This window comes from Ensifer adhaerens (genome assembly GCF_002007205.1).
GTDB classification, from domain to species: Bacteria; Pseudomonadota; Alphaproteobacteria; order Rhizobiales; family Rhizobiaceae; genus Ensifer; species Ensifer adhaerens_D.
This window is the reverse complement of sequence record NZ_LAZS01000005.1, coordinates 1-54,503: the sequence shown is the minus strand read 5'-3', so window position 1 is coordinate 54,503 and position 54,503 is coordinate 1. Positions and strand designations below refer to the sequence as shown.

Here is a 54,503-nt window from a genome sequence, read left to right as displayed (position 1 = left end):
CTTGAAGGCGACCGCATCGAAAGCCGTGACGTCTCGGGCGCGCTGCCCGTGGTGCAGGTCGGCATGGTCTGGCGCAAGGGCTCCGGCCTGCCACAATCGGCACGCGATTTCGTCGGCATCGCCGAGGCGCTTCGAAGCGCCAGACCGCGCTAATTCACGGCTTTCATTCGATTTTTCAGGCCGACAACCACAGCTTTGGCGTGCTTTCGAACGATCGATATCGGAAAAACCGAAAGCGACATTCTGTTTAATGAATTTGCGAATACGGTGAAACCAAGGCACGCTTCATTCTGGGAACGAAGCCGCAAAACGCGGCTCAAAACTGGGAGAATTCAGATGAAGCAGATGCTCAAATCCTGCACGGCATTGACCCTGTCGCTGGGCCTTGTCGCCCCGGCCTTCGCGCAGGAGCCGCTGAAGGAACTCGGCAAGGGCGAAGGCGAACTCTCCATCGTCGCCTGGGCCGGCTACATCGAGCGTGGCGAGACCGCCAAGGAATATGACTGGGTTACCGATTTCGAAAAGCAGACGGGCTGCAAGGTCTCGGTGAAGACCGCCGCCACCTCGGACGAAATGGTGGCGCTGATGAACGAAGGCGGCTTCGACCTCGTCACCGCTTCGGGTGACGCGTCGCTGCGCCTGGTTGCCGGCAAGCGCGTCCAGCCAATCAACACCGACCTCATCCCGAGCTGGAAGACCATCGACGAGCGCATGCAGAACGCGCCCTGGTACACGGTCAACGGTGTGCACTACGGCACGCCTTACGTCTGGGGCCCGAACGTGCTGATGTACAATAGCGAGGCTTTCAAAGGCGAAGCGCCGAAGAGCTGGAACGTCGTCTTCGAGGAGATGAACCTGCCGGACGGCAAGTCCAACAAGGGCCGCGTCCAGGCCTATGACGGCCCGATCCATGTGGCCGACGCCGCCAACTATCTGATGGCCCACAAGCCCGAGCTCGGCATCAAGAATCCCTACGAACTCAACGAAGACCAGTACAAGGCAGCACTCGAACTGCTGCGCGGCCAGCGCAAGCTGGTCGGCCGCTATTGGCATGACGCGATGATCCAGATCGACGACTTCAAGAACGAAGGTGTCGTCGCCTCCGGCTCCTGGCCGTTCCAGGTCAACCTGATGGAAGCCGAAAAGCTGCCGATCGCCTCGACCATTCCGGAAGAAGGCGTGACGGGATGGGCGGATACCACCATGCTGCATGCCGACAGCGCCCATCCGAACTGCGCCTATATGTGGATGGAGCACTCGCTGTCGCCGAAGGTGCAGGGTGACGTCTCCGCCTGGTTCGGCGCCAACCCGTCGGTCGGTGCTGCCTGCAAGGGCAATGCGCTCTTGACCGACGAAGGCTGCAAGACCAACGGCTACGAGGACTTCGACAAGGTCAAGTTCTGGAAGACGCCGGTAACGAAGTGCGAAAGCCAGGGCGAATGCGTGCCCTATCACCGCTGGGTCTCCGACTACATCGGCGTGATCGGCGGCCGCTGAGCCGTCGCGACATATCGCAAGCATTTGCCCCTCACCCTGGCCCTCTCCCCGCACGCGGGGAGAGGGAACGCCTCCGGCAAAGCTGTCGCCAGGCATTTGAGGCAAGACGCTCGCCGCACGTCTCCTTCGCCCCGCATGCGGGGAGAAGGTGCCCGGCAGGGCGGATGAGGGGCCCTTCCCTCACCGCGGGATGAGGGGCCAAATTTCCGGAGCAGTTCAATGACCACCGCCGTTCTCTTCGACAATGTTTCCCGCCACTTCGGCGCCGTGCGCGCCGTCGATGGCGTGAACCTCGAGATTGCCGAGGGCGAGTTCTTCGCCATGCTCGGCCCCTCCGGCTCCGGCAAGACCACCTGCCTGCGCCTGATGGCCGGTTTCGAGCAGCCAACCGGCGGCCATATCGAGATCTTCGGTGAAACCGCCGAGGGCGTGCCGCCCTATCGCCGCAGCGTCAACACCGTCTTCCAGGACTACGCCCTCTTCCCGCATCTCTCGATCCTCGACAACGTCGCCTACGGGCTGATGGTCAAGGGCGTCGGTCGCGAGGAGCGCCGCAAGGCGGCCGAAGACGCGCTCGCCATGGTCAAGCTGCCGGGTTATGGCACCCGCCGGCCCGGCCAGCTCTCCGGCGGCCAGCGCCAGCGCGTGGCGCTTGCCCGCGCACTCGTCAATAAGCCCAAGGTGCTGCTCCTCGACGAACCGCTCGGCGCGCTTGACCTGAAGCTGCGCGAGCAGATGCAAGAGGAGCTGAAGAGCCTGCAGAAATCGCTCGGCATCACCTTCGTCTTCGTCACCCACGACCAGGGCGAGGCCCTGTCGATGGCCGACCGCATCGCCGTCTTCAACGATGGTCGCATCCAGCAGCTCGGCCGCCCGGAAGACGTCTACAAGCAGCCGAAGACGCGGTTTGTTGCTGATTTCGTCGGCTCGTCCAACGTACTGCCGCAAAAGCTCTGCCAGCGGCTCGGGCTGACGGCGCCGTTTGCCAGCCTGCGTCCGGAGGCGATCGCCATCGCCCAGCCGGTAGATGGCGCGCTCAGCCTCTCCGGCACCGTCGCGGCCCATAGCTTCCTCGGCGCCGTCAACCGCGTCGTCGTCGACGTCGATGGCGCTCGCGTCGCGGTCGCCAGCCCCGCGGCCCTTGCCGTGCCGGCGCTCGGCAGCCCCGTCACCATCAGCTTCGCCGCACACGAGCTGCACCCGATGGAGGACGCATGACCGCCTTTGCCGAACCCCTCGTCGTGGCCGAACGCCGCGGACCTGCCGGCCGCCTGTCGGACTTCTTCTGGAAGCACCCGCATCTGCTTCTGATGATCATGCTCGCGCCGCCGCTCATCTGGCTCGGCGTCGTCTATCTGGGCTCGCTCTTTGCGCTTCTGCTGCAGAGCTTCTTCTCGATCGACGATTTCTCGGGCCTGATCAACTACGAGTTCACGCTTTCGACCTATCGCCAGCTCCTCAGCGAAACCAATCTCGACATCATCCTGCGCACCGTGCTGATGGCGGCAACCGTCACGCTCGCCTCGGCCGTCATCGCCTTCCCGATCGCCTATTATGCGGCGCGCTATGCGCAGGGAAAATGGAAGGTGCTCTTCTATCTCGGCGTCATGCTGCCGCTCTGGTCGAGCTATCTGGTCAAGATCTACGCCTGGAAGCTGATCCTTGCCAAGGAAGGCATCCTCACCTGGTTCTTCGAAAAGCTGCATCTGATGTGGCTGCTCGACGCCTGGCTGGCGCTGCCCGTCGTCGGCGGCAACTCGCTCTCGGTCAGCTATACCGGCACCTTCATCGTCTTCGTCTATGTCTGGCTGCCCTTCATGATCCTGCCGATCCAGGCAGCGCTCGAGCGCGTGCAGGGCAACCTGATCGAGGCGTCCTCCGATCTCGGCGGCACGCCGGCCCAGACCTTCCGCTACGTGCTTTTTCCGCTGGCGCTGCCCGGCATCGTCGCCGGCTCGATCTTCACCTTCTCGCTGACGCTCGGCGATTACATTATCCCGCAGATCGTCGGCTCGTCCCGCCTCTTCATCGGCCAGGCGGTCTACGCCCAGCAGGGCACGGCCGGCAACATCCCGCTCGCCGCCGCCTTCACCGTGGTGCCGATCGTCATCATGGGTGCCTACCTGTTCATGGCCAAACGCATGGGGGCCTTCGATGCGCTCTGATCGCTTGAACCGCACGCCGATGGGCCTGAAGATCGCGGCCGGCGTCGGCCTCGCCTTCCTGCACCTGCCGATCCTGTTGATCTTCCTCTACGCCTTTACGACCGAGGAAAAGAGCTACCAGTTCCCGCCGCCGGGGCTGACGACGCAGTGGTTCGCCGTTGCCTGGAACCGGCCCGACGTCTGGGCGGCGCTGACGCTTTCGGTCAAGGTCGCCTCGATCGCAACCGCGGTTGCGCTGGTGCTCGGCACGCTTTGCGCCGCCGCGGTCAGCCAGACGCGCTTCTTCGGCCGCGAGACGATCTCGCTGCTCGTCATCCTGCCGATCGCGTTGCCCGGCATCATCACCGGCATTGCGCTGCGCTCCGCCTTCTCGATGGCCGACATCCCCTTCTCGTTCTGGACCATCGTGCTCGGCCACGCGACCTTTTGCATCGTCGTCGTCTACAACAATGCGGTCGCCCGCTTCCGGCGGATCTCCGGCTCGCTGATCGAGGCCTCGATGGACCTCGGCGCCGACGGCTTCCAGACCTTCCGCTACATCATCCTTCCGAACATCGGCACGGCACTGCTGGCCGGCGGCATGCTCGCCTTCGCGCTGTCCTTCGACGAGGTGATCGTCACCACCTTTACCGCCGGGCAGCAATCGACGCTGCCGATCTGGATGCTCGAAGAGCTGATCCGCCCGCGCCAACGCCCCGTCACCAACGTTGTCGCCATGGTCGTGGTGCTCGTCACCTTCCTGCCGATCCTCGGCGCCTACTACCTCACCCGCGACGGCGACCAGATCGCCGGCGCCGGCAAATAACTCGACTTTCAAGGGAGAACAGACATGGACACCCAACTGCTGATCGGATCGCGCTTCGAGGCCGGCACCGAGGCCGACGAACACATCCTGAACCCGCGGACGGGCGGCAAGATCGTCGACCTGCCGGAAGCCTCGCATGCCCAGGTCGAGGCCGCCGTCGACGCCGCCGAACAGGCCTTCACCACCTGGTCGCAGACCACACCCGCCGAGCGCTCCAACTATCTCCTGAAAATCGCCGACGCGATCGAGAAGGATGCCGACAGTTTTGCCGCCCTTGAGGCGCTGAACTGCGGCAAGCCGATCAACGCGGTGAAGAACGACGAGTTGCCTGCGATCGTCGACTGCTGGCGGTTCTTTGCGGGTGCGGTGCGCAACCTGCATGCGCCGACGGCCGGCGAGTACCTGCCCGGCCACACCTCGATGATCCGCCGCGACCCGATCGGCATCGTCGGCTCGATCGCGCCATGGAACTACCCGCTGATGATGATGGCCTGGAAGCTGGCGCCGGCGATCGCCGGCGGCAACACCGTCGTCTTCAAGCCGTCCGAACAGACGCCGCTCACGGCGCTGAAGCTTGCCCGCGTGCTCGCCGACATCCTTCCCGAAGGCGTCGTCAATGTCGTTTCCGGCCGCGGCGAAACCGTCGGCAACGCGCTGATCAACCATCCGAAGATCTCGATGGTGTCGATCACAGGCGACATCGCCACCGGCAAGAAGGTGCTGGCGGCGGCCGCCAAGACCGTCAAGCGCACCCATCTCGAACTCGGCGGCAAGGCTCCGGTCATCGTCTATGACGACGCCGACCTTGAAGCCGTCGTCAACGGCATCCGCACCTTCGGCTACTACAATGCCGGCCAGGACTGCACCGCCGCCTGCCGCATCTATGCCGAGGCCGGCATTTACGAGAAGCTGGTCGCCGACCTCACCTCGGCCGTCTCGACCATCCGCTACAACCTCGCCGACGACACCGAAAACGAGATCGGCCCGCTGATCTCGCGGCGCCAGCGCGACCGGGTCGCAAGCTTCGTCGAGCGCGCCGCCGACCAGAAGCACATCGAGATCACCACCGGCGGCAGCGCCGGCAGCACCGACGGCTTCTTCTTCCAGCCGACGGTTGTGGCCGGCGCGACCCAGGAAGACGAGATCGTGCGCCGCGAAGTCTTCGGCCCCGTCGTCTCCGTCACCCGCTTCACCGGCAAGGACGACGCCATCGCCTGGGCCAACGACAGCGACTATGGCCTTGCCTCCTCCGTCTGGACCAAGGATATCTCCAGGGCGATGAAGGCAGCCTCGCGCCTGCAATACGGCTGCACCTGGATCAACACCCACTTCATGCTGACCAACGAGATGCCGCATGGCGGCGTCAAGCAGTCGGGCTACGGCAAGGACATGTCGGTCTACGCGCTCGAGGATTACACGGCCGTTCGCCACATCATGATCAACCACGGCTGAGGCATGCAGTAGACAGCGCGCAGCGCGGTTTCGACGCTTCGATGGCCGCAAGCTTCCGCTTGCGGCCATCGTCTTTTACCTGCAAATCATGAATGCAAAACTCATAAATGACTTGCGCAGCGAGAAATCATGAGTAACACGATCACCTTATGAGTTTCTGACCGCGCTCAGAAGGTATCGCATGCTTGCAGGACGGCGTTCTTTAACGGCTGTAGTTCCGATCGGGCTCACCCGCGCACGGGTGACGTCATGACGACCGTGTCCGAACCGGTCGTCGCAACCGGCGGCCCCAAGGCGCTGTCGGCGGCCTTTGCCGGCACCCATGCCTGGTGCAACGAGAAGATGGTGCTCTCGGACGAGCTTTCCGACGGCATGGCGTTGCCGGACTTCTTTGCCTCCGGCGCCTTCGACCGGGCGCTCGATATCTACACGGAGAAATCCGGCGCCAGCGACCGGCGCGCCGTCGCCTCCATGTGGTCGCTCTATTATTTTTCGAGCCTCACCATCCCCTATCTCGTCGCCCGCGTGCTCGACCATCAGGTGCTGCCCGTCGCCTTCGATCAGATGAAGGTGGCGCTCGCCGAGGATGGCCTGCCCCGAACCTTCGGCGTCGCCACATCGGGCGACTGGCAGCAGGCCGACGATCGCGACGTGTTCGCCACGCTTGGCCCCCTGATGCAGGGGCACCTGCGCGAGGTCGTCGGCCACCTCAAGTCCGTTGGCGGCATCGCCCCGAAGCTCGCCTGGAACAACGCGCTCGTCTATATCGACTACGCGCTGCGCGCCTCCGGCATCGAGCCGCTGAACGCCCAGGCCGACGCGCTGATCGGCAGCAAGTCCCTGCCGGACGGCACGCCAAACCCCTTCTTCGACTGCCTTCGCCACGAAGAGGAAGACGGCGCCCGCGTCTGCCGTCGCAAGATCTGCTGCCTGCGCTATCTGTTGCCAGGGGTGCCCAGCTGCGGCAGCCTCTGTGCTCTTCCCAGCCAGCGGAACCAATAGCTCAAAGGAACCAACAGGTTTGTTTCACATCTTCCCGGCCGCCCTGCGGCTCGTGCTCGTTCTCTGTTTCGCCTTTGCGTTCGGCACCGCTGCCCGCGCCGAAGGTCAATGGCCGATGACGGTTACCGACGCGCTCGGTCGCGCCGTGACGATACCGGCAAAGCCCAAGGCAATCCTGCTCGGCACCGGCTTCAACCTCGTTGCCCTGTCGCTGATCCATCCGGACCCCGTCAGCCTGCTCTCGGGCTGGTCCGGCGACATGAAGGACGACAATCCGGAACTCTACGAGAGCTTCCGTCAGAAATTTCCAGCATTGGCCGACGTGCCGCTGATCGACGACGGAACCGGCGCCGGTCTCTCCTTCGAACCGCTCTTGTCGCTGAACGCGGATCTCGCGATCCTCGCCAACTGGCAGGCTGATACGGAACAGGGCAAGCGCGCGATCGAATACCTGACAAGCATCGATGTTCCTGTCGTCGTCGTCGACTTCAACAACAATGCGCTCGCAAGCACGCCGCAAATGATGCGCCTGCTCGGCAAGCTCCTCGACAGGGACGAGCAGGCAGAAGCCTTCGCCCGCTTTTACGAAGACAAGCTCAAGCGGATCCGCGATCGCATCGCCGCAAAGCCTGAACCGCGTCCGCTGGTGCTGATGGAAGCCTTCCCCCAGGCTGACCGTTGCTGTTGGGCCTATGGCCTCTCCGGCCTCGGTGAATTCCTTGGTGTCGCTGGTGCCCGCAACATGATCGAAGGCGCCGCATTGCCCCCGCTTGGCGGCAAGATCAGTGCCGAGGCGGTTATGGCCGCCAATCCGGATATCTACATCGCCACCTCGTCGCCCGGCGGCAAATACGGCACGCTGTCGATCGGCCCCGGCGTCGACGAGGACCGGGCCCGGCAGACGCTGGGTGAGACCGTCACGGCTCCGGCTCTTGCCAGCGTGCGCGCCATCCAGGAAAAGCGCGTGCACGGATTGTGGAACTTCTTCAACGCCGTGCCGCTCAACATCGTCGCCGCGGAGGTGTTTGCCACCTGGATTCGACCAGACCTCTTCGGCGACCTCGACCCGAAGAAGACCCTTGCCGAGATCAACACCCGTTTCGCCGCGGTTCCCTTCGAGGGCACCTACTGGGTGGATCTGACGCCGGCCAACTAGAGCGCCGTGCGTTCATACGAACGCACAAAGGACGCTCTAGCACTTTGATTCTAGAGCATCTTTCCGCCCGCAAGTGATTCCACTTGAAGGCAGGATGCTCTAGCGCCTTCATTTCAATCGGAACCACGCGCACCGAATGCGATGCGCTGCGCCCGTGTGTGCGCATGCATGCTCGGCGCTTCACGCGCGATCACCAATTCGTCAGGGTGCATCCTCTCGCCAGGCGGCCCGGCGTGTTGCCAGCCGCCACCCACCCTATATAAAAGCCTAGGCGGCGCAGCGCGGCAGTCCGGAGGGAACGCGGGTGCTGTAACGCCTTGATCGGCTGCATGATTTCTCTCTTGCGTCGGATCCGATTCAAGGAATGATGCGGGGTGAGGAGGATCTTGATGCTGTGGCTGGTCGCGTTACCGTTGGGCCTTTTGGTCGTGTACCTGGCAGCACGGTTCAGCCGCTTTCGTCAATGGGCCGAACCGATCCTCTCGGTTGCCGTGGCCCTCGGCCTGCTCGTCGCCTTCATCATCTGGTTTGCCGACCGCGACGGCCGCAAGCCCGCAGCACCCGAACCTGTTGAGACGACGCAGCCCGCCGGCCTCACCGCCGCCGATGTCGTCCTCGAGGGCCTCACCTTCGAGCAGAGCCAGCCGGAGAGAAGCTTCCGCCTGCGTGGCACGGTGACGAACAAGGGGCCGCTGCTGCTTGAGTATTTCCGCCTCGCGGTCACGCTGGAAAACTGCCCTGACGGCAATTGCGAGACGATCGGCAACGACACCGCGCTCATCCTCGCCCGCGTGCCGGCGGGCCAGAGCCGTTCGTTCGAAACCTTCCTTACCTTCCCCAACCGCGAGGGCGAAAGCCTGACGGCGCCGAAATGGACGACGGAAGTACAGGAAGTCCGCGGCGGCAGCCGGTGAGCGGCGGCGCGGGATCGGAAATGCCAGGGCGATAGCGCTCCCGCGCCCGACCGTCAAGCCGCCGCCGGACGCCGCAGCGCCTCGACGAGCGCCGCCGTCGTCGTCACCTCGGCAAATTCCGCCCGCAGGGTCGCCACATGGGCGCGGTGGATATCGCGCGCCGAAATCACGCCGCCCTCTCCGTCCGCCTGATCGAAGCAGTCGCAGGCGTCTTCCACCAGGATCATGCGGTAGCCGAGATTGGCCCCCACCCTGACCGAAGTCGACACGCACATATCCGTCGAAATGCCGAAGGCGACGACCGTATCGACGCCGAGGCGGCGCAGGCGCAGGTCGAGATCGGTGCCGATGAAGGCGGCGTTGACGCCCTTGGTGACAAGAGGCTCGGTGCCTTCAGGTCCGAAGCCGGGCCGGAACGCGTTGCCGGGCGACCCGAGCGCAAGCGTCGAGCCATCCTCCACGCTGTCGTGGCGCACGTGGATGACCGGCCGCCCACTCGCCCGCCAGGCGGCAAGGAGCGCAAGGCCGTTCCGGTCAACGGCATCATTCCAGCGGCGCGGCCACGGCGCGCTGTCAAAGGCCTGCTGCATGTCGATCGGCAGCAGCACGGCATTGTCGGGGATAATCAGTTTCGTCATGGAACAGCTCCTTCGTTGCGAAAAGACGCTAGCTCGCCTATCGTCCGGTTTCACTGGACATGATGACGCCTGACCGGACGAACGTCCGGAATTCGCGACAGAAAGGATGCACTTTGACGGAAATGGATGAAAAAGACCGCCTGCTGCTGGCGGCGCTCAGGCAGGATTCGCGCCAGAGCCTGGTGGCGCTTGCCCGCCATAGCGGGCTTTCGCGCAGCGCGGCCCACGACCGGCTGCGACGGCTGGAAACGAAAGGCGTGATTGCCGGCTACACCATTCGTCTGGGTGTCGAAGATGAGAGCCCGACGGTCAAGTCGCTGATTGCGATCACCTTCCAGCCCGGCAAGAACTGCGATCATATCGTGCCGCATCTCTCGGCCATGTCGCCGATCGTCACCTGCTGGTCGCTCGCCGGCGCCACCGACCTGATGGTGCTGGTCGAATGCGCCTCCAACGGCGACCTTGATACGATCCGCCGCCAGATCTCGATCATCCCCGGCGTCGCCACAGTTCAGACGCATGTGGCGCTGAGGACGCATTTCGACCGGCGGGACTGACGCGACCAGGTCCGGCGCGTCCGTCGCATCGGAAACGGGTCAAGTCCGGCTGATCTCGTCGAGATACCAGTGGATGTAGCGCAGCTCGTTATGCTCCATCGGCGCGATCGGGCCCGGCACGAAATAGTGCGAGCGCACGCCGCGCGACGTGTGCTCGATAATTGCCTTGTCCTCCTCGGTCGTCACCTTCCACAGCCACGTCAACCGGTCGAGATCGTAGTCTCGCCCCTCCTCGGCCTTGCCATCGACCAGCCAGATCAGCTCCATCTCCGAAGTCTCGGCCGTCTTCGGAATGAAGCGATAGATCATGCCGTGGTCGGGGTAGCAGACGAGAAAGGTGGTGCCGCCGAGATGGATGGAGGTGACGCCGCCGTCGAAGTCGCTGAACCGTCCCATCAGCGTACTCAGTGCCTGGCCATCCTTGCTGCCGGTCTTGGCGCCGTCATAGAGCGGGTAGCGGAAGGCGTGCACCGCCTCCTTGCCCCCCTCGGACGTCTGCCAACGGTTGCCGGAGCCGACCGCGATGCCGAGTTCGCAGGTCCGCGCCTCCATCCGGGCGTTCAGCTCCTCGATCATGTGCAGCGGCTGTTCCAGCGCATGGGTCTGCGAATACTCCGGATGCGCCGGGCCGCAGTGGTAGCACTCGACATAGTTCTCGACCGCGAGCTTCCAGTTGGCATCGACCGGGTAGGATTGCCGATGGGCGATTTTCGCCGAGCCCCAGCCATACTGGCCGCAGGTCGCGTGCAGCAGGTGCTCGACCTCGGAAAAATCGAGCGGCTCGGCGGCAAAGGAAATGAAGATCAGCCCTTCGGCGACGCGCACATTGAGCTTCTTCAGCCCGTGATCCTCGCGCCTGAAATCCTTCGGCATCAGCCTTGCTGCCTTGAGCGCCCCGTCATTGCCATAGGTCCAGGCGTGATAGGGGCAGACGAAGGCGCGGGCATTGCCCTTGTCCTTGGTGCAGACCTCGGCACCGCGATGGCGGCAGACATTGAGCATCGCGTGGATCTCGCCGCTGGCCGTGCGGGTGACGATCACCTGCTCGGAAGCCATGCGAAATACCTCGAAATCATTGGCGTTCGGGATCGCGCTCTCATGCGCCACGCAGTGCCAGTGACGGCGAAAGACCCGCTCGAGATCGCGTTCATAGATTTCCGAGTCGAGATAGAAGGCGCGAGCGAGCCCATGGCCGGGGCGATGGGCGGCAACCAGCTGGTCGATGCGGTCGCCGGTGGTAGCAGTATTCTTGAGCTCCGATGCGAACATGGGGCTGAACTCCAACAATAGGACCGGAAGGACCGCGTTCCGGCGCGCGTGTTTTCAGTTTTCGTCGGGCATCGGGTGGCGTCCCCTCTTGCCGTGGGAGCGAGATCCGCCCCTCTCCTCGGGTTAAACCCGAGGACTGACCCTCTCCCCGCGCGCGGGGAGAGGGGAAAGCAGCCGTTTGCGCCAGAGCATCCGCCCTTTGGTCGGCGCCGGCATCGATGCGCGCGTCCCCCTCCTCGCCTGCTCTCCTGAAGAGCGATGGCACAAAGCGTCACCTCCTCTCACCTCGCCGCTTGACGCTCGGGGCTGGCCTCGCGTCTCCTTCTCCCCGTCAGAACGGGGAGAAGGTGGCCGGCAGGCCGGATGAGGGGCGCTCCCCTCACCACGCGAACAAGGGGCAGCTTCAAGCACCCGCGTCTCCGTCGGCAATGCAAGCGCCATCGCTCGCAGGGTTGGTGACACCTCAACCCGACGCTTGTCGTCACAACCCGTAGAGGACGAAGCGGCCGGATCCGGCCGCCCTTGGCCCCCGCCCCGCAACCGGGACGGAGCACCAAACTCAGCAAAAGATCTGGAATTTCTCCCTAATCGCCCGATCGATCTCCGGCGCGATCACCGATGGCGCCGCCTCGGCCAGAATCCGGTTCTTCTTCTCGATCGCCTTGGCCACCAGGTCCGGGCGACCGATCTCGACCCACTCCTTCGGGCTCGTGCGGTCGGCGACCGCCGGGTAGATGTATTCCGTCTGCATCAGCCCCAGCGTCTGCGGATGGCCGAGATAGTGGCCGGGACCCTCGAGGCAGACCGAGCGCATGGTTTCGAGCGAGACGGAGTCCTCGGTCACGTCGATGCCGCGGATGCAGCGCTGCACCTGGCCGAGCAGATCGTCGCCAAGCACCAGCGATTCCAGGCAGAAGCCGAGCAGCGAGGCATGCATGCCGACGGCCTCGTAGACCATGTTGAGGCCCGAGAGACCTGCCATGACGTTGGAGATCGCCTGCTCCCATCCGGCCTGCATATCCGGAAGTTTGGCATCGGCGATACCCGCTGCCGCCCCACCCGGCAGCCGATAGAACTGGTGCATCTGCGCGCAGCCGGCCGTCAAAAGCGCCTGTTCGCCGGAACCGCCGGACATTGCGCCTGTGCGCAGATCTGAAACGAAGGGCCATGTGCCGAAGACAGCGGGGTGGCCCGGCGCCATGGCGTTGACATAGACGACGCCCGCCAGGCATTCGGCGACCGCCTGCACGATCGCCGTTGCGAGTGGTGCCGGCGCTGTTGCGCCCGCCTGGCCGGCCGAGAGCAAAAGGATCGGCATCCCGGCGCGGATGCACTTCTCCATGGTGATGCAGCTTTCCTCGGCAAACTTCATCGGCGGCACGACGAAGCAGTTCGAGTTGGAGACGAAGGGCCGCGCCCGCCACTTGTCCTCGCCGCCGGCGATCATGTGGATGAGATCGAAGCAGCCGTCGACGTGCGCGGGATCGGAGAAGCTGGTGCCGACGTGTTTCGTCGTGCCGGCGCAGCAGGCGTAGAGCGTGTTTATGTCCATCAGGAAATTGTCGGCGACATCGCGGCAGACCATGGCGCGCTGGAAGAAATGCACGTTGTCGAGGTGATGCACGAGCTGTGCGGCGTTCAGGAGGTCCTTGGCGGTGGACTCGCGATACTCGCGCTTTTCGACGTCGACGACATGCACGGCGGCACCGGCCGTGCCGTAGTAGACCCGCGTGCCGCTCAGCTCGAGATCCTGCTTCGGATCGCGGGCGTAAAGCGTGATGTCGCGCGCGGCGATCGAAAGCATGTCCTCGACCAGCGCGCGGGGAAAACGGATGCGGCCGTCATCGCCGAGGATTGCCCCCGCACCGGTCATGATCTCGACGCCGGACTTCGGCGCGTTGGCAAGACCGATCTGTTCCAGCGCATCGAGTGCTGCCTCGTGGATCCGCTTCACATTGGCATCGCTCAGCGGCTTATACTGGCCGCCGGAAAGACCGGGGCGCACCGGCCGGATGTTTTCGGCCAAGGGTGCTGCGCGCAGCGCCACCCGCGCCGCCCGCCCGCCGGACCGTCTCGAAGCCGCAACTGCGCAATCGTCAGCCATCATCATCTCCCAATGGGGCGGCTCGCCCCTATTCCGTGCGGTAGGGGTTGCCCCTCATCCGCCTGCCGGCACCTTCTCCCCGTCTTGACGGGGAGAAGGGACATGCTGCTTCCGCTCGTTCCCCTCTCCACCGCTCAGCAGGAAGAGCATTGGCCTTTCATCCGGACGCCACCTCATCCAGCTTTGGGCTCGAGGCCCGCCACGCGTCTCCTTCTCCCCGCAAGCGGGGAGAAGGTGGCCGGCAGGCCGGATGAGGGGCAGCCGCGAACTCTCGTTCTACATCCGCACCCGTTCCGCCCGTGGGTCGTACATCGGCTTCAACGACGCCTCCGCCTTCACCCGCGTTCCGGCGATCTCGATCTCGAAGCTTGATCCGAGCACGTCGTCGGCGCTCTCGCCTTCCGAGGGCACGTAGCCGAGGCCAATGGCGCCGCCGAGGTGGTGGCCGTAATTGCCCGAGGTGATCGTGCCGACGATCTTGCCGTCGCGCACGATCGCCTCGTTGTGGAAGAGCAGCGGCTCGGGATCGGTGAGGCGGAACTGCACCAGCCGGCGCGACAGTCCGCGATTGTGCTTGGCAAGCACCGCCTCGCGGCCGATGAAATCGCCCTTGTCGGCCTTGACCGCAAAGCCGAGCCCGGCTTCGAGCACATGATCCTCGTCGGTGATGTCGTGGCCGAAATGGCGGAAGGCCTTTTCGATGCGGCAGCTGTCGAGCGTGTGAATGCCGCAGAGCTTGAGGCCCAGCCCTTCGCCAGCTTCTTCCAATGCCTCGAACACATGCGCCGTCTGGTCGGTCGGGACATAGAGCTCCCAGCCGAGCTCGCCGACATAGGTGACCCGGTGAGCGCGGGCGAGGCCCATGCCGACCTCGATCTCGCGCGCCGTGCCGAAGGGATGGGCGGCATTGGAGAAATCGTTCGGGCTCACCTTCTGCATGAGCTCGCGCGCCTTCGGCCCCATGACGCAGAGCACGCTTTCGCCGGCGCCGACATCGGTGATGACGACGAACTCGTCCGTCAGATGCTTGCGCAGCCAGGCAAGGTCGCGCTGCAGCGTGGCGCCGGGCACCACCAGCAGGAAGGCGGTTTCCGAAAGCCGCGTCACCGTCAGGTCGCTCTCGATGCCGCCGCGGGCGTTGAGCATCTGGGTGTAGACGATGCGGCCGGGCTCGACATTCATCTCGTTGGCGCAGAGCCGCTGCAGAAAGGAAAGCGCATCGCGCCCCTCGACCCGGATCTTGCCGAAGGAGGTCATGTCGAACAGGCCGACGCCGTTGCGGACCGCCAGATGCTCGTCCCTCTGGTTTTCGAACCAGTTCTGCCTTTTCCAGGAATAGCGGTACTCGCGCTCCTGGCCTTCGTTCGCAAACCAGTTGGCACGCTCCCAGCCGGCGACTTCGCCGAAAACGGCGCCGCGCGCCTTCAGGTGTTCGTGCAGTGGCGAGCGGCGGACGCCGCGGGCGGTCGCCATCTGGCGGTAGGGGAAGTGGTCGGCATAGAGCAGCCCGAGCGTTTCCGAGACGCGATCCTTGAGATAGGCGCGGTTCTTCTGGAACGGCTGCGCCCGGCGGATATCCACCTCCCAGAGATCGAAGGGCGGCTCGCCATCGTTCATCCACTCAGCCAGCGCCATGCCGGCGCCGCCTGACGAAACGATGCCGATCGAGTTGTAGCCGGCCGCCACCCAGTAGCCCTTCACCTCCGGCGCCTCGCCGAGATAGTAGCGGTCGTCGGGGGTGAAGCTTTCGGGGCCGTTGAAGAAGGTATGAATGCCGGCCGTCTCCAGCATCGGCATGCGGTTGACCGCCATTTCAAGAATGGGCGCGAAGTGGTCGAAATCGTCCGGCAGCTGGTCGAAGCAGAAATCCTCGCGGATGCCGTCCATGCCCCAGGGCTTGGCCTTGAGCTCGAAGGCGCCGATCAGCATCTTGCCGGCATCTTCCTTGTAATAGGTGCATTCGTCCGGCACGCGCAGCACCGGCAGGCGCTTCAGCTCCGGGATCGCCTCGGTGACGATGTAGAAATGCTCGCAGGCGTGCAACGGCACGGTAACGCCCGATTGCCGCGCAAACTCCCTGCCCCACATGCCGGCGCAGTTGACGACATGGTCGGTCTCGATCGTGTAGGTCTCGCCGTTCTGCTCGCAGGTGACGCCGGTCACCCGGCCGTCCTTCTTCAGCACAGACGTGACCTTGACGCCTTCGATGATCGTTGCGCCGTTCTGGCGCGCGCCCTTGGCAAGCGCCATGGCGATGTTGGCCGGATCGCACTGGCCGTCGAGCGGCAGGTGCACGGCCGCCTTCACATCCGCGGTGTTGAGGTGCGGATACATCGCCTTCACTTCATCCGGCGTGATCTCGCGGACGTCGACATTGAAGGCGCGCGCCAGCGAGGCCTGGCGATAGATTTCCTCCTTGCGCTCCTCCGTCAGCGCCACCGTGATCGAGCCGTTCTGGCGCATGCCGGTGGAAATACCGGTTTCAGCTTCGAGCTTGACGTAGAGGTCGGCCGAATATTTCGCGAGCCGCGTCATGTTCTGCGAGGCGCGGAGCTGGCCGATCAGGCCCGCCGCATGCCAGGTGGTACCGGAGGTCAGCTGCTTGCGTTCGAGTAGCACCACGTCGGTCCAGCCGAGCTTGGCGAGGTGATAGGCGACCGAACAGCCGGAGACGCCGCCGCCGATGATGACCGCACGGGCTTTCGAGGGAATGGGCTTCGTCATGCGCGCAGTCTTTCATTGGAGGGATCCCAGAGCGGCTGGTCCGCCTCGACGGTCGCCTTGAAGCGGTCGCCGAAGATCTCGACCTCGATTTCCTTTCCGGGCACCGCGAGATCGGCCCTGAGCATGCCGAGCGCGATCGACCTGCCGACGCGGTGGCCCCAATTGCCCGAGGTGGTTTCGCCGACCACCTCTCCGCCCGACCAGAGCGTCGACATGTAGGGCGCGTCGCAGCCGTCGGCGGCGACCGTCAGGGTGACGAAGCGCTTGGAAACGCCCTGCTGTTTCTCCCGTTCCAGCGCCGCCTTGCCCTTGAAGGCCGGCTTGCTCCAGTCGACGAAACGTTCGAGCCCACCCTGCAGGATGGTGTAGTCGGTCGAAAGATCGCCCTTCCAGGCGCGATAGCCCTTCTCGATGCGCAGGCTGTCGAGCGCCTCCATGCCGAAGGGTTTCAGCCCATGCTTCTCTCCGGCCGCCCAGACGGCGTCGAAGATCGTGGCGGTATCCTCCACCTTGGTGTGGATTTCCCAGCCGAGTTCACCGGCAAAGGAGACGCGCACGAGCTGGCAATAGCGTCCGGCGATTTGTGTCGTCTGGTGCGTCAGCCAGCCCTTGGTTAGGTCGGCCTCGCTGACGTCGGCAAGGATCGCGCGCGACCTCGGCCCCGTCAGGATCTGGCAGGAGAAGGACCTGGTCACGTCGTCGATGGTGAAGGCGGCATTAGCCGGGCGGTGCTTCGTCAGCCATTCGAAATCGTGCCACTGCGCCGTCGCAGCTGTGATCAGGAAGAAGAAGTCCTCGTCGATCATCATCACCGACATCTCGGTGACGATGCGGCCCTTGTCGTCGGAAAAATAGGCAAGGCCGATGCGGCCGGGCTTCGGCACGCGCCCGGTGATGAGTCCGGACAGCCACTGCGTCGCCCCCTCGCCTTTCACCCGGAAGCGCGAGAAGCCCGGCAGGTCGAGGATGCCGGCGGCATCGCGAACGGCGATGCATTCCTCCTCGATGCGCTTCGCCCATGGCCCCTCGCGGCCCCAGGTTTGGGTTGCTTCTTCAGAAGTGTCGTCGCCCGGCTTGGCGTACCACATGGCGCGCTCCCACCCGTTATAGGGCTTGAACTGCGCGCCGAGGGCCGCGATCCGGTCATGGATCGGCGACAGCTTCCTGTCGCGGCCGGCCGGCCAGTAGTGCTTCGAAAAATGCATCGCATATTCGTGGCCGTAGATCTCCATGCCCTTGGCGATGCAATAGTCCTGGTCGGTATAGTCGGTGTAGCGGCGCGGGTCGCAGGACCACATGTCCCACTCGGTCTGGCCCTCGGTGATCCATTCGGCGAGCACCTTGCCGGCACCACCCGCCTGGCAGATGCCGAAGGTGAAGACGCAGGCCTCGAAGGCATTCGGCACGCCCGGCATCGGGCCGATCAGCGGGTTGCCGTCAGGCGCATAGGGGATCGGGCCGTTGATGATGCGCGACAGCCCGGCGGTGCCCAGGATCGGCACCCGCTCCACCGCATCGTTCAGGTACCATTCCAGCCGGTCGAGATCGTCGGGGAAGAGCTGGAACGAAAAGTCTTCCGGCATCGGATCGTCAGGCGTTACCCAATGGGCGCGGCAGTTGCGCTCGTACGGCCCGAGGTTCATGCCGTTCTTTTCCTGGCGGAGATAGTAGGAGCTGTCGACGTCACGAAGCAGCGGCAGCTTGTGGCCGGCCTCCTTCGACCAGGCGGCAAGCTCCGGGATCTCGTCAAACAGGATGTACTGATGGCTCATCACCATCATCGGCACGTCGCGGCCGAACATCTTGCCGACCTCGCGGGCGTAGTAGCCGGCGGCATTGACCACATATTCGCAGCGGATCTCGCCCTGCGGCGTCGAAATCACCCATTCATCGTTTTCGCGGCGCGCGCCCGTGACCGGACAGAAGCGGATGACCTTGGCGCCCATGTCGCGCGCGCCCTTGGCCAGCGCCTGGGTCAGCTGCGCCGGGTCGATGTCGCCGTCATAGGGATCATAGAGCGCGCCGGTCAGTTCGTGGGTTTCGAGGAAGGGATAGCGGGCGCGCATCTCGTCGGGCGACAGGATATCGAGATCCATGCCCTGGTAGCGCCCCATGCCGACCACGCGCTTGAATTCCTGCAGCCGCTCCTTCGAATGGCCGAGCCGGATCGAGCCGGTGACGTGGTAGTTCATCGGGTAGTCCACGAGCGCCCCGAGATCGCGATAGAGAGACGCCGAATAGCGCTGCATGTTCATGATCGACCAGGAGGACGAAAAGGTCGGCACGTTGCCGGCCGCATGCCAGGTCGAGCCCGCCGTCAGCTCGTTCTTTTCCAGAAGCACGCAATCGGTCCAGCCCGCCTTGGCAAGATGGTAGAGCGAGGAAGCGCCGATCGCTCCCCCACCGATGATCACCACGCGTGCGTGAGACGGCAAATTCGACATCAACTGTTCCCTCGTTTTGGCGGAATTCTTGCCGGGGAAGCAGGGCGTCATCAAGCGACGGAAACAGGCTTTATTGATCGATGAATTCGATTAGATTGGAGCGATCGTAGCGGGAGAGCACGGCATGCAGGTGGAGCTGATCGAAACCTTTCTCGACCTGATGGAAAGCCGCTCCTTCAACCGCACCGCCGAGCGGCTGAACATCACACAGTCGACCGTCTCGCACCGGGTGAAGGCGCTGGAAGCACAGTTCAACCGCAAGCTCTTCACCCGCAACAAGGGCGGCACGGTGCCGACGGCCGCTGGCCTGCGCTTCCTCGATTACGCAAAAGCGCTGCAGAACCAATGGCATGAGGCGACGCGTGCGGTCACAAGCGCTGGTGCGCTGGAGCGCTCGATGCGGCTTGGCGTCCAGCATGATCTGGCAGAGGCTTTCGCCGGCGAATGGATGGCGGCGATCCGGCAGGACTTGCCTTCAACCGAGGTTTACATGGAGGCCGATTACTCCAACCAGATGAACCGCGATCTCGGCGCCGGCGACCTCGATCTCGCGATCCTCTACACGCCCCATTATCTGCCCGATCTCTATTATGAACGGATCGGCGATCTGCATTACGTGCTGGTCAGTACCGAGGTTCGTGAACTGGCCGAAGTGCGCTCGGAGAGCTATATCCGCTCGAGCTATTCGCCGACCTTCGACCGCGCCCACCGGCTGGCTTTGCCGCATCTCTCGGCGGCCCTTCTCTCGGCCGGCCAGAACATGGCGATCACCCGGCTGCTCGCGGTGCTCGGCGGTGCCGCCTATGTGACCGCGGCAACGGCGGAGCGGCTATCGGCGCTAGGATCTGCGCAGCGCGTACTGGATGCGCCGGTAATCCCGCAAACCGTCTATGCCGCAACCAGTCTTCGCACCCGCCATGCGCACCAGCACCGCAAGATCATTGCTGCCATGGGGGCGTTGCTTTCGACGCTTCCGATGCCCCCTGAGGCTTAAAGCAATTCCAGGAAAAGTATGAAGAAGCATTTCTATGGGAATCGGGTCCCTAGTATTTGCTTAACCGAACTTCTGAAGACTTTGCTAGCGAATGGGCAATATCAACCCGGCGAAAGAAATCACGTTGGGGTTGAAAATGAATGATATTCTTATTCCGCGGACCGTTATCGATGTGGTCGCAGGATTCGCAACTTTGGGCGGGATCGTTCTCGGTTTCGATACTATCGCTCTGGCCATCAGGGACAACGGATCCGTACCATGGGCCGTTTTCGGTCTGGTAGTAGCATGCACTAGTGGCTTGAGCCTCTATGTGAATCTCGTTACGTTCTTCGGTGACTGGAAGACTGCAAAGGCTCGCCGAATGGTTGGTGGCCTCACGTGTCTGGCAATTTTCCTTCTGTTCGCAGCAACAATTCCATTCTTTAGGTACTGAATACGGAAGAGGTTTCCTGCCTTCCCAGTTCCAAAGGGAGGCTGAACGTTACACCATCACCCGCGGCCATCTAACTAGTAGCGGCCCTTGAGCAGCGCCTTCAGCCGCTCCGCATCCGCCTCGGTCACCCCGGGCGGCGCCACCACCTGCATCCAGGCGTCAATATAGTGCTCCGGTGCATAGACATGGCCGTAGCCGATCGGCGAGGTCGTCGCGAGCGCCATGTCGGCGAGCAACTGGAACATGGTGACAACCGGGAACCAGCGGAGCGCCGGCGAGACGTCGGCCCCGCGCGGCGCCTTCATCCAGTCCGGCTCCCGGTAGAAGGAATAGGGATCGAAGAAGGTGATCGGGTCGCTGGCATATTGCAGATAGACGATGCGCACATTGCCCCACGTCGCCCCCGGAATCTTGAGCGCATTTTCCTGGTTGGTGAAGCGGATCACCGAGCCGTCGCGATAAAGCGGCCGCCATTCGGGCGAGCCCGGATTGCGGTTGCCGGTGATCTGCAGCCAGGTCCTGGTCGGGAACGGCGAGCCGACCCAGAGCGCACCCTGGAAGGGATCGCTGATGATATCGAAGGGATCGACAGAGCCTTGCGAGTTCATCGAGCCGAGACTGAGGCCGTAGAGATAGAGCCTCGGCCGCCTGTCCTTCGGCAGCGTCGTCCAGTAGCCGTAGACGGCATCAAACAGCGCATCGGCCGTCTCGGCGCCATATTCGGGCTCGACCAGCAGCGACAGCCAACTGGTGAGGTAGGAATACTGCACCGCGACGCTCGCGACATCGCCCTTCAACAGATATTCGAGCGAATCGAGGCCCGGCGGATCGATCCAGCCGGTGCCGGTCGGCACCACGATCAGAAGATTCGTGCGCTCGAAACCACCGACGCGCTTCAGCTCTTCCAGCGCCAGCTTTGCCCGGTCCTTGGCGGTGTCGGCCGAATTGAGCCCGGCATAGACACGCAAGGGCTCCTTTGCCTCAGTCCCGAAGAAGCCGCCGATATCCTTCGCCGGCGGCCCGGAGGCGATGAACTGGCGGCCCTGGCGACCGAGTTCGTCCCAGGTCATCAGCGACGCGCTGCTGCCGGTCTTCAACGGATCGGTCGGCGGCGCGACATCCGGATCGATCAAGGCGTCGAGCCGCTGGAACGAGCTGTCGGCCGCATGCAGCGCGAAGCGGAAGATGACGCCGTCAACGGCGGACCAGAACAGCGCAACGGCGGCAACGACGGCTGCGACCTTCGCCAGCGGCCGTGTCAGCACATGCTCGAAGCGCCGGGTGAGAAAGCGGAAGGTCAAGCGGAACAGGCGCGAAATGAGCACGATGGCGACAAACACAAGCGCCGCAATCAGCCCGAGTTTGAACGGCTCGGCGCTTTCGACCGGGTCGAGCCCCATGATCTGCCGCACCGTGTTCTGCCAGTAGGCGGTGCGCCAGAGGAAGGCGAGCGCAACCGCGGTGCAGCCGAGCGCCGCCAGCACCTTGACCGTGAGGCCTGTACGTCCGCGGATCTCCGGCAGATCGAGCAGCGACCAAAGCCAGCGCAACAGCACGCCGATCGCATAGCCGGCGGAAAGCGACAGGCCCGAAATCACCGCCTGCACCACATAGGGCCGCGGGATGAGGCTCGGCGTCAGCGACATGGCAAAGAAGAAGACGCCGACGATAAGCCCCGTGGTCGAAAACGATGCCAGCAGGCCAGAGAGAAAACGCGGCACCGGCAACCTCGACAGCGGCGTCTGTTGAAGATGGTCCATGGCGTCGGGTCCCCACTGATGCTGGTACGGTCACCGGAACGACTGCGGGCTGTTCCGACGGCGGCAATGTCGCTTCCCCGGCGTGTCCAGTCAATCGCCACAACCGCAGGACACCCTGACGCGAACCGGTCGACGTGCACTTCGGCCTCTAAACCCGGGTGACCTCGACCGGCGTCTTCATGATGATTTCGCGGTGCGGGAACGGGATCGAGATACCCGCCGCCTTGAACGCATCCCACAACGCCATCAGGACCTGGCCGCGAATGTTGGTCAGCCCGTTGCCCGGATCGGAGATCCAGAACCGCAGCTTGAAATCGAGCGAAGAAGCGCCGAATCCCGTCATCCAGCAGACCGGCTCTGCGTAGCTGCTCGCCACTCGCGGAAGCGACGTGGCGGTCGCGATGGCGATGCGCGCAACCTCGTGCGGATCGCTGTCGTAGGAGGTTCCGAAATCGACCTCGATGCGGACGAAGTCGCTGGAGAACGACCAGTTGACCACCTGCTGCGAAATGAAATCCTCGTTCGGGATGAGGTATTCCTTGCCGTCCCTCGTTATCACCGAGACGAAGCGGGAGCGCAGGTCGCGCACGGAGCCGAAGGTATCGCCGAGCGTGATCGTGTCGCCCGGCTTGATCGACTTGTCGAGCAGGATGATGATGCCGGAGATGAAGTTGGAGACCACTTTCTGCAAGCCGAAACCAATACCGACGCCGACTGCGCCCGAAAAGACCGTGAGCGCCGTCAGGTCGATGCCGGTTGCCGAAAGCGCGATTGCGCCGGCAAAGCCGATCAGCGCGATCTTGACCAGCTTGCTGATCAGCACCTTGAAGGAGGGTGTCAGATCGGCTGATCGCTGGATCCAGTGCGACGAGACGTTGCCGATCAAAACGGCAAGCCAGATCAGCGCCGACGAAAGCACGATCGCCTTCAGGACGAGCAGCAGCGACAGGCGAGCCGCGCCAAGATTGACGGCAACGCCATCGAGTGTCGTCAGGATCACCCGATCGAGCCCGACGGCATAGAGTGCAAAATAGATCCAGCCGGTGACGGCGGTGACCCGTGCCAGCATCTGGTTGCGGATGATGCGCGTGAGCACCGAGATGACGAACCACGCAGCCGTCAGCGTCAGCGCCGGTGCCACCAGCCAGCGATAGGACGGCCAGCCAAAGCGCAGGATCATGCCATCGGCGATCCAGAGCCAGACGATCAGAAAGAGCCAGCGCAGCCGCCGCATGAAGGCGATGATGACCCGCAAGAGATCCGGATTGCCCTTGATCAGGCGGGCGCGGGCCTCGACCCGCGGCTCTATGCGCTTCGCCAGCGCGCCGCAGACCAGGTAGCCGGCAACGATGATGGCGAGCTGATAATAGGTCCACTCGTTCAAAAGGGCCGTCCGCAACCAGGAGACGGCGGCGTCGGACGCCTGTGCGAAATCCATCGTCTCTCTCCGAGAGATCGAGGCGTCCGACCGAGCGTTTGGGGACGCCCTCATCCCTTGAATCTAGGGCATCCTTGATGGTTTCAAAGCCGGATCGAAGATTATCGAACGGCGTCAGAGGTTTATGGAAGGCTTGTCACTAGACCCGCCGCTCCTTGATGGTGTTCATGACGAAGCTCGTCTCGATCGAGGCGACGCATTTGAGCCGCGCGATCTTTTCCTTGATGAAGCGCTCGTACTGTTCGAGCCCGGCGCTCATGACCTTCAGCACATAGTCGCGCGAGCCGGTCACGAGGTGGCATTCGAGCACCTCGTCCCAGCCGCGCACCGCCTCCTCGAACATCACGATCTCGTCTTCGTGCTGGCGGCTGAGCGTGACGGTCGCAATCGCCGTCATCGTCCAGCCGTCGATCGAGGGGTCGACCAGCGCCGTGTAGCCGCGGATGACGCCGGTCTCCTCCAGCCGCCGCAGCCGGCGCAGACAGGGAGAGGCCGACAGCCCCACCCGCTCGGCAAGTTCGTTGTTGGTGAGGCGCGCGTCGGCCACCAGTTCCTTCAAAATTCTGCGATCCGTCTCGTCGGCAATTTTCTGCGCCATATCTTTTCAATCCAGCCAAATCTTTGCGCAACTCAAGGCGATCCGGCGGGAAATAGCAAGGATCGGTCCAAGCATCTGATATAATTTGCCTGTCAGTCCGAGTCCGCTTCGCTTGAGGAGACAAGCCATGACCGCACCGCATCCCTCCAAAACCCATATCGGAAACCACAAGCTGCATCCCGAAACACAGATGCTGAACTATGGCTACGATCCGGAACTGTCGGAGGGCGCGGTCAAACCACCAGTCTTCCTGACCTCCACCTTCGTCTTCCGCTCCGCCGAAGAGGGCCGCGACTTCTTCGATTTCGTTTCCGGCCGGAAGGAACCGCCGGCAGGTGTCGGCGCCGGCCTCGTCTATTCGCGCTTCAACCACCCGAACAGCGAGATCGTCGAGGACCGCCTCGCCGTCTATGAGCGCACGGAAAGCTGCGCGCTGTTTTCCTCCGGCATGTCGGCCATCGCCACGACGCTGCTTGCCTTCGTCAAGCCGGGTGATGCGGTGCTGCACAGCCAGCCGCTCTATGGCGGCACCGAGACGCTGCTTGCCCGCACCTTCCTCAATCTCGGCGTCGCCGCCGTCGGCTTTGCCGATGGCGTCAACGAAGCGGCCGTCAGCGCCGCCGCAGAAGAGGCGATGGCCAAGGGCCGGGTCTCGGTGATCCTGATCGAGACGCCGGCGAACCCGACCAACAGCCTCGTCGACGTCGCCATGATCCGCCGCGTTGCCGATGCGATCGGCAGGAAACAGGGACACACGCCGATCGTTGCCTGTGACAACACGCTGCTTGGGCCGGTCTTCCAGCGGCCGATCGAAAACGGCGCCGACATCTCGCTCTATTCGCTGACCAAATATGTCGGTGGTCACTCCGACCTGATCGCCGGCGCCGCGCTCGGCTCCAAGGCGGTGATGAAGCAGGTAAAGGCGCTACGCGGTGCGATCGGCACGCAGCTCGATCCGCATTCCTGCTGGATGCTCGGCCGTTCGCTCGAAACGCTGGCGGTGCGCATGCAGAAGGCCGACGACAATGCCCGCATCGTCGCCGAATTCCTGCGCGACCACCCGAAGGTCGAGCGTATCCACTACCTGCCCTTCCACGGCGAGGACACGCCGGTCGGCCGCACCTTCAAGGCGCAGTGCACCGGCGCCGGCTCGACCTTCTCCTTCGACATCGCGGGCGGCCAGGAGGCGGCCTTCCGCTTCCTCAATGCGCTGCAGATCTTCAAGCTCGCCGTCAGCCTCGGCGGCACGGAATCGCTCGCCAGCCACCCGGCGGCGATGACCCATTCCGGCGTACCGATCGAGGTGCGCCACCGCATCGGCGTGCTGGAATCGACCATCCGCCTGTCGATCGGTATCGAGCATCCCGACGACCTCGTGGCCGATCTTTCAAACGCGCTGTCGCTCGCCTGATGCAAGAGGCCGCCGGTCCAGCCGGCGGCATCCTTCGCGAGTTTGCAAGGACGCAATTCCGGACGGAAAACCGCTGCGCACCTTTCCTGGAATTGCTTAGCTTGAAGTGGCGCATTCCGGACGGAGAACCGCTTCGCACTTTTCCTGGAATTGCTCAGCTTGAGGTGGCGCATTCCGGACGGAAAACCGCTGCGCACTTTTCCTGGAATTGCTCAATGCGCCAGAATGTTGACGATATTGCCGAACGGGTCGCGCATGTAGAAACGGCGCACGCCCCAGGGTTCGTTGGTGATGTCGTAGACGATCTCGACACCGGCGGCCTTGGCTCGCTGATAGGCCCGGTCGACATCGTCCACCTCGATCGAAAGCACCGGCACCGGCGTATCGTTGCCGCCCTCGCTGGCGATGCTCACCTGTGGCATCGCGGCCTTGCCCTCGGCGGCAAAGGTCAGGATCCAGCCGTGATCCATCACCACGTCGAGTTCCAGCAGGTCGCCGTAGAAGGCGCGCGCCACTGGCGGGTCCGGGGCGTAGAGGTTTGAGACGATACGCTTGACTGTCATGGATTTCCTCCTCCGGTGAGCCGCAACGCGGCCACACCGGCGCTCAATGGTTGTTCGGCTCCTGGCACTGCATCCTATACTGCCTGCCGATGGCAGCCGTTTGAAGCGGAAGTTGCAGCGCGTCAGGATGTCCCCTTTCCGTTGGCGCCGGCAAGCGCCACCCGCACAAGCGTCGCCGCAGCCCTGCCCGCCACCTCCATGTAGCTTGGATCCCGGTGCAGCAGCACGACCGCGAAACTGCCGTCGAGCAGCAGCAGGATCTGCTTTGCCAGCATGGCCGGCTCGGCGACACCGGCTTCGGTAAAGGTCTCGGCAATCCAGGCCTCGAACTTCTTCTTGTGGGCGGCACCGATGCGGATCGCCGGATGACCGGGCATGTTGGCAAGCTCGGCGGAGGTGCGCAGGAAGCCACAGCCCTTCCATTTCGGATGGCGCGCCGCCCGCGCCAGGTTGACGAAGATCGCCTCGATCTTGTCGGCAGTGTCCCCGTCGCCCGCGTCGAACCACTTGCGGAAGAGTTTCAGATTGGGCTGGTCGCGGCCTTCGAGATAGGCGGCGATCAGCTCGTCCTTGCTGTCGAAATGATAGTAGAGCGTGCGTTTTGTCACGCCCGCGGCTTCCGCCACCGCATCGACGCTGACTGCGCGGATGCCCTCGGCATAAAACAGCTTTTCCGCCGCTGCGACGATCAGTTCCCGGGTCGATTTCTCTGCTTTCGCCATCTCTCATGTATACCGACTAGTGAATATACATGGCATCTTCCCTCACCTAGCCTCTCCCCGTCAACACCTGCCGGAGAGCAACCATGTCGAACACCGTGCTGATGCAGATTTCCGAGGGCATCGCCCTCCTCACTCTCAACCGCCCAGAGAAACTCAACGCGCTGAACTACGAGCTAATCGATCGGCTCATGAGCCTTCTCGACCAGATCGAAGTGAACAACGCCGTCGGCGCGGTGATCATCACCGGTGCGGGGACACGCGCCTTTTCCGCCGGCGGCGATATCCACGAGTTCTCGGAAAGCGTGGCCGAGGGCGTAAACCCGGCCGTGCGCGATTTCGTCCGTCGCGGCCAGGGCCTGACGGCGCGGCTCGAAGCCTTTCCGAAGCCCGTCATCGCCGCTGTCAACGGGATTGCCTATGGCGGCGGCTGCGAGATCATCGAGGCGGTGCATCTGGCGATTGCCAGCGACAGGGCGCGCTTTGCCAGGCCCGAGATCAAGCTCGGCATGCCGCCGACCTTCGGCGGCACCCAGCGCCTGCCGCGGCTTGCCGGCCGCAAGCGCGCACTCGAACTGCTTCTGACGGGCGAGGATTTCTTGGCCGATCGCGCAAGGGAAATGGGCCTCGTCAACGACGTCGTTCCCCACGAAGACTTGATTCCCGCCGCCGGCGACCTCGCCAGACGCATCATGGCCTACTCCCCGCTTGCGGTCCGCGCCATCATCACCGCCGTCACCCGCGGCCTCAACATGTCGATATCAGAGGGGCTGCTGGTCGAAAGCGAACAGTTTGCCCAGATGGTGCCGACCGACGATCTTGCCGATGCGCTTGCCGCCTGGAAGGGACGGCGCATCCACGACGACCCACCGGGGCCTGGTCTCCTTTCGCGATACTTTTAAATTCAACCGAACGGTTGACAATTAGGTCGATCGAGACGATATTCAACAACATGGTTGAATATCAGAACACACATCTCGATGCCGTGTTCCACGCGCTTTCGGATCCGACGCGCCGCGCCATGCTCCAGAACCTTTCGCAAGGCGAAAGGCTGGTCGGCGAGCTTGCGGCGCCGTTCTCGATCTCGCTGGCCGCGGCATCGAAGCACATCAAGGTGCTGGAAGGAGCAGGTCTGGTGCGCCGCGAAGTAAAAGGTCGCACGCATGTGTGCCGGCTCGATGCTGCGCCGATGCATGCGGGCATGGAGTGGATGCGCCACTACGAAGCCTTCTGGCGCACGCGCATCGACGCACTCGAGGCGCTGCTTCTCGCCGAAGACGCCACTATCCAAACTGATCCGGAGGAAAAGCCATGACAACTCATGCGACAGCCTTTGCCAGCGCCGACTATGGCCGCGTCACCGCACCGGATGCGGTACGCATCGAGCGCCTGCTTCCCGGCCCGATCGAGCGGGTCTGGTCCTATCTGACGGAGGAAAGCAAGCGCCGGCTCTGGATGGCGTCCGGAACGATCGGATCGAAGGAAGGGGCCGAGGTCGAGCACGTCTTCCGCCATTCGGAACTGACGACGGACGATGATCGACCACCACAGAAATACGCCGAGCACGCCGGCGAGGTGCGCAATTACGGTCACGTGCTCGCCTGGGAACCGCCACATCTGCTTGCCTATACCTGGAACGAGGAAACCGGCACGCCATCGGAGGTCCGCTTCGAGCTCAGCCCCCGCGGCGACAAGGTCCTGCTCGTCGTCACCCATAAACGCATCGCCGACCGTGCCATCATGACCAGCTTCTCTGCCGGCTGGCATGTGCACCTCGATATTTTGCGCGCTCTGCTCGAAGGCGAAAAGCCGGCGGCCTTCTGGAGCAAGTTTACCAACCTTGAAGCGCAATATGACGCGCGGATTCCGAAGCCTTGACTGCCGGATAGGCTAAAAAGCTTGAGACGCATGAAGGCGCCGGCAAGGATCAACTTGCCGGCGCCTTTCGTCAGGTGCGGGCAAAGCCGAGAATGAAGAGTGCCAGCGCACCGATCGATGCGAAGGTGCGCACGTGGTTCCACCAGACCCAGTCGGTCAGATAACGTTGCTGCCAGAGGTCGGTTGCGGCCTGCCCGGGGGCTGCCGCGGCCAGTGCATCGTTCATCGGCACGTTGAAGATAATCGTCACCAGGAGGACGCCGACGACATAGGCGATGCCGCCAGCGGCAAGCCACCACCGGCCCTCGCCGCCCGAGACGAAGGCGACGACGATCAGCGCCAGGCCGAGCAGCGCCGTGCCCATGAAGGCGCTGAGGAAGATCGGGTTCTGGATGACGACATTGATGGCGTTCATCGCGGCGATCCCCTGCTCAGGCGGCAGCCGCGACAGGGCCTGCATGATGCAGACCGAGAAGATGAAGAACAGCCCGGCCATCAGGCCGGAACCGATCGCGGCGGCAAACGCCAAAGCGGGGATCAGCGGGATCATGCGGCAATACTCCAGACACCTGACGCAGCGGTTCCCCGGGCGTAGTCCGCAAAGTCGCGCGGAGGCCGCCCAAGCACGCGCTCAACATCGGACGTCAGACTTGAGTTGCGTCCGTCGAGCACCGAGGTGAAGAGATAGCGGATGAGTTCGACATAGTCATCCGGCACACCGTCCGCCTTGAGTTGCGCCGCAAAGTCGGCAACCGGGACGGCCTGGTAGGAGATCGGGCGGTTGGCCGCCGCGGCGATCTCGGCTACGGCCTCGGCAAAGGTCATCAGCCGCGGGCCGGTCAGCGAATAGACCTTGCCGACATGGCGGTCGTCGAGGAGAGCTTCAACCGCAACCTCGGCAATGTCGTCACAGCTGACGAACGGCTCGGTGACCTCGTCCACGGGCAGGAAGACCGAACCGCTCGTGACACCCTCGGCCAGGAAACCTTCGTCGAAATTCTCGAAGAACCAGCTGCCCCGAATGATCGTCCAGTCGGCGCCCGAGGCCTGCAATTCGCGCTCGGCCGCTTCCGCCTCGTCCTCGCCGCGCCCCGACAGAAGCACCAGCCGCTTGATGCCGGCGCCAACGGCAAGGCTCGAGAACTTGCGGATGACCTCGACGGAACCCGGCACCGCCAGATCGGGCTGATAGCAGACGTAGATGCGATCGACATTTTCGAGCACCGGCGCCCAGGTCGTCTCGTCCGTCCAGTCGAAGGAAGGCGATGCCGAGCGGGCGCCGATGCGCACCGCAACACCCCGCTCCTGAAGGCGCTCGGCCACCCGCCGCCCCGTCTTGCCGGTACCACCCAAAACCAGTGTGACTTTCTGAGACATCGTTTCCTCCTGAGGTTCCATCAATAAACATGAGCATCGCTCACATTTGCAAATGTGATAAATCCTCGTATTTTAGGAGTCAAGTTAAAATGTGAGCACCCCTCATGATTCCATCTGCAAGTCCCGCCACTCTTCCCACCGACGACGAGACCGCGCTGCGCCGGACGCCGAGCCAGAAGCGCAGCCGCGAGCGCGTCGAGCAGATCCTCGCCTGCGCGACGGCGCTCATCCAGGAGAAGGGCAGCGACGCCATGCGCATGAGCGAAGTTGCTGAAAAGGCTGGGATTTCGATCGGCTCGCTGTATCAGTACTTCCCCGACAAGGCGGCGATCGTGCGCACGCTCGCCGAACGCTACAATGCGGTCTGCAACGAGTGCATCGCGGCTGAACTGGCCAAGGTCACGTCGATCGCCGAGCTGCGCGCCGCTTTCTCGCTGCTGTTCGACATCTACTACGACATGTTCCTGGCCGAACCGGTCATGCGCGACATCTGGTCGGCGATGCAGGCCGACAAGGCGCTGCGCGAGATCGACCTTGCGCAAAGCCGCGCCGGCGGAAAGCTTCTCGCCGATGTCTGGGCTCGACTTGTGCCCGACACGCCGCGCGAGGAGATCGACAGCGCCGCCTTCCTGATCATGCATCTCGGCGACTGCACCATGCGGCTCGCGGTCTCGGTCGACCGGGCCGAGGGCGACCAGATCGTCGAGGCCTATAAACGCATGACCATCAAGGATTTTGTCGCGGATGGGCCGCGCGGAGGCGCAGGCTCAATTGACAACTCCATGACACGATCCTAATCATCTGGGATCGATTGGTTCCCGGGACGCGAACGTGTTTCGGGAGTAAACGGGAACGTGACGGATGGACCCACTCTGGGCATTCAAATCACGGCCGACCCCGCGACTGTAGAGCGACGTCGATCCGCCGTTCCGGAGCGATCCGGAAGAAGCCACTGGCAAGACCGCGAGAGGGCGGCCGAACTGGGAAGGCGAGGCAGATCGAGGGCATCGAGCCCAACGCCGTGAGCCAGGAAACCTGCCACTCGATGCGGGCATAGGGCCCAACCGGGAATTTCCCGATGCCATCACGGAGGTTGTCATGGCTACGTCTACCATTTCGAGCACCCCGCTCTCCCTCAGCGATCGTCTGACCGCTGGCGTCATCGCGCTCTTCATCGGCGCATTCCTCGTCTTCGGCGCCGGCCTTGCCAACTCGGCGGTGCTGCACGACACGGCGCACGACACCCGCCACTCCTACGGCTTCCCCTGCCACTGACCGATGTTCGGAACGTGAACCACGTTCCGCATCGAAATATCTGCGGACCTGAACGCATCCGGCCCGAGCCGGATGTCGGCGCGCGTGCAATCCGGTTTTTCCGGCGCATGGGTGCCATCCGCAGGACAGGGAAAATGGGAAGGCGCAAGGACCACGCCGCAGCGCGTGGCTTTTGTCGTTATCGAGGGATTTCAAGATGATTGTCAGAACGCTTCTGGCCGCGATCGTGGCTGGATTGATTGCCGGTGTCTTCATGACCGGCGCCCAGGAACTCAGGGTTACGCCGCTGATCCTGCATGCGGAAGAATTCGAAGGCGAGGCTCCGGCACCAACCGAACAGCCCGCCGCCCAGCCGGGTGCTGCACAGCCGGCCGCGGAAAGTCACGACCAGCATTCGTCGCTCAAAGCCGTCTCGCCGCTCGGCGCTCTGCTCGACGCCCTGTCGCCGATCACGCCGGCCTATGCCCATGAGGGCGAGCACGAGGAAGGCGGCATCATGTTCGGCATGAGCCGCTTCTCCGGCACGCTGATGGCCAATCTGGTCACCGGCTCCGGCTTCGGCCTGCTCTTGGCCGGCGTCAGCCTGGTGATCGGCTATCCGATCACGCTCCGGAACGGCGCGCTCTGGGGCGCCTGCGGCTGGCTGGCAGTGCATATGCTGCCGGCAATCGGCCTGCCGCCGGAACTGCCGGGCTTCCCGGCTGCCGAACTCGGCGACCGCCAGACCTGGTGGCTGGTGACCGTGGCGCTTTCGGCCGTCGGTCTCTACCTCGTCGTGCTGCGTGAGGAGATCGTCTCCAAGGTTGCAGGCCTCGTGCTGATCGCAGCCCCCCATGTCTATGGCGCGCCGCAGCCGCTCGATATCACCAGCAACGTTCCGGCCGTCCTTGGCGCCGAATTTGCGGTTGCCGCACTCGCCACCACGCTTGCCTTCTGGATCGTGCTCGGCGTCGTCTCCGGCTTCATCAACGAGCGCTTCGTCAAGGCACAGTGATCACTGATCACAGATAGTCAGCAAAGCGACGGCGGGGTTCAGGTCCCGCCGTTTTGCATGAGATGCGCCGCCAGCCGCGCGCGGCGATCTTCCGGCTCCAGCAGCACGCAAGTATCGCAGAAGCTGCCGCCCTCGGTTCGGAAATAGAGACAGCAGCCGCAGCGTATGCGGTACTGGCGCGACAGTTGTTCGCCGCCTTGAGGATCGATTGCAACGATCTCCTCGTAACAAAGCTCGTCGGAATAGAGCCGCGACCCCGGCCGCTTGACGATCGCCAGCGCCTCGGCCATGCCGCGCGCCTCGTCGTCGATCGCGCGGCCGATTTCCAGGAACGCGCCGGCCAACGAATCCGCCGCCAGCCGCCACTGCGCTCCGGAGAAAAGTCCGGCCCGCTTCTTCAGGACCGCAATCACCGGCGCCAGATGGGCGATGAAAGCCTGTTCGAGGGCGCTGGCGCCGCCGCCGCCCCGGCGCTCCACCGCCACCGGCTGCAGACGAAAATGATAGCGCTTGGCCGCGACTTCCACGCCACGGTGAAGGCGTGTCCAGTCCTCGAAACGAATGCCGGCGACCTCAGTCCTGAGCCCCGCGCCGAGATGGAACGCGCCGAGGACCACGCTCAACTGGCGGCTATAGAAGGCGATCAGATGTGCCGCCCGGATCCGGTCGGTCATGCGGGCGCCGAAAAAATCCTGATAGGCGAGCCCCGCCTCAAGGCCAGCGCTGCCCGCAGCCCAGAAGTCGCCCGGCGGGCTGAAATCACTGGCCGCCGGCCCGAGCGAGACGGCAGCCTCGGGAAACTGGGTACGCAGATGGTCGGCGACGGCCAGCGCCTGCGGCGGAAACGCCGCCGCAATCTCCGTGGTCGGCCGGTGGTCGTTCAAGCGCATGCCGTCTCCGTCGCCCATTCTCATCCTCAGGTGCTGGATGCGGGCGGATACCCGCACGCGCCTTCCCCCTCCTGCAGCCAGCCACCGTCGAAGCCCGCCCGTTCAAGGCCGAGGCGGATCGCCGGCATGCTGCGCATCAGCGCCCAGGTAAGGCCGCTTCGCCAGTTCTCGATCATCATGACAACGAGGCCCTGGTCAAGACCGACGACCCGCGCATCGATCCAGCCCTCAGGTCCACCGCCGTCAAGGCTCGGGTTGAAGCCGCCGGGAAGACGCCCTTCGCTCAAAAGTCCCGGATAGCGCTCCGCCATATGCGCCAGCGCCGCCTGCGCCGCTTCCGGCTCGAACGGCAGGCAGGCAAGCGGCGCCCAGGGCACGAGCGTGCCGTCATCAAGGCCGTAGGGTGCGCCGCGGTTCACATAGCCGAAAAGCCGCTGCTGGCGCCCATCCGCAAGCCGCAGCCGGCCGCGCGGCGCATGGCAGGCGCTGAGGCCCCACAGGTGCTCGCCATATCCGGCGAAACGACCGGGATTTTTGCACGCGTGATCCCGCTGCAAGGCGATGGCGCGTCTGGTATTCTCGAAATAATCCGTCCCCCGCTCCCGCATCGGCCGATCGGAAAGCCCGCGCAGATCGAGCCAGGCCTGCGGGAAGAGGTGGATGAAGAGCGGCGCCGCATGAAGATGGTTTTGGCCCTCAACCGGGATCCAGTCATGGCCCTCGGCAAAGGCCGCGTAATGCTCCGGTTCGATCGCATGTTCGGGTGCGCCGAGCGCCAGCACGTAAAGCAGTAGCGCTTCGCTGTAGCCCCGCCAGCGATGTTTCAAAAAGCGCCCCGGCGGCCGCCAGCCCATCGTCAGCGTGTCGCCGCGATTGAGCGCCCAGTGCCAGTCGACCCGCGCATAGAGCCGATGGGCAAGCGCGCGGATCTCGCATTCGTCTGCATCTCTGCCGGAGAAGTAGGCAGAAGCGGTCAGACAGCCGGCGATCAGCAGCGCCGTATCGACGGTCGAAAGCTCGCTTTTCCAGGCGCGCTCGCCGGTCTGCAGATCGAGAAAGTGATAGTAAAAACCGCGATAGCCCGTCGCCTGCGGGTGGCGGGACTGCGGGCTTCGATCAAGGAAGCGCAACACCGCCAGCACCCGCCGGGCCGCATCGCTGCGCGTGAGCCAGCCGCGCTCGACGCCGACGGGATAGCAGGAAAGGCCGAAACCGGTCGCGGCGATGCTCGCCGGCGCACCCGGTAGTGCGGTATCGGCGATCAGTCCGGTGGCCGGATCCGAATGTTCGAGAAAGTATCCGAACGCCGCCCGCTGCAATCTATCGATCTGAAATCGCTCGGTATTTTCCGTCGGCTCTAGCATCCTGCCTTTCCTGGACATGCATCCGGTCGCACGCGGGCGTCAGTAAAATCACTCTTTGTTGAAGGCCAACTACACCCAAACGGTCGCCGAAAGCCAATCTTGTGTTACATTCTTCTAATCTGACCGCGCGCAATGACTGGTTGAAGCGATGTTGAGCGTGTTGGCGTTACTCCTTTCATTGAGTGGTGGCCCGAGCCCATCGACCGCCATGCCGACAGATGTCGACGTCGAACTGATCCTGGCAGTCGACATGTCCGGCTCGATGGATCTCGACGAGGCCCGCATCCAGCGGGCCGGCTATGTCGAGGCACTCCGACATCGCGACTTCCTTGATGCCGTCGAAAGCGGCCAGTTGGGCAAGATCGCCATCGGCTATTTCGAATGGGCGGGAACAGTGAACGAGTCCTCCGTTGTCGCCTGGACGGTCATCGACAATGCCGCCGATGCCGATGCCTTTGCCAAGCTGATCGAGGCGCGACCGGTTGGCACGCGCCGCGGCACCTCGATTTCCAACGCCATCACCTATGGCACGGCGCTGATCGATTCCAATGCGTTTTCGGGCATGCGCCGGGTGATCGATGTCTCCGGTGACGGCCCCAACAATATCGGCCCGCCGGTGCTTCCGGCCCGCGAGACGGCGATCGCACGCGGCATCACCATCAACGGGCTTGCCATCCTCATCCGCCCGTCGGTCTCGACCGGTCCGCTCGACCAGTATTATGCCGAATGCGTCATCGGCGGCCCCGGCTCCTTCGTGCTGCCGGTGCACGAACCCGAAGATTTTTCCATCGCGATCCGCCAGAAACTGGTGCTTGAGGTCAGCGGCCTGCCGCCGCCACCGACCGTGCGCTACGTCGATGCCTTCCCGGCACCCGATTGCCTGATCGGCGAGAAACTTCGGCCGGGTTTCCTCGACCGCGTCTATCCGGAACTCGACAAGTAGGCGTGTCTCTACCAGACGATGCCGCGCAACCTTTGCGCGTCAGATTGTCGTTTCCCTTCGCATCGTCCGACGATAAGATGGCGCGTTGCTTCGCGGATCGATTCATGTCCCTGACCACCACGCCCCATCCGGCCGACTTGGCCACCGACCCGACCACCGACACGGGCAGCCAGCATATCCGCGATACGCTGCGCGATGCGATCGTCGAGCGGCGACTTGCGCCCGGCACCAAGCTTTCGGAAAGCGACGTCGGTGAACTCTTCAATGTCAGCCGCACGCTGGTGCGCGCCGCCCTGCAGGCGCTGTCCTACGAGGGCCTCGTCAATGTCGAGAAGAACCGCGGCGCCTTCGTCGCCCACCCCTCGATCGACGAGGCACGCCAGATTTTTGCCACCCGGCGGCTGATCGAGCCCGGCGTCGTGCGGGCTGCAGCGACCAGGATCGGCACGGCCGAGCTTGCCGAGCTCCGCCGCATGCTGGCCGCCGAGCGGCAACTGACCGAACAGCGCGGGCAACCCGCCCGCCGCGCCGAGATCAAGGCGTCGGGCGATTTCCACCTGGCGCTTGCCGATCTCTCCGGCAATACGATCCTGCGCCGTTTCATGGACGAACTCGTCGCTCGCTCGTCGCTGGTGATCGCGCTTTACGGACAATCGACCGTTTCGAGTTGCGGCCACAGCGAACACGACGAGATCGTCAACGCGATCGAGCGCGGCGACGTCGATACGGCCGCGCGATTGATGGTGCACCATATCGACCACATCGAAGCCGACCTCGACCTGCGCACCCACAAGTCGACCGACCTCAAGGCGGCACTGGAACTTTAAGCCGCCTGCGCCTCAGTGCTCCTGGTAGGCGGCGACGACCGCCGCCGGGCCGCCCGTCGGACGAATCTCGATAATCTCGGCGGGCTTCACCTGCAATGTTTCGCTTCTGCGACCATCGGCAAAGGCGAGCACCAGTGAATTGCCCTCTGAAAGTTGCACCGTGATCTCGTCGGTTTGCGAGTTCTTGAAGCGGATGATCGCCTTGTTGTCGGTGAAGGTAACCTCCGTGTTTTCGGCGGTTATTCCCTCGCCAAGCTCGATGGTGACATCGGTCGCCAGTGCCCTGATGCTGTCCTTGCCGTCGCCGATCGCAAATTTCACCGTATTGGTCGGCGTCGGCGAGCCCTCCTGGGGGGTCCATCCGATCAGCGAAATTGTGTCCTCGCCCGAGCCGCCTTGCACAACGTTGCCCGAGCCTATGGCGCTGATCCGGTCATTTCCGGCACCGCCATCGACGACCCCTGCCACATAGCGGCCACTCATGATCTGGATCCAGTCGTCGCCGGCACCGCCATCGACGATCGAACCATGCCCCGTGATTTTGTCATTGCCATCGCCGCCAAACGCCTGCGACCGATCGAGCACGTAGATTTCGTCATCGCCGGCGCCGCCATCGACTGAGCCCAGACCAAGGGTGAAGACATTGTCGTTGCCGGCGCCGCCGTTTACCGAGCTCTGCAGACCGCCCTGGATCAGGTCATCACCGCTGGTTCCGTCAATGTCGCTGAAGGCGCCGCCGACGATCACCTGGCCATTGCCATTGGCGGCCCGCACGACTTCGCCTTCTTTCATCCGAATCGGATCGACGCCGCGCTTGATCAGGCTGTCGAGGATCTCATGCGCGGCAGACATCGGATTGGCAGACGTGTTGTGGTTCGATCCGCGCAGGATGGTCAAAGCCACGGAACTTCCAAAGGAAGAAATAGACGTCATTTCAGCCTCTTGGCCTGACCTCGGGCGTACGATCCGCTTAAGGCCGGCAAACAGCCTGGACGTCATGTTCCGGGCTCAATGCGCCATCTTAGGTTGCAACCTCTTAACGCAATCTTTAGACGCTCAGCGACGTATGCGCAACCCTAGGCATGTCATCGCAGGGCCCGTGCAGGAGCCGCTTCGCCCGCTGCGGTAAAAAATCCACCGCCCGAGCGGAACCATTGCCGCCCTCCGGCGTTCGCCCTTCGCTCGAAAAGACTGCCCGAAAAGACTGCCAAAGAGGAATGCAATGAGCGAGAAGCTTTTCCCCACCCCCATCCCCCTCAAGCTATCGGCCAGACGGCAGACCGTAGTCAGAACGGTCTTCGAAGCCGTTGAACTGCTCAGGCAGTGGCCGGGCCGGCGCGGACGGGAGTATCGCGCGGCTCTCAGGCGTTGCCTGGATGCGCTGGACGGATTGACGAGTACGGACCGGGCCAGCCGCTGCTTTGCTGCCGCGGCACGCGAATCGGGCCTGTTGCTGGCCTGATCCGGGACATCAAGAGTTCCGCGAATTTGAAGCTTTCACGATGCGCCGAAGGACGATCGGCGCATCGCCCCACCGGAAAGTGCCTCTGCTGCGATCAGCAGGATTTCATGCCACGCACGGCAATCAGTCGGCGAGTTCAGCCGCTTCCTTCGGTTCCCGGCCGGCGAGCGCCTTCAGCGCCTCCCGATCGAGCCGCCAGTCCGGCGCGCCGTAACCGAGCGGCCACTTGTACGGTTCCTTGTCGTTGAAGAACACGACGGTTGTCAGAAGCGGGAAGGCCTGGCGATAGGTCTGCTGGTCGAGGATTTCGGCATACCAGGCGCGCTTGTAATCAGCCGAACCGGAGACGCCGAGTTCGGCGACGATCACGGGCTTGCCGTAACGCGAAACGCGCTGGTACTTTTCCTTGAGCGCCTCGACGAAACGGCGTCCGCGCCCCCAGTAATCGACATCCATCTTCTGCAGACCCCAGACGGGAATGCCGATCGCATCGACGACATCGTCACCCGGATAGTAGGCAGCGAGATTGCGGTGGCCCTTCGGCGACCAGACGTAGCGGGCGTCCGGCGCCAGCTCCCGGCACTTGGCCACGAAATAGCGGAACGCCGTCTTGTAGCCTTCGCTGTCGCGGCGTGCCCAGGGATAGCGCTCGCCGGGTTCCTCCATCTCATGGCCCCAGCGGATGTAAACCCGCCCGCCGAAGCCGGCGGCGCGGGTGCAGATCTCGGCGATTTCGCGGTCGAAGCGGCCCTTGCCGATATCGGCGAACAGCCGGTTGCCGCCGGCGCGCCAGTCGGCGGCGTGGGTATAGGGTTCGACCGAGAGCATCAGCGCCCGCCCCTGCCGCTGCGCTATCGCGAACTTCCGCTTCAACAGCGCCCGGTCCGGCTTTTGCCAGTAGACGAAGACATGCTCGAGCGTCAGCGCGTCGCTGTCGGCGACGGCATCATGCGGATCATAGACGCCGATTTCGACCGTGCGCGCTTTCGTCTCCCTTGCCGCCGGCGCGATGGCGGCGGTCGTCAACGTCCGGTCGATGCCGTTGACGGGGTCCTGCGCGCCCGCCGGCGTCGCTCCGGCGATCGCCAGAAGCGCCAGCGCGCCCGCGCCAAGGACCGATCTCAAGACTGCAATGGACAACGAAATTCTCCGGCGGGCCACGTGTGGCACCGCATAAAACCAGACCTGTCTTGCTGCGCGCTGGAGACGGTGATCGGCACGGACGCGGCCGTAACCCCCGCCGGCCCTGCAACGCGCCAGTTCCACTGAAACCCGGCGGTCAGAAAGTCACCGCCGAAAAGGTCAGGGGCACCCGACCGGATGCGCCTCGTTCCCGAAGACTGCGGCCGCTACAGCGACGCTCTCAGGAAGCAGCGCGACGTGCGCCCGAAACCGCTCGGCGAGCAGATATAGGGCGCGCGGCCGAGATAGGCGGTCGTACGCCTGCGCGCCGGCGCCGGCTCGACGATATCCTCGTCCGCTTCGGCGATCTTCAGCTGTTTCTCTTCTTTGCGGACCTTGATCGAAGGGCTCGCATAGGCACTGGAATGGCCCGAGGCAAACAGCGGCGTTTCGCTGACGACCGTCGACGAACAGCCGGCAGACAGAAGCAAGAGGCCCAGAACAGATGTTGTCGGTACGAGAAACTTGAAACCCGAAACGGCGGTGCGGCTTGCGCCGGCACATGCGGTTTTTGATCGCATAAACGTCCTTTCGAATAGCGGTCCAGCCGCCCGGGGCTTCCTTAGGGCGAAATGGCGGCGATCTTCAACCCCCTTTTTCATTATTCATCGCTTAAATTAACATTTCCTTTCTTAAGGTTTCCGCCATGGTTGTACCGGCGGCTTCCGCCCTGCACCGACGAGCCCCACGCCTTGCCGAGGGCAAGCGCGCATCACCGGCGCGGCCGAGGGCAACCCCATCCAGGAAAAACAACGGCTTGGTTGAGCTGGGCTGTACCGCATCGGCAATCGCAACCCGCCTTGACCGCTTCGCGCCCTACCACGCCCGGTGGCAACACCCGGCCGACCCAGCGCCGGAGGCCCGCGGACAAAAAATCTGCCTCCAGCCACCGCTTCACCGGCAAATCCTCGCGCGCGGCAGGTCACCGGGGCGAAGAACCGCCCCATTCCCTATTTTTAGCTATCCCGCATTTACAGATCCTTGACCTCTGCCAGCCACCTTGGAGAAAGGCGCAACATGTTTGAGCGTATGCGCCCACTCCAAAACTGCCCGCGTTCTGCGGGCATTTTTTTGTGCGGCCCTTCGGCCGCCTGGTTCCGAGCCTCCACGCACCGCAGAAACCTACGCCCTTGTGCCCGGTTGCCATTCCAGGGGCTGTGGTCTGCCTCTGACCTTCTCTTGCGGGGCATCGACGACGAACCACGCTGACGGGCCTCGGTCGCTTTTTTCCGGTCGCCCGTTTACCACGCTGCGAAAGTCCCGTTGCGCGAATTTAAGGAGTTGTTAATAATAAAATCGGGGAGAGCGAGGGGCAATCCAAATTGGATCAGGGCACGGGTACCGACATCGCCGGAGCGGCCGGCATCGCCGGCGCGCGCATAACCATCATTGTTCCGGCGCTCGGTGCCGGCAGCACCGAACATGTCGCCAGTCACTGGGCCCGCCTCGGCTACGGTATCACGGTGATCACGCTCGAAGCACCGGCCACGGAGCGCTACTACAAGCTCGATCCACGCGTTTCCATCGAGCGGATGGACGTGCCCGCTGAGAGGGCCGGCAAGCTGCGCGCCGCCTTCGCGAAGGTCGCCGCAACCCATCCCGAATGGAAGCTCGTCATCTGGGGTGACGGCGAAGCAAGACAGCCGCTCGAAGCCCAGCGCGACGCGCTTGGCCTGGCTGATCGGGTGGAAATGCCTGGCGTCCGTCGACGTTGCCGCTGGCGCCAATGTCGTTCTGGACGTGATCCTGGCGTTGATCGCTCGGGGCAGGTAAGCGCGAGCCCGAACCTTGCTCTTGTCTGACCGAAGACGGCTCGCGCGGTTCATCCTCCATCCGGGCTAATGGCGGCACGGCCAAACGCATGATAGAAGTTTAATATTACTGATTACGCATATACATGTGCTTGTACTTTTGGTGGCGACCTAATTCGCATTTCTTGCACAGTAAACGTTTATCGCTTCCTTAAGTTGTCGTGGAGAATTTTTCCGGCTGACTTTCGTCTCGTCGACCTTTCCGACATTCGCGCGAAGCCGGCGCAGAACGTGACGGGATCGCTCGGACCGCCGCGCGGCAGGCATGCGGGGGACTGCGCGGCTGCGGCCGGCAACTATGCCGGGTCGATTTCGCATCGGGTATGAGAGGGAGGCGACATGCTGAAAAATATGATGCTGCTGTTGATCTCGCTCACCGTGGCGCTCGGTGCCGGGGAAGCAATGCTGCGCATGTTTACGCCGTTTCCGATCGGCACACGGACGCACCGGAGCATCGACGAGAAATATGGCTATCGCCTCGATCCGGCACTGGGCGACGTAGACAAGGACGGCTTCCGGAATCCGCCTGGAGCAGGTCATGACTTTCAGGTCGCGGCGATCGGCGATTCGATGACCTATGGCAACAACGTTGATAGCGCGCATTCCTGGCCGGCGGCTTTCGCGGCGGCGACGGGCGAGCGCACGTCCAACTTCGGTGTTGGAAGCTACGGCATCTACACTTATCACGCCATCGTGCACGATGCCCTGGCCGCGGGCGCGAAAGGCAACATTGTCGCCGTTTTCCCTGCCAACGACTTCGCGGTCGTCTTTTCCGCCTGTGATATCATGAACGCACGTTCCGACTTCTGGCTCTCAGAGCAGAAGCGGCTTCATCTGCAGGCCCTGTTCGGTGACCCGGGAGGTTATTCGCAGTGTGCCAAGGCGCAATCCGCGAGCCTCAAGACGACGCTTGTCGAGAATGTCGCGATCCTGAGTGCCTATCACCATGAGATAGGGGAACGACTGAAGAGCCTTTACGCCCGACTGTTCAAACCGGGCGATGGCGAAACATCCGAATACTATACATTTCCGGACGGATGCCCTTCCGTCCTGAAGCGCTATGTCGACGACCACGGCCGCATGGCAGATCTGGCGTCGCCCGAAACCGCAGCAATGTTCGGCGACTTCCAGCGGTTTGCGGCCGATTGGGCACAGCAGCGGCCTGGGCGGGTGGGCATTCTGCTCATTCCGTCGAAAGAGCGCGTGATCTTCGAATGCCTGCGTCGCCATGACCGGCTGGCGTCAGCCGCGCCGGAATTTGTCCTCAGCGTTGAACGTCAGGTTGCGCTTGAGGACAAAATCCGCGAAACCGCAGAGGAGCTCGGTTTGCCATATCGCAGCGCGCTTGTCGCAACCGCCGATGCCCTGCAGCATGCGACCCTTGCCGGGCAGCGCTTTTATCCTGAAAGAGACGGCCATCCGTTTGAAGCCGGTTACAGCGCGTTCGCACGGACAGCATCATTGCTTTGGGATGAGATGACCGTGAGGGCCGCCCGGGGCGAACTTCGTCGAGCAGGCCATCGAGCCGATTTTTAAGAAAGCGCCGCCGCCAACCGTATGCTCATCAATGGTGCCGTCGGTCGGCCAGTGGCATTTGCCATTGCTCAACCTCCCATGAAGAGGCCAAGCCTACAATGTAATGAACTTCAGTTCCAGGTGACTGGCCGACGCGCTCTCCAACCTTATGGGTGACGCGTCGCAGCACGCCCGCCTCGCCACGAACGCTGAAGCCAACGTCCGGCGCTACGACGCCGAGCACATTCTCTCCCAATGGGACGCCGTTGCGGTGGCCGCCCTGGAACAGGCGCCCGCGCAAGACGGCGGTAAAGCCGCGCAGCCTGACCACTTCGGACGAGCACGTGACAAGCTGGATTTTTTGAGTGGTGGGCCCGAAGGAATTCCGAAAATACCATCAATTCAGGTATTTAGAAAAATGTGGGACAAAAATCTCGTGCCTGAAGTCGTTATGCGTTTTATGGAGATTGTCCCACGCCGGCGATCCTTGCGGCTAATTGTGCCACGCATCTTGATGGATCGACAAATCACGGCGCGGGGCCAGAGAAAGCTCTGATCCCGGTATCGGCTATCGTACGTCCCGCTTGGAACGCCGCCGCATTTTGCTCTATACCCTGTTCACGTGGCGCATTGGCCGGCTCAAACTTCGCTTGTCGACGTCGGGCCTCGGTGTGCTGCCGTTCACGACCCTTGCATGAGGTTACGGGCAATGTGCAGCAGCGCTGCATCGCTGCCGTCTGACCCCTTTGTTGGTTTTCCCGCCTTCAGCAAGCAGACGTTCATGACCGCCAGAATGTCCTCATCGGATTGGATCACTCCTGCCGCGTCAAAGTCTCTTCGAATTATCGCAAGAATGTTGCTGCGTTCGACGTCCAGCGCCGCCATCGCAAGATCATCCGAGTAGATCTTGGCATTTTCGCCGGCAAGGGCCAGTTTCTCCGCTGCCCAGAAACCAACCAGCTTGTTGCGACGTACCATTCGCACCATGTCCGCGCCCAGACCAGCCATCGAAATTCTCCATTGCTGCCTGATCGGACATCGTAGCAGGAACTACGAGGAAGGGTTTGGGATTGTCCGACGTTGGAGGAACACATCTTACGCTATATCGCGTAGCAACAAAACCGCTGGAAAGTGTCCCATACCGGCGTGCATATCAAATGTGGGACAAAAACAGCCAGAAAACCTAGCAAATTCAATGCTCAGAGGGGATTGGTGGGCCCGGAGGGACTCGAACCCCCAACCAAGCGGTTATGAGCCGCCGGCTCTAACCATTGAGCTACAGGCCCACTCTGGATCCGCCCTGTCCTCAAATCGTAACGATCCAAGGATAAGAACGGGGCAGCAACTTTAAGCGCTACGGCAGCCTTTGCGCTTCTTTAGAAGGCGTGGCAGCGTAGCGATCCAGCGGCGCGAACCAATGGCAGTTCGCGTGTGTGTTGGCTCTAGCCGAAAACCTTTTTGCGGACAAGCCATTGCCGCAATGCTCACACAATCGGCAGCCAAGAAGACGCAGGGACGGAACAACCGGAGAGACATCAACCATGATTTCCACACGCACTGCCCGCACGCTTTCGATCGCCGCCTTCGCCGCAGCTTTTGCCGGCATCGCTGCCGCTCAGGCGCAGGAGACGGACAAGGACAAGGCAACCATCGTCGTTGCCGGCGAAGGCCGCGCGACGACCGCGCCGGACATGGCGGTCCTGCAACTGAGCGTCGTCAAGGACGCCAAGACCGCGCGGGAAGCGCTGGACGCCAACAACAAGACCATGGCCGAAGTTCTGAAGTCGCTGAAGGACAGCGGCATTGCCGATCGCGACCTGCAGACGAGCGGCTTCATGCTCAACCCGCAGTATAGCTATCCGACCAACACCGACGGCAGCAACCGCGCGCCGGAGCTGATCGGCTACCAGGTGACGAACGGCGTCAGCGTTCGCGTGCGTGACCTTGCCAAGCTCGGCGAAGTCATCGACAAGTCGGTCACGCTCGGCGTCAACCAGGGCGGCGGCGTGCAGTTCACCAACGACAAGCCGGAAGCCGTGATCACCGAGGCGCGCAAGGCGGCCGTTGCCGACGCCGTCGAGAAGGCCAAGGTGCTGGCAGACGCGGCCGGCGTCGCAGTCGGCAAGATCGTCAACATCACCGAGCAGGGCTTCCGCCCCGAGCCGATCCCGATGATGCGCGCCGGCATGGCCAAGGAATATGCCGCCGACGCCGTTCCGGTCGCAACCGGCGAAAACAGCTACAACGTGACGGTCAACGTGACCTTCGAAATCAAGCAGTAAGGCTTGTCGGCAACGCCCGCAGCCAAGCGCGGGCGTTCGATAGTCGAATGCCCCTGGTGCCGAGGATCGGTGCCGGGGGCTTTTCTTTTGGGCGACGGCAATCGCGATGCACGCGACCGATGCCGATCCCTGCGCTGAACGCCGCCCGATCTCCAGACTTAAGCTTGCCCGCACCTGCTTTGACATCGCTTCCTGCGCGCGATTTGCTGCCGCCCCTCGCCCTGCGGCATCGCCCGCGACCGCTCCGCGATCTCTGCCTGGCGCCGCCCTCGCCCACTTTCCTCGTCATCTTTGCCGCTGAAGCAGGCATTCAGCCCACCGCATGGTTCGTTGGTCCCGAGTGTTCAATCGAGCGAGATGCTTGGCAGGTGTTCCGGGCGATGGCTGACACATGGACTGGATCTGGTCTGAAGAAGATCCGCCGATGCCCAGGCGGGAGATGTCCGCGATGGAAGCGCGCCGTGCGTTCGTTCGTCTGGCGATGATAGAGGGCGAACCACCGGAGCCTTGCCGTCGGTTTGGCAACTGCGCGAACGCCGGCGACAGGTGCCCGGCACGAAGATCGCACGAGAGGATGATTCGCACCTGTGGACAGCGCTGTCGGCCTGATCCACTTCGCTTCGTTTACGCGTCCCGGCCAGGGCCTCGCGCAACCGGCACCCCTTGGTGGCTGCCGCGCCAACAAAAAAGCCCCCCATGCCTTGGCATGAGGGGCCATTCTTCCGCCGGCCGGGGGAGACGAGGCGGGAAGATTGCAGGGTCTTACCAGCGGCCGATCGTCGGGCAGCCGCGGGCGTTTGCAAATACGATCGTCTGGCGTTGGCCGTGGCGACGGCCTTCGACGACGACGCGGCGCGACGAGACGTCGGCGACATAGGCGCGGCGGAGGCCACGATCGCGGGCCTTGTCGACGGCCATCCAGGGCGCGCAACGGCCGCGGCGGTCACGGTCCCAGTGGCGGTCACGGCCGCGACCCCAGTCGCGCTCGTCACCATAGCCGCCGTCGTAGTCGCGATACTGGACGTCGACGCCGCCGCGCGGGCCGAAGCCGAATTCGATCGATTCAGCCGAAGCGGTGGAGGCGGCACCGAGCAGGCCGGTCAGTCCGATGACGGCGGCGGCAGCGGCGTTAAAAAGGCGGTTCTTCATAAGATCTCTCCAGGCTTGAAGGGTTCGAGGGGCAATCACCGTCCCAAGCGATTGATCAGAGGATAGGTCCCCTTAGCTGAACGACAGCGGAACTCGATGTTCATGGGAGGTTCAGGTTGCGGGAACGTGATCCCCGGCCCGTTGCGACGAGACGGTTCGCCGCAACCGCAAAGCGTCATCGTTGCAAGATCGCGGACGATAAGACGTTGCTTATAAACAATATTCAGGAAGGACTTATGCGCTTCGGCGGCACTCTGATGGAGCATTGCCTGATCGAAAACGCGCATCGAATCACGGCTCTGCCAGTTCGCGCCAACAGGAAGATCGGCGGCCACTTTTCCGGGTCAACACCTGGTCACTCGACCGGAGGGCGGCGACGAACAGGCCAAAGGAAGCGGTTCCGCAGCGTCGATGCGTTCTGCCCCACCGCCCTTAGCCGGCAAGCGCGCGCTCGAAGACACGAAGATTGCGATAATGGCTGAGGCGGGTGATCGAGCCCTCTTCGATCTCGAAGACGATCACGCTCGGGATGGAATAGCTCTGGCCCGTTGCAGGGGCAAAGCCCTCCATCGTCTCGCGATAGGTGCCTCGCGCCGTCAGATCGGCGGCCACGCGCTGGCCGAAGGCATCGCGCATCAGCACGACGTCGCCGAACTGCTCGTCGAAGCGGCGCAGATAGTTCATCATCCAGGCGCGGAACGGACCGACGCCGACCATGCGCTGGCCGGTGAGCGAATCAAGCTCGACATCCTCGTGGACGAGCCGCGCCAGCGCCTCGAAATCGCGCTGGTTCAGCGCCTCGATGAAGCCGCTGGCAATCGTCTGTGCATCGGTCATCCCTGCTCCTCCCCGGCATTTAAGGCCGGCTCTCAAGCCCTTGCTCTCGCCCTTTATCTAGAACCCTTGCGCCGCCGTTCAATCGCCGGAGCCGGCCAATCAGGCGGAAAGGTGGAGGACAATCTCGCGCCGATGCGGCCGGTCGCGATGCTCGAACAGATAGAGCCCCTGCCAGGTGCCGGTGAGCATGCGGCCACCGCTGACGGGAATGCCGAGCGAGACCGGCGTCAGCGCTGCCTTGATATGCGCCGGCATGTCGTCGGGGCCCTCCTGGGTATGCACGATCCAGCGCATCGACGGATCGGTCGATGGCGGCACGAGGCGGCGGAAGAACGCGTCGAGGTCGCGCTTCACGTCCGGGTCGGCATTTTCCTGGATGAGAAGCGAACAGGAGGTATGCCGCACGAAGACGGTGAGCAGCCCCTCGCCGTCCGCGTTTGCGCGCACGAAGGCCGCCGCCTCGTCGGTGAATTCGTAGAGCCCCTGGCCATGGGTGGCGATGGTGATTCGCGCTTGCGGCATGAAGGCCTCCGGCAGGCGGTCGCATCGCCGCGAGGGCGGCACGACCCGTTGATGTGCCCAACGCTTTTATCCTCGGACCGTTCCCGGTCCAAGGCACCTGCCGCAAACGGCGGAGAGTGCTTTGCTACATCTCCAGGAACGTCTCGAAGCCGCCATAGATCATGCGCTTGCCGTCGAAGACTTCCTTCCAGGCGTCGCCCTGCAGCCGCGGATCGGCCATGACCTTGGCAACGATCTGATCGCGATCAGCGCGCGACTTGTAGGAGATCCAGGAGAAGACCACCGTTTCCTCGTCCTTGGCCTGCACCGAGCGGGGGAAGGACGTCACTTCGCCATAGGGCACGTCGTCTGCCAGGCATTCATTGTAGGAGAGCGCGCCATGTTCCATCCACACATCGCCCGCCGCCTTCGCCATCGCCTTGTAGGCCTCGATATTCGCCTTCGGCACGGCAACGATAAAGCCATCCACATAGGTCATCGACTTCGTCTCCTCTGTTCGTTCGACGAGCATAGGACGCGCGACGAGGAAAGGTTCCGACACCCGGCGCGAAATTTTTTGTCGGGAACGCCCGATGCCTGTCGGCTCGATGGTGGACCGTTCGTCCTTGGGCGGTACCAGCCACCAAGGAGACACCCATGCAGAAGATCACGCCCTTTCTCTGGTTCGACGATCAACTGGAGGACGCCATCTCTTTCTACACCTCCATTTTCCGCAACAGCCGCATCACCGACGTCAAGAAGGGGCCGGACGGCAAGGCCTTCACCGCCTCCTTCGAGCTCGAAGGGCAACACTTTATGGGGCTTAACGGCGGCCCGCATTTCAAGTTCAGCGAGGCGGTGTCGTTTTTCGTGCGCTGCGCCGACCAGGCGGAAGTCGACTACTTCTGGGACAGGCTTTTAGACGGCGGCACGCCGCAGCATTGCGGCTGGCTGAAGGACAGGTACGGGCTCGCCTGGCAGATCATTCCGGACGCCCTGATGCGCCATCTCGGCGATCCCGATCCGGCGCGTGCAGGCCGCGCCCAGCAGGCGATGATGGGCATGATCAAGATCGACATCGCGGAACTCGACCGCGCGGCCGCTGGCTAAGCGGAGAAGACGGCCGCTCGACGCCAGCCGCGCGTCGGCATCAGCTGCCGCAGCCCCTGAGCTGCTTGCTGTAGACCGAGGCCATGCCGGCCGCGCGCTTGGCGCCGTTCCTCGCCGTGTCGCTCCAATTGCCGCGGGCATAGCCGGCGTGGCCATGGTAGTAGGCGATGTAGAGCCTGTAGGCGTCATTCAAGGCGATACCGTTCTTTTGGGCGCTTTCGCGGTGATACCAGGCGATGAAGCGGATCGCGTCGCCGAAATTCGAACGCCGCGCCGCCCAGCGACCGGTCTCGCTCTGATAGCGCCCCCAGGTGCCGTCGAGTGCCTGGGAATAGCCATAGGCGGTCGAAACGCGCGTCCAGGGGATGAAGCCGAAGAGCTTTGTGCGCGGCGGCCGGGCATTATGGCGGAAACCGGATTCGGTGTAGATCGTTGCCATCAGGATCGGCACGGGCACGCCGTACTCGCGCTGGGCGCCATAGGCTTCCCGGCGCCAATTGTTGAAAAGGCCATCTCGCTGCTCGAAAACCGCGCAGGCATTCCGGGTGTCTCTCGGCACCGTTCCGCAGCCGGCCAAAAACAGGAGGACGACGACAAACACGCAACGCATCGCTGAACCTCTTGCTTCCCGCGGCACGTCGCTTGCACGCAAGGCAATGCCTCGGGAAAATATGCTCAAGCACCGCATGCCGCCCGTCGGGACCGCGGCGCTCCAGAGATTGATAAAACGTAAACGTTAAGGATCTCTTTTGATTCAAAAGAGAACGATCCGCCTCCCGTGCCAGGCCATTGAATTTCCGTGGCCGAAGGTCTTACGATCGGACAAATCCACAACCGCGCCCAAGCCTCTGTGGCGCAAAGGAGAACCTTGATGCGCCTTCGTGCCCTGGTGTTGATCGCGGGATTGCTTGCCACGACTGCTGCTGCGCGCGCCGACGAATGCGCCGATGCCAGCGACCAGGCGACGATGAATGCCTGCGCCGACAAGGCACTGAAGGCCTCCGACGCCGAGCTCAACGCGCTCTACAAGCAAATCCAGGGACGCCTGAAGGACGATGCCGACAAGACGAAGCTGCTCGTCGCGGCGCAGAGGGCCTGGATCGCCTATCGCGATGCCGAATGCGATTTCGCAAGCTCGGGCGTTGCCGGCGGCTCCGCCCAGCCGATGATCACGCTTGAATGCCGCGACGATCGCACACAGAAGCGCGTCGCCGACTTCAAGACCTATCTGAGCTGCGAGGAGGGCGATCTCAGTTGCGTCCTGCCGCCGGCAAACTGATCCGGAAAAGAGCGACGGTCACGGCGCTCATAGCGGCGCTTCTCTGCCACGCCGGCAGCAACGCCGGGGCGGCAGACATCAACACGCTTTATCGCAGTGACGCGATCGTCACCGGCACGGGTGAGGCCAATCGTGCGATCGGTTTTCGCGAATGCCTGCGTGAAGTGCTCGTCAAACTATCCGGCGATCCGACGATCACAGAGGCGCCCCGGTTTGCTGCAGCGGAGGCCAAGGCCGGCAGCTTCGTCTCGACCTTCTCCTATCGCGATCGCCTCGAAGGCATCCCGATCCATGACGAACAGGGCACGCACGACCGCCCGCATGACCTCACCTGCCGGTACCAGCCAGCAACGCTGGACCCGCTTCTCGCAGAACTCGGCCGCAAGCCATGGCTCTCCCCTCGCCCGGCGATCGCCGTATGGCTGGCGGTCAAGGACCAGAAGCGCCGCTTCGTGCTGACACGCGACGGCTCTGAAAGCCCCTATATGGCGGACTCGCTGCAGGCCGCGGCACAGCCGCTGGCACTCTCGGCCGTCCTGCCGGATACGACCACTGTGACGGGCCGAAAAGTCGCCCTCGACACCCTGCCTGAGGCAGACCCCGCGCAGCTCTTCCGCCCAGCGGCACGGACGGGCGGCGACGTGCCGCTCCTGGGCACGCTCGTCTGGTCCGATGCCGCCCGCGGCTGGATCGCCAAATGGCAGATGGACGCAGGCGGCAGGCGCTACCGCTGGCGGCTGAGCGGCGTCAGCTTCGACGACGCCTTTCGCAACGCCATGCGCAGCGCCGCCCGTATCCTCTCGGGAAACGGCGCGCCCTGAGCCGGGACCTTTATCGGGCGTTGCAGCCGCGATTTCCATCACGGCCGCAACGCCGGCTGCTCATCCAAGCGATGCGATCAGTTCGCGATAGGCGGCCTCGGGAAAGGCTTTCATCGTCGTCGAGCGCACATTGCCGGCCATGCCGAGGGTGAGCGCAAAGCGGGCGGCCACCGCATCGTCAGGCGCCTCGACGATGGCGACCATGTCGTAGTCGCCCATGGTCAGGAAGAAATGCTTGAAGGAGCCGCCCATCTCGCCGAGCACGTTCCTTGCGAGGTCGAGCCGCTTCGGGGAATCGCGCACATTCTTGACGCCCTGCTCGGTCCAGTTGAGGAGCATGACATACGTGGTCATCTGACACCTCCACGGGGGCACGCTTCACGCCCGCGGTGCGATTGCTCCCGCGTCTCAGACGGGGTGCCCCAGATTGCTGCGAAAGCGCGACTATACTCCCCGGCGAAAGCACCCACAATAAATCGCATGGGTGAGGCGGAAACGAAAAAGCCGGGCGCATGGCCCGGCTTTTCGATCTTTGCATGTACCCGACTTTAGCTGTCGAGGAAGCTTCTGAGCTTCCTGGAGCGGCTCGGATGCTTGAGCTTGCGGAGCGCCTTCGCCTCGATCTGGCGGATACGTTCGCGGGTAACCGAGAACTGCTGGCCGACCTCTTCGAGCGTGTGGTCGGTGTTCATGCCGATGCCGAAGCGCATGCGCAGCACGCGCTCTTCGCGCGGCGTGAGCGAAGCGAGAACGCGGGTGGTCGTCTCGCGCAGGTTCGCCTGGATGGCGGCATCGATCGGCAGCAGCGCGTTCTTGTCCTCGATGAAATCGCCGAGGTGCGAATCTTCTTCGTCACCGACAGGCGTTTCGAGCGAGATCGGCTCCTTGGCAATCTTGAGGACCTTGCGCACCTTTTCGAGTGGCATGGCGAGCTTTTCGGCCAGTTCCTCCGGCGTCGGCTCGCGGCCGATCTCATGCAGCATCTGGCGCGAGGTACGGACGATCTTGTTGATCGTTTCGATCATGTGCACCGGAATGCGGATCGTGCGGGCCTGGTCGGCGATCGACCGGGTGATCGCCTGACGGATCCACCATGTGGCGTAGGTCGAGAACTTGTAGCCGCGGCGGTACTCGAACTTGTCGACCGCCTTCATCAGGCCGATGTTGCCTTCCTGGATGAGATCGAGGAACTGCAGGCCGCGGTTGGTGTACTTCTTGGCGATGGAGATGACGAGGCGCAGGTTCGCTTCGACCATTTCCTTCTTGGCGATACGCGCTTCGCGCTCGCCCTTCTGCACCATGGAGACGATGCGGCGGAACTCGGCAATCGAGATGCCGGTTTCGGTGGCCAGATTCTGGATCTCCTGGCGGATGTCGCGGATCGTCTGGTTTTCGCTCTTGGCGAATTCCTTCCAGCCCTTGCCGGCCAGGTTGCTGATCGACTTCATCCAGTTCGGGTCGAGTTCGGCACCCGAATACTGTTCCAGGAACGAGTCGCGCTTGACGCCGTAGCTTTCTGCAAGGCGCAGCAGGCGGCCTTCGTTCTGCATCAGGCGCTTGGAAATGTCGTAGAGCTGCTCGACCAGGCTGTCGACGCGGTTCTGGTTCAGCGACAGCGACTTGACCGCCTTGATCAGCTCGTCCTTGAGCTCCTTGTAGCGGCGCTCCTGGGCCGGCGACAGCGTGCCGGTGGCAGCGAGGCGGGCTTCCACCTGCTGGTCCTGCAGCTTGCGCAGCTTCTTGTAGGTCTCGGCAATGATGTCGAGGGTTTCCATGACCTGCGGGCGCAGTTCCGCTTCCATGGCGGCGAGCGAGAGGTTCGACTCGTCGTCGTCTTCCTCTTCTTCCTCGGCCGGCATGACATCGCCGCCGACATTGGTGATGTCGTCGTCGTTGGCAGGCGAGCGAACCTTGCGGGTCTTTTCCTTTTCCTCGGCAGCCTTGCGGTCAGCCTCGATCTTTTCCGGGCTCTGGAACTGCGGCGCAGCCTTGGCCTCAGGACCGGAATAAGTGGTTTCGAGATCGATGATCTCGCGCAAAAGCGTCTGGCCTTCGTTCAGTTCGTCGCGCCAGATGATCAGCGCCTGGAAGGTCAGCGGGCTCTCACAGAGACCGGCGATCATCGTCTCGCGGCCAGCCTCGATGCGCTTGGCAATGGCGATTTCGCCTTCGCGCGACAGAAGCTCGACCGAACCCATTTCGCGCAGGTACATGCGAACCGGGTCGTCGGTGCGATCGGTCGGTTCCTTCTTCTTGCTGGTCGCAAGCGAAGTACCGCTGGAAGGGGCCAGTTCGCCGCCCTCGCTTTCGCCGTCATCGTCGCTGGCCTCGTCGTCGCTGCCACCGGCAGCTTCTTCGGCTTCCTCGTCCTCGATCACGTTGATGCCCATGTCGGACAGCATCGCCATCGTGTCTTCGATCTGTTCGGAGGTGACTTCCTCGGACGGAAGGACGGAGTTGAGCTCGTCCATCGTCACGTAGCCGCGCTTCTTGGCGGCCTTGATCATCTTCTTGACAGCGTCATCGGAAAGATCGAGAAGCGGGCCGTCCGGAGCGCCTTCGCGTTCTACGTCAGCTTCTTCGTTTTCTTTGACTTTGGTTGCCATTTAGTTCGTCGCTTTCCTTGTCGCAACCGGCGTGAGCCCGGTGCCAATGCCGCTCGAAGGTCCGGGCGCGCCGCGCACCCGCCACCGAATCATTTCCCCTGACGTAACGGGATGATGTTTAATTCCTGTTTAACCACGAGTGTGCTCGTGGCAAAGCGGGCAAGCTCCGACAGTCCTGCCACTGAAACGTCTCTGGCATGATTCCCTAACCGCCGTGTCATTTCGCCATTTCTTATTCGGAAATGGTGATTCCCAGAATTTTCGATCCCGTCAAGCATTTCCGCTGAAAAACCGGATGATTCGGTAAAAATCACCGTTCCTGTCGCTTTTTGGGGTTTATCAGCTTCCGCTGAAGATGTAGGCGCTGCCCGCCAAAAGACAAGGGGGCGGCAATTTAATCGGCAAGGTCTCGTTGTGCCACATCTGCACCCGCAACCAGGATTGGATTTTCGCGCCCGGTCCTAAACTGAACGGCCGTCATATTTGACGACCTTCACCGCCTCGATATCGAACTCCGGCAGGCAGCGCAGGTTGATCGCCGCCATCTTCCCATGCGGCCCGTCCCCCTCGCCGAACGGCGCGATGCCGCAGGTGTCGCAGAACCGATGCTGGATCACATGCTTGTTGAAGACATAGGTCGAGAGGTCGGTTTCCGGCGTTGTGAGCGTCAGCTTGTCTCTGGCGACGAAGGCGAGCAGCCCGCCGCGACGGCGGCAAAGCGAACAATTGCAGTCGATCGCCTCGGCAAACTCCCCTTCCACCTCGAAGGCGATCTTGCCGCAGTGACAGCTTCCCTCATAACGCATGCATGTGTCTCCTCTTCTTCCCGGGCCCCGGCCATTTCGCCTCGCTAGGCGGCGAACATAGAGCGCCACCGCCTTCAAACAAGCGCAATCACCGGGCGCGCAAGTGCACGCAAAACAATTCCCGATGAAGCCGTTTATCGATGCGAATTTGCAAGATTATTCCGGCTTTTTGCTTGCGCTTCACCTGATCGCGCACGACCTTCGCCCCAAAATGGAGGTTCGAATGCTCATCAAGGAAACCGACGCCATGCGGGTGTTATCGATCGCGCGGCGGCTCACCATCCCAGACGTCAAGACGGAGAGCGCCGTACTGGCGCCTGTCATCGAGGCGGAGATGGAACGTGCCGGCATGATGCCCGCAGGTCCCTGGATCTTCATCGCGAACGACCTGCCGAAAAACGCCAAGACGCCGTTCGACTGGCGCATCTGCCGCCCGGTCACGGGCGGCGAGGACTATCGCGGCGCGCTCGAACTGATCGAGCTGGAGCCGATCATGGTCGCATCCGCTCTTCACCAGGGGCCGATGCGCAGCCTCTTTACCCAGGGCTACGCGCCGCTGGTCGCAAAGATCGAGATGTCCAGGCACAATTTCTCCGGCGAGAGCCGCGAGATCTACCACCGCTGGGCGGGCCAAGGCGCCCGCTACCACGAGATCGAGATCCAGTTCGGCCTCGACAACTGAGCCGCCGCGGATCGCCCGCGCGGCGGCCCTTGCGACCTCACCAGTCCATGACGACCTTGCCGGAATTGCCGGAGCGCATCGCCTCGAAGCCGTCGCGGAATTCGTCGATCGTGATGCGGTGGGTGATGACGGGGGCAAGGTCGAGGCCGCCCTGCACGAAGGCGATCATCTTGTACCAGGTCTCGAACATCTCGCGGCCGTAGATGCCCTTGAGGTTGAGCATCTTGAAGATCACCTTGTTCCAGTCGATCTCGAAGCCGGCCGGCGCG

Annotated in this window: 57 protein-coding genes, 1 tRNA gene, 1 pseudogene and 1 riboswitch (1 of these 60 running past the window's edge); of the genes and pseudogenes, 30 read left to right on the top strand and 29 right to left on the bottom strand. The window is 63.2% G+C overall.

Annotated elements, in window-relative coordinates:
- From XB14_RS04000 to XB14_RS03960, 9 genes are all read left to right on the top strand, one after another.
- Nucleotides 1–153, top strand: the 3' portion of a protein-coding gene (locus XB14_RS04000; RefSeq protein WP_077960351.1) for a LysR family transcriptional regulator. Its footprint begins 756 nt before the window's first position; only the last 153 of its 909 coding nucleotides appear in the window; its start codon lies beyond the left edge, outside the window; it ends in the stop codon at nucleotides 151–153.
- A 183-nt stretch (nucleotides 154–336) separates the two neighbouring features.
- Nucleotides 337–1,497: an ABC transporter substrate-binding protein gene (locus XB14_RS03995; RefSeq protein WP_077960344.1), complete on the top strand. Its 1,161-nt coding sequence runs from the start codon at nucleotides 337–339 to the stop codon at nucleotides 1,495–1,497.
- Between the two features lie 219 nt (nucleotides 1,498–1,716).
- Nucleotides 1,717–2,715 (top strand): ABC transporter ATP-binding protein, encoded by a 999-nt coding sequence (locus XB14_RS03990; protein ID WP_077960343.1) that lies wholly within the window; start codon nucleotides 1,717–1,719, stop codon nucleotides 2,713–2,715.
- Entirely contained in the window at nucleotides 2,712–3,662 is a 951-nt protein-coding gene (locus XB14_RS03985) for an ABC transporter permease (protein ID WP_077960341.1), read from the top strand. Before XB14_RS03990 ends, XB14_RS03985 begins: the two co-directional genes overlap by 4 nt.
- On the top strand, nucleotides 3,652–4,467 hold the full coding sequence (locus tag XB14_RS03980; RefSeq protein ID WP_077960338.1) for an ABC transporter permease: 816 nt from the start codon (nucleotides 3,652–3,654) through the stop codon (nucleotides 4,465–4,467). Before XB14_RS03985 ends, XB14_RS03980 begins: the two co-directional genes overlap by 11 nt.
- Nucleotides 4,468–4,491: 24 nt before the next feature.
- The gene (locus XB14_RS03975; protein WP_077960337.1) at nucleotides 4,492–5,919 is read left to right on the top strand and encodes a gamma-aminobutyraldehyde dehydrogenase; all 1,428 of its coding nucleotides are present in this window, start codon (nucleotides 4,492–4,494) and stop codon (nucleotides 5,917–5,919) included.
- A 249-nt stretch (nucleotides 5,920–6,168) separates the two neighbouring features.
- Nucleotides 6,169–6,921 carry a siderophore-iron reductase FhuF gene (gene fhuF, locus XB14_RS03970; RefSeq protein ID WP_077960336.1) on the top strand — a complete coding sequence of 251 codons (753 nt, stop codon included), beginning with the start codon at nucleotides 6,169–6,171 and terminating at the stop codon, nucleotides 6,919–6,921.
- 28 nt (nucleotides 6,922–6,949) lie between these two features.
- Nucleotides 6,950–8,077, top strand: coding sequence for an ABC transporter substrate-binding protein (locus XB14_RS03965; RefSeq protein ID WP_077961866.1), 1,128 nt, complete (start codon nucleotides 6,950–6,952; stop codon nucleotides 8,075–8,077).
- A gap of 389 nt (nucleotides 8,078–8,466) precedes the next feature.
- A complete protein-coding gene (locus XB14_RS03960) occupies nucleotides 8,467–8,991 on the top strand; it encodes a hypothetical protein (protein ID WP_077960335.1) in 525 nt (174 codons plus the stop codon).
- A 53-nt stretch (nucleotides 8,992–9,044) separates the two neighbouring features.
- Here XB14_RS03960 and XB14_RS03955 read toward each other — a convergent pair whose 3' ends face one another.
- A complete protein-coding gene (locus XB14_RS03955; RefSeq protein WP_077960334.1) occupies nucleotides 9,045–9,629 on the bottom strand; it encodes a cysteine hydrolase family protein in 585 nt (194 codons plus the stop codon).
- A gap of 122 nt (nucleotides 9,630–9,751) precedes the next feature.
- On the opposite strand from XB14_RS03955, the gene XB14_RS03950 reads away from it, so the two are divergent.
- Nucleotides 9,752–10,186: an Lrp/AsnC family transcriptional regulator gene (locus XB14_RS03950; protein WP_234803952.1), complete on the top strand. Its 435-nt coding sequence runs from the start codon at nucleotides 9,752–9,754 to the stop codon at nucleotides 10,184–10,186.
- 39 nt (nucleotides 10,187–10,225) lie between these two features.
- Here the strand turns inward: XB14_RS03950 and XB14_RS03945 are convergent, their stop codons facing one another.
- The 4 genes from XB14_RS03945 to XB14_RS03930 all read right to left on the bottom strand — a co-directional run bounded on the left by XB14_RS03945 (nucleotide 10,226) and on the right by XB14_RS03930 (nucleotide 18,727).
- Nucleotides 10,226–11,455 carry an aromatic ring-hydroxylating oxygenase subunit alpha gene (locus XB14_RS03945; RefSeq protein ID WP_077960333.1) on the bottom strand — a complete coding sequence of 410 codons (1,230 nt, stop codon included), beginning with the start codon at nucleotides 11,453–11,455 and terminating at the stop codon, nucleotides 10,226–10,228.
- 559 nt (nucleotides 11,456–12,014) lie between these two features.
- Nucleotides 12,015–13,559 (bottom strand): trimethylamine methyltransferase family protein, encoded by a 1,545-nt coding sequence (locus tag XB14_RS03940; protein ID WP_077960332.1) that lies wholly within the window; start codon nucleotides 13,557–13,559, stop codon nucleotides 12,015–12,017.
- Nucleotides 13,560–13,835: 276 nt separating this feature from the next.
- Nucleotides 13,836–16,283 carry a GcvT family protein gene (locus XB14_RS03935; protein WP_077960330.1) on the bottom strand — a complete coding sequence of 816 codons (2,448 nt, stop codon included), beginning with the start codon at nucleotides 16,281–16,283 and terminating at the stop codon, nucleotides 13,836–13,838.
- A complete protein-coding gene (locus tag XB14_RS03930; RefSeq protein ID WP_077960329.1) occupies nucleotides 16,280–18,727 on the bottom strand; it encodes a GcvT family protein in 2,448 nt (815 codons plus the stop codon). The genes XB14_RS03935 and XB14_RS03930 overlap by 4 nt, the downstream gene beginning before the upstream one ends.
- A 124-nt stretch (nucleotides 18,728–18,851) precedes the next feature.
- Here XB14_RS03930 and XB14_RS03925 point away from each other — a divergent pair, with 124 nt between their 5' ends.
- A complete protein-coding gene (locus XB14_RS03925) occupies nucleotides 18,852–19,721 on the top strand; it encodes a LysR family transcriptional regulator (RefSeq protein ID WP_077960328.1) in 870 nt (289 codons plus the stop codon).
- 91 nt (nucleotides 19,722–19,812) lie between these two features.
- Entirely contained in the window at nucleotides 19,813–20,154 is a 342-nt protein-coding gene (locus XB14_RS03920) for a hypothetical protein (protein ID WP_077960326.1), read from the top strand.
- A gap of 74 nt (nucleotides 20,155–20,228) precedes the next feature.
- Here the strand turns inward: XB14_RS03920 and XB14_RS03915 are convergent, their stop codons facing one another.
- From XB14_RS03915 to XB14_RS03905, 3 genes are all read right to left on the bottom strand, one after another.
- Nucleotides 20,229–21,914 (bottom strand): alpha/beta hydrolase, encoded by a 1,686-nt coding sequence (locus XB14_RS03915; protein WP_077960325.1) that lies wholly within the window; start codon nucleotides 21,912–21,914, stop codon nucleotides 20,229–20,231.
- A 148-nt stretch (nucleotides 21,915–22,062) separates the two neighbouring features.
- Nucleotides 22,063–23,352, bottom strand: a complete 1,290-nt coding sequence (locus tag XB14_RS03910) for a mechanosensitive ion channel family protein (RefSeq protein WP_077960324.1) — start codon at nucleotides 23,350–23,352, stop codon at nucleotides 22,063–22,065.
- 139 nt (nucleotides 23,353–23,491) lie between these two features.
- Nucleotides 23,492–23,950, bottom strand: coding sequence for an Lrp/AsnC family transcriptional regulator (locus tag XB14_RS03905; RefSeq protein ID WP_077960322.1), 459 nt, complete (start codon nucleotides 23,948–23,950; stop codon nucleotides 23,492–23,494).
- Nucleotides 23,951–24,077: 127 nt separating this feature from the next.
- On the opposite strand from XB14_RS03905, the gene XB14_RS03900 reads away from it, so the two are divergent.
- Complete coding sequence (locus XB14_RS03900) at nucleotides 24,078–25,361, top strand: cystathionine gamma-synthase family protein (protein ID WP_077960320.1); 1,284 nt, start codon at nucleotides 24,078–24,080, stop codon at nucleotides 25,359–25,361.
- 212 nt (nucleotides 25,362–25,573) lie between these two features.
- On the opposite strand, the gene XB14_RS03890 is transcribed toward XB14_RS03900, so the two are convergent.
- A complete protein-coding gene (locus XB14_RS03890; protein ID WP_077960318.1) occupies nucleotides 25,574–25,924 on the bottom strand; it encodes a VOC family protein in 351 nt (116 codons plus the stop codon).
- Nucleotides 25,925–26,046: 122 nt separating this feature from the next.
- A complete protein-coding gene (locus tag XB14_RS03885; RefSeq protein ID WP_077960316.1) occupies nucleotides 26,047–26,646 on the bottom strand; it encodes a TetR/AcrR family transcriptional regulator in 600 nt (199 codons plus the stop codon).
- Between the two features lie 83 nt (nucleotides 26,647–26,729).
- On the opposite strand from XB14_RS03885, the gene XB14_RS03880 reads away from it, so the two are divergent.
- From XB14_RS03880 to XB14_RS03870, 3 genes are read left to right on the top strand one after another with little or no spacing between them, the layout of a single operon-like run.
- Nucleotides 26,730–27,545, top strand: coding sequence for a crotonase/enoyl-CoA hydratase family protein (locus XB14_RS03880; RefSeq protein ID WP_077960311.1), 816 nt, complete (start codon nucleotides 26,730–26,732; stop codon nucleotides 27,543–27,545).
- A 50-nt stretch (nucleotides 27,546–27,595) separates the two neighbouring features.
- A complete protein-coding gene (locus tag XB14_RS03875) occupies nucleotides 27,596–27,958 on the top strand; it encodes an ArsR/SmtB family transcription factor (protein WP_077960310.1) in 363 nt (120 codons plus the stop codon).
- Nucleotides 27,955–28,521, top strand: a complete 567-nt coding sequence (locus XB14_RS03870) for an SRPBCC family protein (RefSeq protein WP_077960309.1) — start codon at nucleotides 27,955–27,957, stop codon at nucleotides 28,519–28,521. Before XB14_RS03875 ends, XB14_RS03870 begins: the two co-directional genes overlap by 4 nt.
- Nucleotides 28,522–28,591: 70 nt before the next feature.
- On the opposite strand, the gene XB14_RS03865 is transcribed toward XB14_RS03870, so the two are convergent.
- Together XB14_RS03865 and XB14_RS03860 are read right to left on the bottom strand one after the other, a co-directional pair.
- Nucleotides 28,592–29,071 (bottom strand): DUF1772 domain-containing protein, encoded by a 480-nt coding sequence (locus XB14_RS03865; protein ID WP_077960308.1) that lies wholly within the window; start codon nucleotides 29,069–29,071, stop codon nucleotides 28,592–28,594.
- Complete coding sequence (locus XB14_RS03860) at nucleotides 29,068–29,898, bottom strand: NAD(P)H-binding protein (protein ID WP_077960307.1); 831 nt, start codon at nucleotides 29,896–29,898, stop codon at nucleotides 29,068–29,070. The genes XB14_RS03865 and XB14_RS03860 overlap by 4 nt, the downstream gene beginning before the upstream one ends.
- A gap of 104 nt (nucleotides 29,899–30,002) precedes the next feature.
- On the opposite strand from XB14_RS03860, the gene XB14_RS03855 reads away from it, so the two are divergent.
- The 3 genes from XB14_RS03855 to XB14_RS03845 all read left to right on the top strand — a co-directional run bounded on the left by XB14_RS03855 (nucleotide 30,003) and on the right by XB14_RS03845 (nucleotide 32,167).
- On the top strand, nucleotides 30,003–30,695 hold the full coding sequence (locus XB14_RS03855; RefSeq protein WP_077960306.1) for a TetR/AcrR family transcriptional regulator: 693 nt from the start codon (nucleotides 30,003–30,005) through the stop codon (nucleotides 30,693–30,695).
- Nucleotides 30,694–30,956: riboswitch (cobalamin riboswitch) on the top strand. Its footprint overlaps the gene before it by 2 nt.
- A 40-nt stretch (nucleotides 30,957–30,996) precedes the next feature.
- Nucleotides 30,997–31,173: a CbtB domain-containing protein gene (locus XB14_RS03850; protein WP_034791966.1), complete on the top strand. Its 177-nt coding sequence runs from the start codon at nucleotides 30,997–30,999 to the stop codon at nucleotides 31,171–31,173.
- A 196-nt stretch (nucleotides 31,174–31,369) separates the two neighbouring features.
- A complete protein-coding gene (locus XB14_RS03845; RefSeq protein ID WP_077960302.1) occupies nucleotides 31,370–32,167 on the top strand; it encodes a CbtA family protein in 798 nt (265 codons plus the stop codon).
- Between the two features lie 38 nt (nucleotides 32,168–32,205).
- Here the strand turns inward: XB14_RS03845 and XB14_RS03840 are convergent, their stop codons facing one another.
- Together XB14_RS03840 and XB14_RS03835 are read right to left on the bottom strand one after the other, a co-directional pair.
- Nucleotides 32,206–33,057 (bottom strand): (2Fe-2S)-binding protein, encoded by an 852-nt coding sequence (locus XB14_RS03840; RefSeq protein ID WP_143348220.1) that lies wholly within the window; start codon nucleotides 33,055–33,057, stop codon nucleotides 32,206–32,208.
- Between the two features lie 26 nt (nucleotides 33,058–33,083).
- A complete protein-coding gene (locus XB14_RS03835) occupies nucleotides 33,084–34,421 on the bottom strand; it encodes a glucoamylase family protein (RefSeq protein ID WP_077960300.1) in 1,338 nt (445 codons plus the stop codon).
- A 148-nt stretch (nucleotides 34,422–34,569) separates the two neighbouring features.
- Between XB14_RS03835 and XB14_RS03830 the strand changes: the two genes are divergently transcribed.
- Entirely contained in the window at nucleotides 34,570–35,364 is a 795-nt protein-coding gene (locus tag XB14_RS03830; RefSeq protein WP_077960298.1) for a DUF1194 domain-containing protein, read from the top strand.
- 104 nt (nucleotides 35,365–35,468) lie between these two features.
- Complete coding sequence (locus tag XB14_RS03825) at nucleotides 35,469–36,191, top strand: GntR family transcriptional regulator (RefSeq protein ID WP_077961863.1); 723 nt, start codon at nucleotides 35,469–35,471, stop codon at nucleotides 36,189–36,191.
- A gap of 12 nt (nucleotides 36,192–36,203) precedes the next feature.
- On the opposite strand, the gene XB14_RS03820 is transcribed toward XB14_RS03825, so the two are convergent.
- Nucleotides 36,204–37,094: a calcium-binding protein gene (locus XB14_RS03820; protein ID WP_143348219.1), complete on the bottom strand. Its 891-nt coding sequence runs from the start codon at nucleotides 37,092–37,094 to the stop codon at nucleotides 36,204–36,206.
- Nucleotides 37,095–37,413: 319 nt separating this feature from the next.
- Between XB14_RS03820 and XB14_RS03815 the strand changes: the two genes are divergently transcribed.
- Nucleotides 37,414–37,653 carry a DUF982 domain-containing protein gene (locus XB14_RS03815; RefSeq protein WP_034791960.1) on the top strand — a complete coding sequence of 80 codons (240 nt, stop codon included), beginning with the start codon at nucleotides 37,414–37,416 and terminating at the stop codon, nucleotides 37,651–37,653.
- 123 nt (nucleotides 37,654–37,776) lie between these two features.
- Here XB14_RS03815 and XB14_RS03810 read toward each other — a convergent pair whose 3' ends face one another.
- Together XB14_RS03810 and XB14_RS03805 are read right to left on the bottom strand one after the other, a co-directional pair.
- Entirely contained in the window at nucleotides 37,777–38,793 is a 1,017-nt protein-coding gene (locus XB14_RS03810) for a glycoside hydrolase family 26 protein (protein ID WP_077960294.1), read from the bottom strand.
- A gap of 209 nt (nucleotides 38,794–39,002) precedes the next feature.
- Complete coding sequence (locus XB14_RS03805; protein ID WP_077960292.1) at nucleotides 39,003–39,356, bottom strand: hypothetical protein; 354 nt, start codon at nucleotides 39,354–39,356, stop codon at nucleotides 39,003–39,005.
- A gap of 801 nt (nucleotides 39,357–40,157) precedes the next feature.
- Here XB14_RS03805 and XB14_RS03800 point away from each other — a divergent pair.
- The 3 genes from XB14_RS03800 (at nucleotide 40,158) to XB14_RS03790 (ending at nucleotide 42,717) form a co-directional block, all read left to right on the top strand.
- The gene (locus tag XB14_RS03800) at nucleotides 40,158–40,637 is read left to right on the top strand and encodes a hypothetical protein (RefSeq protein WP_077960291.1); all 480 of its coding nucleotides are present in this window, start codon (nucleotides 40,158–40,160) and stop codon (nucleotides 40,635–40,637) included.
- A 348-nt stretch (nucleotides 40,638–40,985) separates the two neighbouring features.
- Entirely contained in the window at nucleotides 40,986–42,182 is a 1,197-nt protein-coding gene (locus XB14_RS03795) for a hypothetical protein (protein WP_234803950.1), read from the top strand.
- A 148-nt stretch (nucleotides 42,183–42,330) separates the two neighbouring features.
- Nucleotides 42,331–42,717 (top strand): hypothetical protein, encoded by a 387-nt coding sequence (locus XB14_RS03790; RefSeq protein ID WP_077960289.1) that lies wholly within the window; start codon nucleotides 42,331–42,333, stop codon nucleotides 42,715–42,717.
- A gap of 125 nt (nucleotides 42,718–42,842) precedes the next feature.
- Here the strand turns inward: XB14_RS03790 and XB14_RS03785 are convergent, their stop codons facing one another.
- Nucleotides 42,843–43,169 (bottom strand): ATPase inhibitor subunit zeta, encoded by a 327-nt coding sequence (locus XB14_RS03785; protein ID WP_234803948.1) that lies wholly within the window; start codon nucleotides 43,167–43,169, stop codon nucleotides 42,843–42,845.
- Nucleotides 43,170–43,371: 202 nt separating this feature from the next.
- A tRNA-Ile gene (locus XB14_RS03780) sits at nucleotides 43,372–43,447 on the bottom strand.
- Nucleotides 43,448–43,702: 255 nt separating this feature from the next.
- Between XB14_RS03780 and XB14_RS03775 the strand changes: the two genes are divergently transcribed.
- Complete coding sequence (locus tag XB14_RS03775; protein WP_077960288.1) at nucleotides 43,703–44,443, top strand: SIMPL domain-containing protein; 741 nt, start codon at nucleotides 43,703–43,705, stop codon at nucleotides 44,441–44,443.
- Nucleotides 44,444–45,205: 762 nt separating this feature from the next.
- On the opposite strand, the gene XB14_RS03770 is transcribed toward XB14_RS03775, so the two are convergent.
- The 5 genes from XB14_RS03770 to XB14_RS03755 all read right to left on the bottom strand — a co-directional run bounded on the left by XB14_RS03770 (nucleotide 45,206) and on the right by XB14_RS03755 (nucleotide 47,429).
- Nucleotides 45,206–45,592, bottom strand: a complete 387-nt coding sequence (locus XB14_RS03770) for a hypothetical protein (protein WP_034803430.1) — start codon at nucleotides 45,590–45,592, stop codon at nucleotides 45,206–45,208.
- Between the two features lie 35 nt (nucleotides 45,593–45,627).
- Nucleotides 45,628–45,927 carry a hypothetical protein gene (locus XB14_RS32455; protein ID WP_143348218.1) on the bottom strand — a complete coding sequence of 100 codons (300 nt, stop codon included), beginning with the start codon at nucleotides 45,925–45,927 and terminating at the stop codon, nucleotides 45,628–45,630.
- A gap of 97 nt (nucleotides 45,928–46,024) precedes the next feature.
- Nucleotides 46,025–46,429: a ketosteroid isomerase-related protein gene (locus tag XB14_RS03765; protein ID WP_077960286.1), complete on the bottom strand. Its 405-nt coding sequence runs from the start codon at nucleotides 46,427–46,429 to the stop codon at nucleotides 46,025–46,027.
- Between the two features lie 99 nt (nucleotides 46,430–46,528).
- Nucleotides 46,529–46,951: a secondary thiamine-phosphate synthase enzyme YjbQ gene (locus XB14_RS03760; protein ID WP_077960285.1), complete on the bottom strand. Its 423-nt coding sequence runs from the start codon at nucleotides 46,949–46,951 to the stop codon at nucleotides 46,529–46,531.
- Nucleotides 46,952–47,075: 124 nt separating this feature from the next.
- Nucleotides 47,076–47,429 carry a DUF1428 domain-containing protein gene (locus XB14_RS03755; RefSeq protein ID WP_077961860.1) on the bottom strand — a complete coding sequence of 118 codons (354 nt, stop codon included), beginning with the start codon at nucleotides 47,427–47,429 and terminating at the stop codon, nucleotides 47,076–47,078.
- A gap of 158 nt (nucleotides 47,430–47,587) precedes the next feature.
- On the opposite strand from XB14_RS03755, the gene XB14_RS03750 reads away from it, so the two are divergent.
- A complete protein-coding gene (locus XB14_RS03750; RefSeq protein ID WP_077960284.1) occupies nucleotides 47,588–48,040 on the top strand; it encodes a VOC family protein in 453 nt (150 codons plus the stop codon).
- A gap of 40 nt (nucleotides 48,041–48,080) precedes the next feature.
- Here the strand turns inward: XB14_RS03750 and XB14_RS03745 are convergent, their stop codons facing one another.
- Nucleotides 48,081–48,650, bottom strand: coding sequence for a hypothetical protein (locus tag XB14_RS03745; RefSeq protein ID WP_077960283.1), 570 nt, complete (start codon nucleotides 48,648–48,650; stop codon nucleotides 48,081–48,083).
- Nucleotides 48,651–48,911: 261 nt separating this feature from the next.
- On the opposite strand from XB14_RS03745, the gene XB14_RS03740 reads away from it, so the two are divergent.
- A complete protein-coding gene (locus XB14_RS03740; protein WP_077960282.1) occupies nucleotides 48,912–49,319 on the top strand; it encodes a lysozyme inhibitor LprI family protein in 408 nt (135 codons plus the stop codon).
- Entirely contained in the window at nucleotides 49,295–50,140 is an 846-nt protein-coding gene (locus XB14_RS03735) for a DUF2066 domain-containing protein (protein ID WP_179119522.1), read from the top strand. The genes XB14_RS03740 and XB14_RS03735 overlap by 25 nt, the downstream gene beginning before the upstream one ends.
- A gap of 60 nt (nucleotides 50,141–50,200) precedes the next feature.
- Here XB14_RS03735 and XB14_RS03730 read toward each other — a convergent pair whose 3' ends face one another.
- The 3 genes from XB14_RS03730 to XB14_RS03720 all read right to left on the bottom strand — a co-directional run bounded on the left by XB14_RS03730 (nucleotide 50,201) and on the right by XB14_RS03720 (nucleotide 53,552).
- Nucleotides 50,201–50,494 carry a GYD domain-containing protein gene (locus XB14_RS03730; protein WP_077960280.1) on the bottom strand — a complete coding sequence of 98 codons (294 nt, stop codon included), beginning with the start codon at nucleotides 50,492–50,494 and terminating at the stop codon, nucleotides 50,201–50,203.
- 194 nt (nucleotides 50,495–50,688) lie between these two features.
- Complete coding sequence (rpoD, locus tag XB14_RS03725) at nucleotides 50,689–52,746, bottom strand: RNA polymerase sigma factor RpoD (protein ID WP_077960279.1); 2,058 nt, start codon at nucleotides 52,744–52,746, stop codon at nucleotides 50,689–50,691.
- 461 nt (nucleotides 52,747–53,207) lie between these two features.
- Nucleotides 53,208–53,552, bottom strand: a complete 345-nt coding sequence (locus XB14_RS03720) for a GFA family protein (RefSeq protein ID WP_077960278.1) — start codon at nucleotides 53,550–53,552, stop codon at nucleotides 53,208–53,210.
- Between the two features lie 223 nt (nucleotides 53,553–53,775).
- Here XB14_RS03720 and XB14_RS03715 point away from each other — a divergent pair, with 223 nt between their 5' ends.
- A complete protein-coding gene (locus XB14_RS03715) occupies nucleotides 53,776–54,234 on the top strand; it encodes a hypothetical protein (protein ID WP_077961859.1) in 459 nt (152 codons plus the stop codon).
- A gap of 37 nt (nucleotides 54,235–54,271) precedes the next feature.
- On the opposite strand, the pseudogene tdh reads toward XB14_RS03715, so the two are convergent.
- Nucleotides 54,272–54,503 (bottom strand): annotated as a pseudogene (gene tdh, locus XB14_RS03710) (L-threonine 3-dehydrogenase); the annotation flags it as partial.

Excerpts from the sequence above, each read along its gene's own strand:
- XB14_RS03995 (WP_077960344.1), top strand. The coding sequence starts at position 337 with ATGAAGCAGATGCTCAAATCCTGCACGGCATTGACCCTGTCGCTGGGC.
- XB14_RS03990 (WP_077960343.1), top strand. The coding sequence starts at position 1,717 with ATGACCACCGCCGTTCTCTTCGACAATGTTTCCCGCCACTTCGGCGCC.
- XB14_RS03985 (WP_077960341.1), top strand. The coding sequence starts at position 2,712 with ATGACCGCCTTTGCCGAACCCCTCGTCGTGGCCGAACGCCGCGGACCT.
- XB14_RS03980 (WP_077960338.1), top strand. The coding sequence starts at position 3,652 with ATGCGCTCTGATCGCTTGAACCGCACGCCGATGGGCCTGAAGATCGCG.
- XB14_RS03975 (WP_077960337.1), top strand. The coding sequence starts at position 4,492 with ATGGACACCCAACTGCTGATCGGATCGCGCTTCGAGGCCGGCACCGAG.
- fhuF (WP_077960336.1), top strand. The coding sequence starts at position 6,169 with ATGACGACCGTGTCCGAACCGGTCGTCGCAACCGGCGGCCCCAAGGCG.
- XB14_RS03960 (WP_077960335.1), top strand. The coding sequence starts at position 8,467 with ATGCTGTGGCTGGTCGCGTTACCGTTGGGCCTTTTGGTCGTGTACCTG.
- XB14_RS03955 (WP_077960334.1), bottom strand. The coding sequence starts at position 9,629 with ATGACGAAACTGATTATCCCCGACAATGCCGTGCTGCTGCCGATCGAC.
- XB14_RS03950 (WP_234803952.1), top strand. The coding sequence starts at position 9,752 with ATGGATGAAAAAGACCGCCTGCTGCTGGCGGCGCTCAGGCAGGATTCG.
- XB14_RS03945 (WP_077960333.1), bottom strand. The coding sequence starts at position 11,455 with ATGTTCGCATCGGAGCTCAAGAATACTGCTACCACCGGCGACCGCATC.
- XB14_RS03940 (WP_077960332.1), bottom strand. The coding sequence starts at position 13,559 with ATGGCTGACGATTGCGCAGTTGCGGCTTCGAGACGGTCCGGCGGGCGG.
- XB14_RS03935 (WP_077960330.1), bottom strand. The coding sequence starts at position 16,283 with ATGACGAAGCCCATTCCCTCGAAAGCCCGTGCGGTCATCATCGGCGGC.
- XB14_RS03930 (WP_077960329.1), bottom strand. The coding sequence starts at position 18,727 with ATGTCGAATTTGCCGTCTCACGCACGCGTGGTGATCATCGGTGGGGGA.
- XB14_RS03925 (WP_077960328.1), top strand. The coding sequence starts at position 18,852 with ATGCAGGTGGAGCTGATCGAAACCTTTCTCGACCTGATGGAAAGCCGC.
- XB14_RS03920 (WP_077960326.1), top strand. The coding sequence starts at position 19,813 with ATGGGCAATATCAACCCGGCGAAAGAAATCACGTTGGGGTTGAAAATG.
- XB14_RS03915 (WP_077960325.1), bottom strand. The coding sequence starts at position 21,914 with ATGGACCATCTTCAACAGACGCCGCTGTCGAGGTTGCCGGTGCCGCGT.
- XB14_RS03910 (WP_077960324.1), bottom strand. The coding sequence starts at position 23,352 with ATGGATTTCGCACAGGCGTCCGACGCCGCCGTCTCCTGGTTGCGGACG.
- XB14_RS03905 (WP_077960322.1), bottom strand. The coding sequence starts at position 23,950 with ATGGCGCAGAAAATTGCCGACGAGACGGATCGCAGAATTTTGAAGGAA.
- XB14_RS03900 (WP_077960320.1), top strand. The coding sequence starts at position 24,078 with ATGACCGCACCGCATCCCTCCAAAACCCATATCGGAAACCACAAGCTG.
- XB14_RS03890 (WP_077960318.1), bottom strand. The coding sequence starts at position 25,924 with ATGACAGTCAAGCGTATCGTCTCAAACCTCTACGCCCCGGACCCGCCA.
- XB14_RS03885 (WP_077960316.1), bottom strand. The coding sequence starts at position 26,646 with ATGGCGAAAGCAGAGAAATCGACCCGGGAACTGATCGTCGCAGCGGCG.
- XB14_RS03880 (WP_077960311.1), top strand. The coding sequence starts at position 26,730 with ATGTCGAACACCGTGCTGATGCAGATTTCCGAGGGCATCGCCCTCCTC.
- XB14_RS03875 (WP_077960310.1), top strand. The coding sequence starts at position 27,596 with ATGGTTGAATATCAGAACACACATCTCGATGCCGTGTTCCACGCGCTT.
- XB14_RS03870 (WP_077960309.1), top strand. The coding sequence starts at position 27,955 with ATGACAACTCATGCGACAGCCTTTGCCAGCGCCGACTATGGCCGCGTC.
- XB14_RS03865 (WP_077960308.1), bottom strand. The coding sequence starts at position 29,071 with ATGATCCCGCTGATCCCCGCTTTGGCGTTTGCCGCCGCGATCGGTTCC.
- XB14_RS03860 (WP_077960307.1), bottom strand. The coding sequence starts at position 29,898 with ATGTCTCAGAAAGTCACACTGGTTTTGGGTGGTACCGGCAAGACGGGG.
- XB14_RS03855 (WP_077960306.1), top strand. The coding sequence starts at position 30,003 with ATGATTCCATCTGCAAGTCCCGCCACTCTTCCCACCGACGACGAGACC.
- XB14_RS03850 (WP_034791966.1), top strand. The coding sequence starts at position 30,997 with ATGGCTACGTCTACCATTTCGAGCACCCCGCTCTCCCTCAGCGATCGT.
- XB14_RS03845 (WP_077960302.1), top strand. The coding sequence starts at position 31,370 with ATGATTGTCAGAACGCTTCTGGCCGCGATCGTGGCTGGATTGATTGCC.
- XB14_RS03840 (WP_143348220.1), bottom strand. The coding sequence starts at position 33,057 with ATGCGCTTGAACGACCACCGGCCGACCACGGAGATTGCGGCGGCGTTT.
- XB14_RS03835 (WP_077960300.1), bottom strand. The coding sequence starts at position 34,421 with ATGCTAGAGCCGACGGAAAATACCGAGCGATTTCAGATCGATAGATTG.
- XB14_RS03830 (WP_077960298.1), top strand. The coding sequence starts at position 34,570 with ATGTTGAGCGTGTTGGCGTTACTCCTTTCATTGAGTGGTGGCCCGAGC.
- XB14_RS03825 (WP_077961863.1), top strand. The coding sequence starts at position 35,469 with ATGTCCCTGACCACCACGCCCCATCCGGCCGACTTGGCCACCGACCCG.
- XB14_RS03815 (WP_034791960.1), top strand. The coding sequence starts at position 37,414 with ATGAGCGAGAAGCTTTTCCCCACCCCCATCCCCCTCAAGCTATCGGCC.
- XB14_RS03805 (WP_077960292.1), bottom strand. The coding sequence starts at position 39,356 with ATGCGATCAAAAACCGCATGTGCCGGCGCAAGCCGCACCGCCGTTTCG.
- XB14_RS03795 (WP_234803950.1), top strand. The coding sequence starts at position 40,986 with ATGCTGAAAAATATGATGCTGCTGTTGATCTCGCTCACCGTGGCGCTC.
- XB14_RS03790 (WP_077960289.1), top strand. The coding sequence starts at position 42,331 with ATGGGTGACGCGTCGCAGCACGCCCGCCTCGCCACGAACGCTGAAGCC.
- XB14_RS03785 (WP_234803948.1), bottom strand. The coding sequence starts at position 43,169 with ATGGCTGGTCTGGGCGCGGACATGGTGCGAATGGTACGTCGCAACAAG.
- XB14_RS03775 (WP_077960288.1), top strand. The coding sequence starts at position 43,703 with ATGATTTCCACACGCACTGCCCGCACGCTTTCGATCGCCGCCTTCGCC.
- XB14_RS03770 (WP_034803430.1), bottom strand. The coding sequence starts at position 45,592 with ATGAAGAACCGCCTTTTTAACGCCGCTGCCGCCGCCGTCATCGGACTG.
- XB14_RS03765 (WP_077960286.1), bottom strand. The coding sequence starts at position 46,429 with ATGACCGATGCACAGACGATTGCCAGCGGCTTCATCGAGGCGCTGAAC.
- XB14_RS03760 (WP_077960285.1), bottom strand. The coding sequence starts at position 46,951 with ATGCCGCAAGCGCGAATCACCATCGCCACCCATGGCCAGGGGCTCTAC.
- XB14_RS03755 (WP_077961860.1), bottom strand. The coding sequence starts at position 47,429 with ATGACCTATGTGGATGGCTTTATCGTTGCCGTGCCGAAGGCGAATATC.
- XB14_RS03750 (WP_077960284.1), top strand. The coding sequence starts at position 47,588 with ATGCAGAAGATCACGCCCTTTCTCTGGTTCGACGATCAACTGGAGGAC.
- XB14_RS03745 (WP_077960283.1), bottom strand. The coding sequence starts at position 48,650 with ATGCGTTGCGTGTTTGTCGTCGTCCTCCTGTTTTTGGCCGGCTGCGGA.
- XB14_RS03740 (WP_077960282.1), top strand. The coding sequence starts at position 48,912 with ATGCGCCTTCGTGCCCTGGTGTTGATCGCGGGATTGCTTGCCACGACT.
- XB14_RS03730 (WP_077960280.1), bottom strand. The coding sequence starts at position 50,494 with ATGACCACGTATGTCATGCTCCTCAACTGGACCGAGCAGGGCGTCAAG.
- rpoD (WP_077960279.1), bottom strand. The coding sequence starts at position 52,746 with ATGGCAACCAAAGTCAAAGAAAACGAAGAAGCTGACGTAGAACGCGAA.
- XB14_RS03720 (WP_077960278.1), bottom strand. The coding sequence starts at position 53,552 with ATGCGTTATGAGGGAAGCTGTCACTGCGGCAAGATCGCCTTCGAGGTG.
- XB14_RS03715 (WP_077961859.1), top strand. The coding sequence starts at position 53,776 with ATGCTCATCAAGGAAACCGACGCCATGCGGGTGTTATCGATCGCGCGG.